57 protein-coding genes and 4 pseudogenes (1 of these 61 running past the window's edge) are annotated in these 55646 nt (G+C 65.0%); 38 read left to right on the top strand and 23 right to left on the bottom strand.

The window, feature by feature from the left end:
- Both ACT86A_RS22260 and ACT86A_RS22255 read left to right on the top strand, forming a co-directional pair.
- Positions 1 to 474, top strand: partial view of an SDR family NAD(P)-dependent oxidoreductase gene (locus ACT86A_RS22260; protein ID WP_445094124.1) — the 3' portion only. 300 nt of this gene lie to the left of the window's left edge; only the last 474 of its 774 coding nucleotides appear in the window; its start codon lies beyond the left edge, outside the window; its stop codon occupies positions 472 to 474.
- 87 nt (positions 475 to 561) lie between these two features.
- Positions 562 to 900, top strand: a pseudogene (locus ACT86A_RS22255) (SDR family NAD(P)-dependent oxidoreductase); the annotation flags it as partial.
- 38 nt (positions 901 to 938) lie between these two features.
- Here ACT86A_RS22255 and ACT86A_RS22250 read toward each other — a convergent pair.
- Together ACT86A_RS22250 and ACT86A_RS22245 are read right to left on the bottom strand one after the other, a co-directional pair.
- Complete coding sequence (locus ACT86A_RS22250) at positions 939 to 1979, bottom strand: porin PorA family protein (protein ID WP_445094123.1); 1041 nt, start codon at positions 1977 to 1979, stop codon at positions 939 to 941.
- Positions 1980 to 2468: 489 nt separating this feature from the next.
- Entirely contained in the window at positions 2469 to 3071 is a 603-nt protein-coding gene (locus ACT86A_RS22245; RefSeq protein ID WP_445094122.1) for a TetR/AcrR family transcriptional regulator, read from the bottom strand.
- Positions 3072 to 3439: 368 nt separating this feature from the next.
- On the opposite strand from ACT86A_RS22245, the gene ACT86A_RS22240 reads away from it, so the two are divergent.
- From ACT86A_RS22240 to ACT86A_RS22210, 7 genes are all read left to right on the top strand, one after another.
- Positions 3440 to 4627: an NAD(P)/FAD-dependent oxidoreductase gene (locus ACT86A_RS22240; protein ID WP_445094121.1), complete on the top strand. Its 1188-nt coding sequence runs from the start codon at positions 3440 to 3442 to the stop codon at positions 4625 to 4627.
- A gap of 147 nt (positions 4628 to 4774) precedes the next feature.
- The gene (locus tag ACT86A_RS22235; protein ID WP_445094120.1) at positions 4775 to 6418 is read left to right on the top strand and encodes an AMP-binding protein; all 1644 of its coding nucleotides are present in this window, start codon (positions 4775 to 4777) and stop codon (positions 6416 to 6418) included.
- A complete protein-coding gene (locus ACT86A_RS22230) occupies positions 6415 to 7287 on the top strand; it encodes an enoyl-CoA hydratase/isomerase family protein (RefSeq protein ID WP_445094119.1) in 873 nt (290 codons plus the stop codon). The genes ACT86A_RS22235 and ACT86A_RS22230 overlap by 4 nt, the downstream gene beginning before the upstream one ends.
- Before the next feature lie 103 nt (positions 7288 to 7390).
- Positions 7391 to 7588 carry a ferredoxin gene (locus ACT86A_RS22225; protein ID WP_445094118.1) on the top strand — a complete coding sequence of 66 codons (198 nt, stop codon included), beginning with the start codon at positions 7391 to 7393 and terminating at the stop codon, positions 7586 to 7588.
- The gene (locus ACT86A_RS22220) at positions 7585 to 8796 is read left to right on the top strand and encodes a cytochrome P450 (RefSeq protein ID WP_445094117.1); all 1212 of its coding nucleotides are present in this window, start codon (positions 7585 to 7587) and stop codon (positions 8794 to 8796) included. The genes ACT86A_RS22225 and ACT86A_RS22220 overlap by 4 nt, the downstream gene beginning before the upstream one ends.
- 31 nt (positions 8797 to 8827) lie before the next feature.
- Entirely contained in the window at positions 8828 to 10249 is a 1422-nt protein-coding gene (locus ACT86A_RS22215; RefSeq protein WP_445094116.1) for an aldehyde dehydrogenase, read from the top strand.
- A 19-nt stretch (positions 10250 to 10268) separates the two neighbouring features.
- Positions 10269 to 11135 (top strand): SDR family NAD(P)-dependent oxidoreductase, encoded by an 867-nt coding sequence (locus ACT86A_RS22210; protein WP_445094115.1) that lies wholly within the window; start codon positions 10269 to 10271, stop codon positions 11133 to 11135.
- 290 nt (positions 11136 to 11425) lie between these two features.
- Here ACT86A_RS22210 and ACT86A_RS22205 read toward each other — a convergent pair whose 3' ends face one another.
- From ACT86A_RS22205 to ACT86A_RS22180, 6 genes are read right to left on the bottom strand one after another with little or no spacing between them, the layout of a single operon-like run.
- Entirely contained in the window at positions 11426 to 12754 is a 1329-nt protein-coding gene (locus ACT86A_RS22205; protein ID WP_445094114.1) for a phosphotransferase family protein, read from the bottom strand.
- A 39-nt stretch (positions 12755 to 12793) separates the two neighbouring features.
- Positions 12794 to 13615, bottom strand: a complete 822-nt coding sequence (locus ACT86A_RS22200; protein WP_445094113.1) for an alpha/beta fold hydrolase — start codon at positions 13613 to 13615, stop codon at positions 12794 to 12796.
- Positions 13609 to 14790, bottom strand: coding sequence for a CaiB/BaiF CoA transferase family protein (locus ACT86A_RS22195; RefSeq protein WP_445094112.1), 1182 nt, complete (start codon positions 14788 to 14790; stop codon positions 13609 to 13611). The genes ACT86A_RS22200 and ACT86A_RS22195 overlap by 7 nt, the downstream gene beginning before the upstream one ends.
- Positions 14787 to 15575 carry a crotonase/enoyl-CoA hydratase family protein gene (locus ACT86A_RS22190; protein WP_445094111.1) on the bottom strand — a complete coding sequence of 263 codons (789 nt, stop codon included), beginning with the start codon at positions 15573 to 15575 and terminating at the stop codon, positions 14787 to 14789. Before ACT86A_RS22190 ends, ACT86A_RS22195 begins: the two co-directional genes overlap by 4 nt.
- Positions 15572 to 16336 (bottom strand): SDR family NAD(P)-dependent oxidoreductase, encoded by a 765-nt coding sequence (locus ACT86A_RS22185; RefSeq protein WP_445094110.1) that lies wholly within the window; start codon positions 16334 to 16336, stop codon positions 15572 to 15574. Before ACT86A_RS22185 ends, ACT86A_RS22190 begins: the two co-directional genes overlap by 4 nt.
- A 16-nt stretch (positions 16337 to 16352) precedes the next feature.
- Positions 16353 to 17552 carry a thiolase family protein gene (locus ACT86A_RS22180; protein WP_445094109.1) on the bottom strand — a complete coding sequence of 400 codons (1200 nt, stop codon included), beginning with the start codon at positions 17550 to 17552 and terminating at the stop codon, positions 16353 to 16355.
- A gap of 230 nt (positions 17553 to 17782) precedes the next feature.
- Here ACT86A_RS22180 and ACT86A_RS22175 point away from each other — a divergent pair.
- A pseudogene (locus tag ACT86A_RS22175) lies at positions 17783 to 18187 on the top strand (PaaI family thioesterase); the annotation flags it as partial.
- Here ACT86A_RS22175 and ACT86A_RS22170 read toward each other — a convergent pair.
- Positions 18147 to 18287, bottom strand: coding sequence for a hypothetical protein (locus ACT86A_RS22170; protein WP_445094108.1), 141 nt, complete (start codon positions 18285 to 18287; stop codon positions 18147 to 18149). The pseudogene ACT86A_RS22175 and the gene ACT86A_RS22170 overlap by 41 nt on opposite strands.
- Positions 18288 to 18478: 191 nt before the next feature.
- Here ACT86A_RS22170 and ACT86A_RS22165 point away from each other — a divergent pair, with 191 nt between their 5' ends.
- The gene (locus ACT86A_RS22165; RefSeq protein ID WP_445094107.1) at positions 18479 to 19222 is read left to right on the top strand and encodes a hypothetical protein; all 744 of its coding nucleotides are present in this window, start codon (positions 18479 to 18481) and stop codon (positions 19220 to 19222) included.
- Positions 19223 to 19255: 33 nt separating this feature from the next.
- Here the strand turns inward: ACT86A_RS22165 and ACT86A_RS22160 are convergent, their stop codons facing one another.
- The 4 genes from ACT86A_RS22160 to ACT86A_RS22145 form a co-directional block, all read right to left on the bottom strand.
- Entirely contained in the window at positions 19256 to 20356 is a 1101-nt protein-coding gene (locus ACT86A_RS22160; protein WP_445094106.1) for an Rv3169 family protein, read from the bottom strand.
- A gap of 26 nt (positions 20357 to 20382) precedes the next feature.
- Positions 20383 to 21528 (bottom strand): acyl-CoA dehydrogenase family protein, encoded by a 1146-nt coding sequence (locus ACT86A_RS22155; protein ID WP_445094105.1) that lies wholly within the window; start codon positions 21526 to 21528, stop codon positions 20383 to 20385.
- A gap of 1 nt (position 21529) precedes the next feature.
- Positions 21530 to 22324, bottom strand: a complete 795-nt coding sequence (locus ACT86A_RS22150; protein WP_445094104.1) for an enoyl-CoA hydratase/isomerase family protein — start codon at positions 22322 to 22324, stop codon at positions 21530 to 21532.
- Positions 22325 to 22557: 233 nt separating this feature from the next.
- On the bottom strand, positions 22558 to 23319 hold the full coding sequence (locus ACT86A_RS22145; RefSeq protein ID WP_445094103.1) for an enoyl-CoA hydratase/isomerase family protein: 762 nt from the start codon (positions 23317 to 23319) through the stop codon (positions 22558 to 22560).
- Between the two features lie 206 nt (positions 23320 to 23525).
- Here ACT86A_RS22145 and ACT86A_RS22140 point away from each other — a divergent pair, with 206 nt between their 5' ends.
- The 19 genes from ACT86A_RS22140 (at position 23526) to ACT86A_RS22050 (ending at position 42303) form a co-directional block, all read left to right on the top strand.
- Positions 23526 to 25457: a flavin-containing monooxygenase gene (locus ACT86A_RS22140; RefSeq protein WP_445094102.1), complete on the top strand. Its 1932-nt coding sequence runs from the start codon at positions 23526 to 23528 to the stop codon at positions 25455 to 25457.
- A 39-nt stretch (positions 25458 to 25496) separates the two neighbouring features.
- The gene (locus tag ACT86A_RS22135; protein ID WP_445094101.1) at positions 25497 to 26990 is read left to right on the top strand and encodes a carotenoid oxygenase family protein; all 1494 of its coding nucleotides are present in this window, start codon (positions 25497 to 25499) and stop codon (positions 26988 to 26990) included.
- Between the two features lie 40 nt (positions 26991 to 27030).
- Positions 27031 to 27846 carry a crotonase/enoyl-CoA hydratase family protein gene (locus ACT86A_RS22130; protein ID WP_445094194.1) on the top strand — a complete coding sequence of 272 codons (816 nt, stop codon included), beginning with the start codon at positions 27031 to 27033 and terminating at the stop codon, positions 27844 to 27846.
- Positions 27843 to 28997, top strand: coding sequence for an acyl-CoA dehydrogenase family protein (locus ACT86A_RS22125; protein ID WP_445094100.1), 1155 nt, complete (start codon positions 27843 to 27845; stop codon positions 28995 to 28997). The genes ACT86A_RS22130 and ACT86A_RS22125 overlap by 4 nt, the downstream gene beginning before the upstream one ends.
- A 19-nt stretch (positions 28998 to 29016) precedes the next feature.
- Positions 29017 to 30165 carry an acyl-CoA dehydrogenase family protein gene (locus tag ACT86A_RS22120; protein WP_445094099.1) on the top strand — a complete coding sequence of 383 codons (1149 nt, stop codon included), beginning with the start codon at positions 29017 to 29019 and terminating at the stop codon, positions 30163 to 30165.
- On the top strand, positions 30165 to 31214 hold the full coding sequence (locus tag ACT86A_RS22115) for an acyl-CoA dehydrogenase family protein (RefSeq protein WP_445094098.1): 1050 nt from the start codon (positions 30165 to 30167) through the stop codon (positions 31212 to 31214). The genes ACT86A_RS22120 and ACT86A_RS22115 overlap by 1 nt, the downstream gene beginning before the upstream one ends.
- Positions 31215 to 31531: 317 nt before the next feature.
- On the top strand, positions 31532 to 32092 hold the full coding sequence (locus ACT86A_RS22110) for a hypothetical protein (RefSeq protein ID WP_445094193.1): 561 nt from the start codon (positions 31532 to 31534) through the stop codon (positions 32090 to 32092).
- The gene (locus ACT86A_RS22105) at positions 32089 to 33438 is read left to right on the top strand and encodes a Dyp-type peroxidase (protein ID WP_445094097.1); all 1350 of its coding nucleotides are present in this window, start codon (positions 32089 to 32091) and stop codon (positions 33436 to 33438) included. Before ACT86A_RS22110 ends, ACT86A_RS22105 begins: the two co-directional genes overlap by 4 nt.
- Complete coding sequence (locus ACT86A_RS22100) at positions 33435 to 34448, top strand: hypothetical protein (RefSeq protein WP_445094096.1); 1014 nt, start codon at positions 33435 to 33437, stop codon at positions 34446 to 34448. Before ACT86A_RS22105 ends, ACT86A_RS22100 begins: the two co-directional genes overlap by 4 nt.
- Before the next feature lie 88 nt (positions 34449 to 34536).
- On the top strand, positions 34537 to 35079 hold the full coding sequence (locus ACT86A_RS22095; protein ID WP_445094095.1) for a TetR family transcriptional regulator: 543 nt from the start codon (positions 34537 to 34539) through the stop codon (positions 35077 to 35079).
- A gap of 391 nt (positions 35080 to 35470) precedes the next feature.
- Complete coding sequence (locus ACT86A_RS22090; protein ID WP_445094094.1) at positions 35471 to 36661, top strand: Rieske 2Fe-2S domain-containing protein; 1191 nt, start codon at positions 35471 to 35473, stop codon at positions 36659 to 36661.
- Positions 36658 to 37497 carry an alpha/beta fold hydrolase gene (locus tag ACT86A_RS22085; protein ID WP_445094093.1) on the top strand — a complete coding sequence of 280 codons (840 nt, stop codon included), beginning with the start codon at positions 36658 to 36660 and terminating at the stop codon, positions 37495 to 37497. The genes ACT86A_RS22090 and ACT86A_RS22085 overlap by 4 nt, the downstream gene beginning before the upstream one ends.
- Complete coding sequence (locus ACT86A_RS22080; RefSeq protein ID WP_445094092.1) at positions 37494 to 37766, top strand: hypothetical protein; 273 nt, start codon at positions 37494 to 37496, stop codon at positions 37764 to 37766. Before ACT86A_RS22085 ends, ACT86A_RS22080 begins: the two co-directional genes overlap by 4 nt.
- Before the next feature lie 3 nt (positions 37767 to 37769).
- Entirely contained in the window at positions 37770 to 38576 is an 807-nt protein-coding gene (locus ACT86A_RS22075) for a DODA-type extradiol aromatic ring-opening family dioxygenase (RefSeq protein WP_445094091.1), read from the top strand.
- Between the two features lie 98 nt (positions 38577 to 38674).
- Positions 38675 to 39112, top strand: coding sequence for a hypothetical protein (locus ACT86A_RS22070; protein ID WP_445094090.1), 438 nt, complete (start codon positions 38675 to 38677; stop codon positions 39110 to 39112).
- Between the two features lie 165 nt (positions 39113 to 39277).
- Positions 39278 to 40552 (top strand): SRPBCC family protein, encoded by a 1275-nt coding sequence (locus ACT86A_RS22065; RefSeq protein WP_445094089.1) that lies wholly within the window; start codon positions 39278 to 39280, stop codon positions 40550 to 40552.
- A 23-nt stretch (positions 40553 to 40575) separates the two neighbouring features.
- Complete coding sequence (locus ACT86A_RS22060; protein WP_445094088.1) at positions 40576 to 41055, top strand: aromatic-ring-hydroxylating dioxygenase subunit beta; 480 nt, start codon at positions 40576 to 40578, stop codon at positions 41053 to 41055.
- A gap of 152 nt (positions 41056 to 41207) precedes the next feature.
- Positions 41208 to 41534, top strand: a complete 327-nt coding sequence (locus ACT86A_RS22055; protein WP_445094192.1) for an aldehyde dehydrogenase family protein — start codon at positions 41208 to 41210, stop codon at positions 41532 to 41534.
- Between the two features lie 301 nt (positions 41535 to 41835).
- The gene (locus ACT86A_RS22050) at positions 41836 to 42303 is read left to right on the top strand and encodes a 2-keto-4-pentenoate hydratase (protein ID WP_445094087.1); all 468 of its coding nucleotides are present in this window, start codon (positions 41836 to 41838) and stop codon (positions 42301 to 42303) included.
- Positions 42304 to 42392: 89 nt separating this feature from the next.
- Here ACT86A_RS22050 and ACT86A_RS22045 read toward each other — a convergent pair whose 3' ends face one another.
- Positions 42393 to 44711 (bottom strand): ATP-binding protein, encoded by a 2319-nt coding sequence (locus ACT86A_RS22045; RefSeq protein ID WP_445094086.1) that lies wholly within the window; start codon positions 44709 to 44711, stop codon positions 42393 to 42395.
- Between the two features lie 151 nt (positions 44712 to 44862).
- Here ACT86A_RS22045 and ACT86A_RS22040 point away from each other — a divergent pair, with 151 nt between their 5' ends.
- A complete protein-coding gene (locus tag ACT86A_RS22040) occupies positions 44863 to 45651 on the top strand; it encodes an IclR family transcriptional regulator (RefSeq protein ID WP_445094085.1) in 789 nt (262 codons plus the stop codon).
- Positions 45652 to 46003: 352 nt separating this feature from the next.
- On the opposite strand, the gene ACT86A_RS22035 is transcribed toward ACT86A_RS22040, so the two are convergent.
- From ACT86A_RS22035 to mrf, 4 genes are read right to left on the bottom strand one after another with little or no spacing between them, the layout of a single operon-like run.
- Positions 46004 to 47140 (bottom strand): GTP-binding protein, encoded by a 1137-nt coding sequence (locus ACT86A_RS22035; RefSeq protein ID WP_445094084.1) that lies wholly within the window; start codon positions 47138 to 47140, stop codon positions 46004 to 46006.
- Positions 47137 to 47310: a 50S ribosomal protein L32 gene (rpmF, locus tag ACT86A_RS22030; RefSeq protein ID WP_445094083.1), complete on the bottom strand. Its 174-nt coding sequence runs from the start codon at positions 47308 to 47310 to the stop codon at positions 47137 to 47139. The genes ACT86A_RS22035 and rpmF overlap by 4 nt, the downstream gene beginning before the upstream one ends.
- Positions 47311 to 47315: 5 nt before the next feature.
- Complete coding sequence (locus tag ACT86A_RS22025) at positions 47316 to 47582, bottom strand: type B 50S ribosomal protein L31 (protein WP_445094082.1); 267 nt, start codon at positions 47580 to 47582, stop codon at positions 47316 to 47318.
- Positions 47579 to 48829, bottom strand: a complete 1251-nt coding sequence (mrf, locus tag ACT86A_RS22020) for a ribosome hibernation factor-recruiting GTPase MRF (RefSeq protein ID WP_445094081.1) — start codon at positions 48827 to 48829, stop codon at positions 47579 to 47581. Before mrf ends, ACT86A_RS22025 begins: the two co-directional genes overlap by 4 nt.
- Before the next feature lie 77 nt (positions 48830 to 48906).
- Between mrf and rpmB the strand changes: the two genes are divergently transcribed.
- The 4 genes from rpmB to ACT86A_RS22000 all read left to right on the top strand — a co-directional run bounded on the left by rpmB (position 48907) and on the right by ACT86A_RS22000 (position 50048).
- Positions 48907 to 49143, top strand: coding sequence for a 50S ribosomal protein L28 (gene rpmB, locus ACT86A_RS22015; RefSeq protein ID WP_445094080.1), 237 nt, complete (start codon positions 48907 to 48909; stop codon positions 49141 to 49143).
- Positions 49143 to 49313, top strand: a complete 171-nt coding sequence (gene rpmG / locus ACT86A_RS22010) for a 50S ribosomal protein L33 (RefSeq protein ID WP_445094079.1) — start codon at positions 49143 to 49145, stop codon at positions 49311 to 49313. Before rpmB ends, rpmG begins: the two co-directional genes overlap by 1 nt.
- The gene (rpsN, locus tag ACT86A_RS22005) at positions 49313 to 49618 is read left to right on the top strand and encodes a 30S ribosomal protein S14 (RefSeq protein WP_445094078.1); all 306 of its coding nucleotides are present in this window, start codon (positions 49313 to 49315) and stop codon (positions 49616 to 49618) included. The genes rpmG and rpsN overlap by 1 nt, the downstream gene beginning before the upstream one ends.
- A 79-nt stretch (positions 49619 to 49697) precedes the next feature.
- Positions 49698 to 50048, top strand: a complete 351-nt coding sequence (locus ACT86A_RS22000; protein ID WP_445094077.1) for a redoxin domain-containing protein — start codon at positions 49698 to 49700, stop codon at positions 50046 to 50048.
- Here ACT86A_RS22000 and ACT86A_RS21995 read toward each other — a convergent pair.
- Entirely contained in the window at positions 50003 to 50620 is a 618-nt protein-coding gene (locus ACT86A_RS21995) for a mycothiol-dependent nitroreductase Rv2466c family protein (protein ID WP_445094076.1), read from the bottom strand. The two genes, ACT86A_RS22000 and ACT86A_RS21995, sit on opposite strands and share 46 nt — an antisense overlap.
- Positions 50621 to 50953: 333 nt before the next feature.
- Here ACT86A_RS21995 and ACT86A_RS21990 point away from each other — a divergent pair.
- The 3 genes and pseudogenes from ACT86A_RS21990 to ACT86A_RS21980 all read left to right on the top strand — a co-directional run.
- Positions 50954 to 51305 (top strand): annotated as a pseudogene (locus ACT86A_RS21990) (MMPL family transporter); the annotation flags it as partial.
- Between the two features lie 70 nt (positions 51306 to 51375).
- Positions 51376 to 51645: a metal-sensitive transcriptional regulator gene (locus ACT86A_RS21985; protein ID WP_445094075.1), complete on the top strand. Its 270-nt coding sequence runs from the start codon at positions 51376 to 51378 to the stop codon at positions 51643 to 51645.
- A gap of 67 nt (positions 51646 to 51712) precedes the next feature.
- Positions 51713 to 52129 (top strand): DUF302 domain-containing protein, encoded by a 417-nt coding sequence (locus tag ACT86A_RS21980; protein ID WP_445094074.1) that lies wholly within the window; start codon positions 51713 to 51715, stop codon positions 52127 to 52129.
- Positions 52130 to 52229: 100 nt separating this feature from the next.
- Here the strand turns inward: ACT86A_RS21980 and ACT86A_RS21975 are convergent.
- From ACT86A_RS21975 to ACT86A_RS21960, 4 genes and pseudogenes are all read right to left on the bottom strand, one after another.
- Positions 52230 to 52808: pseudogene (locus tag ACT86A_RS21975) on the bottom strand (phosphoribosyltransferase); the annotation flags it as partial.
- Between the two features lie 3 nt (positions 52809 to 52811).
- A complete protein-coding gene (locus ACT86A_RS21970) occupies positions 52812 to 53993 on the bottom strand; it encodes a site-2 protease family protein (RefSeq protein ID WP_445094073.1) in 1182 nt (393 codons plus the stop codon).
- Between the two features lie 157 nt (positions 53994 to 54150).
- Positions 54151 to 54834: a DUF2267 domain-containing protein gene (locus ACT86A_RS21965; RefSeq protein WP_445094072.1), complete on the bottom strand. Its 684-nt coding sequence runs from the start codon at positions 54832 to 54834 to the stop codon at positions 54151 to 54153.
- An 11-nt stretch (positions 54835 to 54845) separates the two neighbouring features.
- On the bottom strand, positions 54846 to 55400 hold the full coding sequence (locus tag ACT86A_RS21960; RefSeq protein ID WP_445094071.1) for a flavodoxin domain-containing protein: 555 nt from the start codon (positions 55398 to 55400) through the stop codon (positions 54846 to 54848).
- Positions 55401 to 55646: the final 246 nt, after the last annotated feature.

Raw genomic sequence — 55646 nt, 5'->3', positions numbered from 1 at the left:
GTGGCCCGCACCTCGACGGCGGACTTCACGGCCCAGCTTCAGGTGCACGCGCTGGGTCCGATCGCCCTGCTCCAGGCGCTACTGCCAGATCTGCGGGCCGCTGGACGAGGTGATGTGGTGATGATCTCCAGCAGCACCGTGCCGCTGACCCCAGCTCACGCCGCTCCCTACACGATGGCCAAGGCCGCGATGGAGACCTGCGTGCTGACCGTAGCACGCAAGGAACGCGAGCACGGGGTCCGTGCCAACATCGTGGCCCCCGGCCTGGTGATGACCGAGATGGGGCGCCGCCTGGTCCGGGCCTCGGCCGGCGCCGAGATCGAGGACCTCGACGCCGCCGCTCCGTTCGGCCGGGTCTGCCGACCCGACGACGTGGCCGGTGTGGTCGAGTTCCTGCTCTCCGACGGCTCCGGTTACGTGACGGGGCAGCGGATCAGTGTCGACGGCGGCGGTCGCGACGCCGGCATCTTCTGATCCCCGCATCCATCGAACACTCACCGAACATCCAGGAGGACACCGTGGCAGCAGGACGCTTCGATTCGAAGCTGGCTGTGGTCACCGGTGATCGGCTTGGGCACCGCTCTGCGCCTGGCCGAGGAATGCGCCGCCGTAGCGGTGCTCGACCTGGACGTCGAGGCCGCCACGACCGCTGCGAAGACCATTACCGCCGAAACCGGCTCTGCGTCGGTCGGTCTGGTCTGCGACGTCTCGGACGCAGAGTCGGTGGATGCGGCCATGGCCGCAGTGGTTGCCGACCTAGGCGGCCTGCACGTGCTGGTCAACAATGCCGGCGTGACCCGTGACAGCCTGCCACACAAGATGACAGAGGCCGACTGGGACATCGTGCTCGGTGTACACCTGCACGGTGCCTTCCTGATGACACGCGCCGCTCAATCCCACTTCGTGGCCGATCACCGTGTGCTGGCGCACCCCCACGGTCAGACAGAAGGCTTGCGGCGAAGGAAGCCGAATGTGAGGAGCCCGACACCGGCGACGGCTGCGACAAGAGGTAACCACAGGCCGAGCAGGGAGAGCAGGGTGGAGTTCTTGGACAAGGTGTCGGCGGATGCGGAGACTTCGGAATCGGCAGTATGTAATGAAACGATCGACAACGGGAGGGCCGGCAGATCGCGGCCACCAGTGGATACTGTGACGTACATGCCTTGGGTTTGATTGACCTGCAGCGGCGCACCGAACTCCGAGTCCACGGCCGCCTGGATCTGGTTGGTGCTACCGAATCCGATCGGTACCAGGTCGGGCAGTGTGGGCAGTGCCTCGGCGAGCGTCGCACGCGATTGCTCGGGGACGACGCCGACTTGCAGCAGGCCTGTCAGCAACGTCTTTGGCAACTGGGTCGGGAAGTCCTTGAACTGGGCCAGCACGATCGGGCTGGTGATCGGGCCCGCGGCGTCGATGCGGTAGTTGTAGACCTGCCTGCCCTGCAGCTCGGTCTCGTCGAGGTAGGTCGCGGGCTGGGCGGTACGGGTAACCGAGTCGTAGAGTGCAGTGCCGTTCTTGGGCGGGTCCATCGGCCAGCTGAAGGCCAGGCCGGAATGCGGTTCGAAGCTGGACTGTTTGTCCGTCGGAATCAGAGCGGTGCGCTGGTCATCGGAGATTTGGACAGGGGAATAGTCGATCCGGCTGACTGCGTAGGTGTGCACATCGTTCTGTGTCGAGGAATCGGGCAGGGTGATCACTGCCTTGCTGGTGACGATCGCCGTGTCGCCGTCGACCGCGTCCACTGTCAGCGAGCGATCAGCGGTGATCGGCAGCACGGGAGTCAGCAGGTTGGCCAGGTCCCCTGAAGCGAAGGATCGGGCGTTGAGCGCCTGCATCGTTCCCTCGTATTTTTGAGACTGGCTGAGGTCATCGGGCAGCTTGGTGATCGAAGGTAAGACCGCGAATCTGACGACCACGGCCCCGACGACCAGTAGTGTCCCCAGTAGCAACATCACCACAGCGGACTTTCGGACAGACATCGAGAACACTCCCTTGAATGCTGATGGTGCGCAACCGATCTGAAGGGCGCGCGAGTAGTTTTCCCTCGCCTCAGGTGAAAGTGAGTCGAACGCCCACGTGGAGGCAGTCGGCGGATGCGAGGATTGTATGTGACCTGTCACACGGTATCGGACCAAGGGAACCGTGTGGGTGATTCGGAAAATATTTTTGAGATTACTTATGTCTTTTAGATGGGACCTGTCGCCGTACCCGTCGACGCCGGTCTGCGCCGGGAAGCGGCGACGGCACGAGTGAGGCGGCAGTCATCGGGCGAGAATTCTCGCCGTCCGGATGGCAGTGCGGTGGCATCACAACTCATCGCAGGAGCGGGAGATGCTCGCTGTTCTACCGGCGAGGAAGCGATCGTCGGCAGGTGACCCGTCGGCGAGCCGATGGCACCTACCGAATACGGGGTCGGCAAAGATGCCCGAGCGTCAAGTGTGGCAGTAGAGGTGTCGGCGCGTTCGTCCTCAGCCGAGGTTCTGGTTGCGGCGGATGAGGCGGATGGCTTCGTCAGCGATCTGATCGGGAGTGGTGTCCAGGGCCGGGTTGTACCATCGACTGACCCATATGACCATGCCGAGCAGGAGGCGGGTGGTGACTTTCGGATCACCCGGCTCGAGGACCCCGGCGTCCATTGCTTGGCGTACCGCTTTCGCCCATACCGCCTCGTATTTGCGGGACCACTTGCGCCACCGCGCGTACGCGTCAGGGGGGAGCCCGGCCCCGCCGAAGAACACCGAAAGGTAGCTGCGCATGCGGATGGCGGCATGGACCTGCACCCGGATAAGCCCGAACAGCGCCTCGCTGGGATCCTTCGTGGAGGACAGCACGTCCGATGCGGTCCGGTAGAGGTCGTCGGTACTGCGTTCGAACAGAAGTCCGAGAAGGCCTTCCTTGGTGGACACCGCGCGATACAGCGTTGCGCGGGATACGGAAAGTTCTTCGGCGACGGCCTCGATGGAGACCGCGTCGTATCCCTCCTCGTTGAACAGTAACGCCGCTGCGTCGGCCACCGCGCTCAGATCGATCTGTTTGCGGGGACGCCCTCGACCCCGCGACTCGACCTTCACTGCTTCGATCGTTCCTGCTGCTGAAGCATCGCCGTCCTCGTCCCGCACGCTGTCCCTCTTCGTCCGACTAGTGGTCAACGATTACATCCAATCCGTCTCAGAATACCCAGCCCGGCACAGACTGATCACCGACGCTCGACGTCCAATGCCGAAGACTGCCGACTCTCGGGTCGCAGTTCGCCCCATCCGTCGCTGTGGCACCGGGTGTGCACTTTGGGCGCCCGGTCCTCGGGGGTGTTGACACCGGATCAACGCTACGAGGAATATTAAGACGATACGTGTCAAAACTATTTCTCCGTGTGTTCGGTGCGTCGTTCGCCGAGGGTGTCGCGCGCGATCGCGGAGGCCGGACAAATCGGAGATAAGTCATGCTTCCACGTGATGTGGTCATCGTCGGCGCAGGTCTCGGCGGTTTTCGGTGCGCTCAGTCACTGCGGAGGGGAGGTTTCCCCGGAACGATCACGGTGATCGGAGACGAACTTCATCGGCCCTACGACCGTCCGCCGTTGTCCAAGCAGTTGCTTGGTGGCAGTTACTCCGCCGAGCAGTGCATGCTCGCCGGCGAGATCGAAGACGTGCAGTGGCGCCTGGGGGTGGCAGCGCGCGGACTGGATGCAGGGGCGCGGACCGTTGCTCTCACGGATGGGTCAACGCTCGATTGCGAGTCATTGGTCGTGGCGACCGGCAGGCGTTCGCGCGGCTGGCGCGGTGCCGTGCCCAGCCGCGGAGTGCACACCATTCGCTCCCTCGACGACGTGGCCGATCTGCGCCGCGATCTCGTAGAAGCAAAGCGGGTCGTGGTGATCGGGGCCGGGTTCATCGGCTGCGAGGCCGCCGCGACGCTGCGCGGGGCCGACATCGCGGTCGACGTGGTGGATGTCGCCTCGGCGCCGATGACGGTGCTCGGCCCGCAAGCCGCGGCGTACGCTCGCGCAGCTCACGAGGAACATGGCGTCCGCTTCTTCCTGGAGCGGGGCGTGGACAGGATCGTGGGAGACGAACGCGTGCGCGCCGTCGAACTCGATGACGGTACGCGGTTGCCCGCCGACGTGGTCCTGGTGGCGATCGGATCGATCGCCAACACCGAATGGCTCGAGGGTTCCGGTCTGATGTTGCGTGGCGGCACGCTGGTATGCGACGACACCGGCGCGGTGTTGAACTCCGCCGGCGATCCGATCGACTCTGTGTTCGCGGTAGGCGACGTCGCGTCCTGGCCGCATCCGCACGCGCAGGACGCGGCATGTATCGAACACTGGTCCAACGCCCGAGACATGGCCGACGTCGTCGCGGGCAACCTCCTCCGTCCGCGAGGAGTGTCTCGGGCGGCGATCCGGTCGGTGCCCTCGTTCTGGTCGGATCAATACGACCTCAAGATCAAGTCCGTCGGCCTGCTGCGGGCGGCCGATGAATTCACGGTCATCGAGGATCGACCCTCCAAACGGGCGATCCTGATCGAAGGGCGTCGCCGGGGCACTCCGATCGCCGCGATCGCGTTCAACATGAACCGCGCGATCGTGCGATACCAGCGCGAGCTGGCGGCGGAAGTGAGCGTTTGAGCCCGATGCTCGATAGTTGCTACGGCGAGGAAAGGTTGATCGGTAACTTCGTCTTTACATGCCGAATTATTTTTGAGACGATGAGTGCCAGAAAGCAGTGTGGCTTAGGTCACCGTTATCGAAAGGGTCAGCGTAAAGGTGATGTCGATGACTTCACAGACCCCTCTTGTCGTTCGCGAATGGCAGCCGGACACCGTGGTTGCCGCCCTCGAGCGGGCCGCGACGTCGATGCCGGATCGGGTGTATCTCGACTTCGATGGGCAGACGACGACGTTCGCGCAAGCCGAACAACTGTCGAACCTGATGGCCAACGATCTCGCGGCGCAGTGGGGGATAACCTCGGGTGACACCGTCGTCACGGTGTTGGACAACTCCGCGGACCTGTTGATCGCGTGGTTCGCGATCAACAAACTCGGGGCCATCTGGGTACCTCTGAACACCTCCTACCGCGGGGGCTTCCTCCAGCACCAGGTCAACGACAGCACGGCGCGGCTGGCTATCGTGGACGCGCAGTACCTGGGCAATCTCACCGCACTCGACGAGGAACTGATCTCTCTGCGGACGGTACTCGTCCGTGGCGACACCGGAACAGGGCATGAAAGCTCGTTGCGTGTGGCCTCGCTGGACGATCATCGCGGAGCGAATCCGGCTCGGCCCGAGGCCGCTGCCGCGGTCCGTCCCGGTGATCTGTCGATGCTGTGCTACACCTCCGGGACCACCGGCCCTTCCAAGGGCTGCATGATCAGTCACAACTTCATCCTGCACGTCGGTCACCAGACCAACCTGGCCATTCCGCCGGCCGCCGACGAGGTCAAGTACACCTGCTTGCCGCTGTTCCATACCAGCGCCCTCGCCGAGGTGACCAGTGCACTGCTGTCCGGCTGCCGGATCGCGATCTATCCGCGATTCTCGGTCTCGAAATTCTGGTCGCAGGTAGAGCGCTCCGGTGCGACGAGTGCCTTGCTGTTCTCCACGATCTTTCCGCTGCTCGCCGCGCAGCCGGAGACGGAGGAGGAGAAGCGGTGCCGCGGCCAACTGCGCAGTGTGACCGGCACGAAGCTGCCGACGGAACTGCAGAGGGTGTGGACCGAGCGATTCGGGGTTGGGTTTCTCAACTCCTTCGCCTACGGCCAGACCGAAGGAAGCCGCTTGGCCACCGCGCGCATCGATCAGCCGCTTCCACCCGCGGACTCCAACGGCCGCATCGAATCCCAGGCTTTCGACGTGGCGATTCTCGATGACGAGGACAACCCCCTCCAAGACGGCGAGGTCGGTGAGATCGCCTACCGCCCGAAGATGGCGCACGTGATGTTCGAGGGCTACTGGAACCGGCCCGACGCGACGGTCGAGGCGTGGCGGAATCTGTGGATGCACACCGGCGACCTCGGCTATGTGCGCGACGGGTGCCTGTATTTCGTCGACCGCAAACAGGACTACCTGCGAAACAAGGGCGAGAACATCTCCTCGTTCGAGGTCGAATCGGTCTTCGCGCGCCATCCGGAATTGGCCGAGGTCGCCGTCCACGCGGTGGACGTCGGGATCACGGAGGACAGCATCAAACTCACCGCCGTTCGCGCATCGGGATCGGTGTGCACCGAACGCCAGATCTGGGAGTGGGCGCAGCAGAATCTGCCCTATTTCGCGGTGCCGCGCTACATCGAGTTCCGCGCGGAATTGGAACGAACCATCAACGGAAAACTGCAGAAGAACAAACTTCGCGGGATCGGCGTCACCGAGTCGACATGGGACGCTCGCGCGCATGGACTGGAGTCACGGAGGCCTCGACGATGAGCGAAACCGACCACGACAGGGACGTCAAACGCACCTACGCGCGCGATTCGGTCGTGCTGACCCTCGACCGTCCTGATCGGCACAACGCGATCGGCGGGGAACTGCTCGCGCTGCTGTTGGAATACGCCGAACATGCCGACGGCGACGGGGCGACGCGCTCGATCATCACCACCGGCGCGGGACGGGTCTATTGCGCGGGCGGTGATCTGCAATCACTGCGTCGCGGTGGCGAGGGATCGGTCATCGACCTCGGCGAACTCGGCACCGAGGCACTCGGCGGACGAACCGGCATCGACCGGTCCTCGGGCGGTCAGATCCGCGACGATCATCTCGGTGTCGGACGCTGGGCACTCAGGTTCAGCTCCATCGGTGTGCCCACGATCGCGGCGATCAACGGCGCCGCCGCCGGCGGCGGGTTCGCCGTGGCGATGTTGCACGACATCCGCATCATGGCCTCCACCGCCAAATTCGCTCCGAATTTCCAACGTATCGGTGTCGCACCCGAATTCGGGCTCACCTGGGTGCTCCCACGCATCGTCGGAGCCACCCGCGCCTACGAGATCCTGACCAGGACAACGAGTATCGGCGCCGAGGAGGCGCTGGAACTGGGACTGGTACAGCAAGTGGTGGAGCCGCAGGAACTGATGGAAGCCGCGCACACCCGCGCCGAAGCCCTGCACGGAGGCGCCGATCAGACCCTGCGCGCGGTCAAGCGCCTCCTGCTCGCGTCTTCGTCGAGTTCCTTCGCCGATCAGCTCGAACGCGAGTGGGCGGCACAGAACAAGCTGTTCCTCGCGCCGAGCACCCAGCGTCTGCTCGATCAGCTCGCGGGCCAGATCGGCGGCAAGGAAACCAAGACCGGGGCCTAGCACGGTGCCGGCACCGATCACCCCCGCCGGCGGCAGCGCGCCACGCCCCCACCCGGCCACGCCCGGTGTGCACAGTGCGCATCGAACACCCAAGGAAGAAATGATGAAAGTAATTGTCGACCTGGACAAGTGCGAGGACCACGGCCAGTGCGTCCTGGCCGCGCCGGAGGTCTTCGACTTCGACGACGAGGACACCCTCGTCTGGGACCAGGCGCCAGGGGAGGCCCAGCGCGCCCACGTCGAACACGCCGCCAACATCTGCCCCGTACTGGCCATCCGGATCGAAAGCGAGTCCCAATGAGCACCATCCACACCATCGAGGTGAGCGATCTCGTCGATCCGCGGGCGTGGATCGACGGAGTGCCGCACGGTACGTTCGCCGATCTGCGGGCCAACGCTCCCATTTCCTGGCACGAGCCGCAGACCGGCGGGTACTGGGCGCTGACCAAGCACCGCGACATCGCCCAGATCTCGCAGGACTACGCGCGATTCACCGTCGAACGCGGTGACCTCTATCCGCCGCCGCCGCCGGAAACCCTGGAGGCGCAGCGCAACATGCTCACCGTCACCGATCCGCCCCAGCACACGCGGCTGCGGAAACTGGTGTCGAAAAGCTTCACCCCGCGGGTGGTGAAGCGATTCGACGGGTGGATCAGGGAGGTCGTACGCGACGTGCTGAACGAAGTGCAGGACAAGGACGAGTTCGATTTCGCTCAGGACGTCGCGATCAGGATTCCCGGATTGGTCATCGCCGCGATCCTGGGCGTCGACGATCAGGCCGGCCGGGAAGCCATCCTCTCCTCCGCCATCGATGTCTTCTCGATGGACGCCGAAGACGGCATGCAACGCCACTACCGTGGCTTGCAATCGTTGGCCGCGTTCGTGTTCGAACGGCGTGAGGTCAAGCGCCGCGAGCCCGGTGACGATCTGATGTCGGCGCTCAACACCGCCACCGACGACCACGGTGTGCTGCTCACCGACGAGGAGTACATGAAGTTCGTCTCCGTCATCACCTTGGCCGGCTTCGAGACGACCGGCACGCTGATGTCGCAGGCCATGCGGATGATGGTCGAGGACCCCACCGTCGCCCAGAGCGTGCACACCGCGATCGGAGCCGGACAGACAAGGCTCGCGGTCGAAGAGTTCCTGCGCATGGTCACTCCGATCAACTACACCGCGCGCACCGCGCTCGAAGACGTCGAAGTCGGTGGACAGCTCATCCGCGAAGGCCAGACCGTACTGCAGTGGTTCACCTCCGCCAATCGTGACGAGGACGTGTTCCACGATCCCGATCGCTACCTCGTGGATCGAAGCCCCAACCCGCACATGGCGTTCGGCGGCGGCGGTGTGCACCACTGTCTCGGCAACCACATCGCTCGGCTGGAAACGCAGATCCTGTTCGAGGAACTGCACGAGCGGAACGTGAGTTTGAAACTCGCCGGTGATCCGGTACGTCCGGCCAGCCTTTTCACCAATCAGTTGTCGTCCCTGCCCGTCGGTCGAGCATGACCGCGCCGGGTGTGAACACCAGGAGAGTCCGTTGAGCAGAACCACCCAGAACTTCATCGGTGGTGAATCGGTCGCCGCCACCGGCACCGGGGTGATCGAGGTGGTCAATCCAGCCACCGAACAGGTCATCGGCACCATTTCCGACAGCAATGCCGCCGACGTCGACGCGGCCGCGCGCGCCGCTCACGACGCATTGCCCGGCTGGGCCGCCACCACTGCGCAACGCCGCGGCGAGCTGATCGACGCGCTCGCCGACGCCTTGGAGCGCCGCGGCGAGGCGATCACCGCGTTGGTGACCGAACAGAACGGCACGCCGATCTCGTTCTCCAAGTACGCCAGCGACATCGTCCCGGTCTCGGCCTACCGGTATTTCGCCGGACTGGCCCGTGAATTCGAAGCCGAAGTCGGCTACCCGTCGGCCGACGGCACCACCACTCTGGTCCGCCGCGAGCCGATCGGCGTCGCGGCGCTCATCGTCCCGTGGAACGGACCGCTGGCGTTGCTGAGCTGGAAGCTGGGCCCGGCGTTGGCGGCGGGCTGCACGGTGGTGATCAAACCGGCGCCGGAGACCTCCCTGGACATGGTCTACCTCGCCGAGGCCGTCACCGAGGCAGGAATCCCGCCCGGGGTCGTCAACATCGTGACCGGCGGACAGGAAACCGGCGCAGCGCTCGTGGCGCATCCGCTGGTCCGCAAGATCGCGTTCACCGGCTCCACGGCAGCGGGCAGGGCGATCGGACGAGTCGCGGGCGAGGCGTTCAAGTCCGTCACACTCGAGCTCGGCGGCAAGTCCGCGGCGATCCTGCTCGAAGACGCCGATATCGAGGCGTTCACCGCCAATCTGCTGTCGTTCATCCTGCCGATCTCCGGGCAGGTCTGCTATTCCCAGACTCGTATCCTCGCCGCGCGGTCCCGCTACGAAGAGGTGATCGCGGCCCTGTCCAAGGCCATCGACCAGTATTCGGTCGGTGACCCGTTCGACCCGAACACCGCTTTCGGCCCGGTCTCGAGCGTGCGCCAGTACGAGAAGGTGACAAGCTACCTGCGTCGCGGCATCGAAGAAGGCGCGGTCGTCGCGCACGGCGGACTCGTCGAGAAGGCCACCGGCTACTACGTGCAGCCGACCGTCTTCCGGGACGTGGACAACTCGATGTCCATCGCCAGGGAAGAGATCTTCGGCCCGGTGCTGGTCGTGATCCCGTTCGACACCGAGGACGAGGCGGTCACGATCGCCAACGATTCCGACTACGGCCTGGCGGGAAGCGTGTTCACTGCCGACGCCGAACGCGGGCTGGCACTGGCTCGCCGAGTGGAGACCGGCACGATCGGCGTCAACCGGTACAACGTCGTGCACGATGCCCCCTTCGGCGGTGTCAAAGGCAGCGGTGTGGGACGCGAGCTCGGGCCCGACAGCCTCGATGCCTACGTCACCGTCAAGTCGATCTTCGTCTGAGCTGAGAGGAAAACAGAAGATGGGTACCAGAGACCTCGAAGGCAAAGTCGCGGTCGTCACGGGCGGAACCAGCGGCATCGGCCTGCGTTCGGTCGAACTGTTCGTCGAACGCGGGGCCCAGGTCGTCGTGGGCGATATCGCCGCGGACGCGGGCAAGCTCCTCGAGGAGCGGTTCGACGGGAAGGTCGGTTTCCAAACGACCGATGTGACCGATCCGGAGGCGATCGAGTCGCTGGTCGCGTTGGCCACGACCCGGTACGGCAAGCTCGATGTGATGTTCAACAACGCGGGCGCGGTCGGTGACCCCAGCACGATCGCCGAGCTGACCGCCGACGGATTCGACGGGGTCGTGGCGCTGTTGGCCCGTTCGGTGTTCCTGGGACACAAGTTCGCGATCCGTACCTTCCTCGCACAGGGCACGCCCGGGACGATCGTGTCCACGGCCAGCGTCGCGGGCTTGGAAGGAGGCTGGCTGCCGGTCGGTTACGCGGCGTCCAAGGCCGCGGTCATGAGCATCGTGCGGCAGACGGTCGCCGAATACGGCGCCCAAGGCATCCGATCCAACGCCATCGCCCCCGGGGTGATCCTGACCCCATTCGTCTCCGCGGCCCTGGGTGTGCCCGGCGACTACGCCGACGATTTCACCCGCTACGTCGAAGACGAGAAGGTCTTCGCGACGCTGGGACGGCCGGGTCTGCCAGAGGACGTGGCCGAAGTCGCCGCGTTCTTGGCCAGTGACGCTTCGCGGTTCGTCAACGGGGTCTCACTCCCCGTAGACGGTGGCGCCACCGCGATCACCCACAACCAGTTCGGTCCCGCGCTCTACGCGGCCGCGCAGCGGTTCGTCGAGTCGAAGTCCGGCGCAACGGAAACCACGACTGCCTGAGCAGGAGACGGTCAACGGATCCAGGTCTCACGACCTGGATCCGTTTGACGTTTCCGCGGCCGACTGGCAGTGGCTCCGCAGAGGTCGCCGGAATCACGGTCACGGCGATGCCAGCGCCATCAAGGTCGGAAGCACTTTGATGACGGCGGTCCGAAGCGCGGCCGAACTCGAACTGTAGTCGCTGCGCCGGTGCGCCGAAATGCACTGAGCCGCAGCCGACGAGTCGATTGCGGCCGTCTCGACACACCGCGGCGAAGGGTTCGTCTCGTCCTGATCGGCGTTCTTCTGGTTCAGTCGAAGGGGCCGAACGCGGCTTCCAGACCGGCCGCCAAGAAGCGCGGTCCGTGTACGTATCCCGCGACCGCGGCCGCATAGCGGTTACCCGCGTCGAAGTTCTGCGCCATCCACAGGCAGCCGATATGCCGCCAAACGTGTTGCCATACCTCGAAGAAGCGCAAGGAATCCGGGTTAGGCGTGGCGCCGCCCGCGGCATGGTAGGCGTCGAGGAACTCCTCCCACGGCAGCACCGGGGTGATCGAGGGGCGCAGGTAGGCCAGTTCCTCGGCGGGATCCCCGAGGTGTGACGCCTCCCAGTCCAGGACGGCGCTGACGTGGTTGTCGTGGACGAGGATGTTGGAGAACGCGGCGTCGCCGTGGATCAGTGCCTGTCGGGGTGTCGGGAGCGGGAGGTGCTCCCGCAGCCAGCAGAACAGGGCTTCCAGTTCGGCCGAGGGGGCGATGTTTCGTTTGGCGAGGGTGTTCTCCTGCCAGTCGAGCATCGTCTGCAGATCCTCGGGGGTGGCGCGCGGGGAGATCGGCGGGTGCAGGTCGGCGACCGGCAGAGCGTGCAGTCGAGCGTAGATGGTGGCGACCTGCTCACAGATCTGGCGTGTCACACCCGCCGGCCCCCAGACGTCGCCAAGGTTCTCTCCGAGTGCTTTTCGGGTGACGAAGAACGGCCCGCCGAGCGGGTTGTGTTCCGGCTCGATCCACAGTGGTTCGGGTACGGGCAGGCCGGCGGCGAAAGTTGTTCGCACGATATCGAATTCGGGAGCCAAGGCGCGAGCGGAGCGGCCGAGGGGGATCTGGCGGATGACGAACTCGGTGGGGCGGCCCGCGAGGGTGGCTCCGATCAGCAGGGTTCTTTTGGAGAAGCCGCCGTGTACGGTGCGCACCTGGTGGGCCTCGTCGTGTTCACCGCCGGGGCGGGTTCGCAGGTATTCGGTGATCAGTTCGGGCGTGGGCTCGGACTCGGTGGGATTGTCCTCGGCACGTTCACCGAGGGTGGCGCCGTCGTGGGCGGTGCGCGCCAGGCTCAGCAGACGCAGCGTTCGACGCAGCTGCGGGTGGGAGCTGCCGGCTGCGCCGGTGGTGAGAAGGGCACGCACCTCGGTTTCCAGACGCGCGATCGACTCCGCATCCGCTGCTGCCGACTGCTGGACCCACTGTAGGAGTGCACGCGCGTGCGACAGTCTCGTCGCCGCTTCGCGGTCCGGGGTCACCGAGCCCGTCTCGGCGAGTTCGTGCGCGATCGCGGTGAGCAACCGGTGGTGCAGATCCCGGTCGAGCGGCGCCGTCGCGGCGACGCCCGAAGGTGTCGACGTGTCGGTGGCGGACATGTGTTCCTCCTCGAGGGGTTCTGGTTGTGCGAAATGCCGTCATCGCGCGCCGGGGAGCGCGATGCCGAGAGTGTCGTGTAGGAGTCGGTCGAGTTCTGCCGGATTCTCGAACATCGGGTAGTGGCCGCAGTCGGGTATCTCGTGGAGTTCGGCGTCGGGCAACTGCTCGACCAGCCATCGGGCGCCGGCGATGGGGTGCACGCGGTCGTGGCTACCGGTGATGATCCGGACCGGTAGCGACAGGGAATCGGCGGCGGCGATCAGGTCGATGTCGAACATGGTGTGGTAGGTCTCGATCGCTGCCCACGGCGGCATCCGCAGGAATATCCCGGTAAGGAAGTCCAGGACCGCGGAGGCCGGGGGGTGAGCGAACCCATGGGCGATCGTATCGCGCCGTACGAGCGGACGATTGCCGTGTTCGCCCGCCCGTAGTGCGGGTTCGAGTCGTTCGCGGCTGCCGCCGAAGGGGAACCGGTCGTCGCGGCAAGCGCGGACGCCGTTGCTGCCGATGAGCACGAGTCGTGTGACCCGTTCGGGATATCGGCGCGCGATCTCGAAACCGACCTGTCCGCCGAACGACCAACCGATCAGGTCGAAGGAATCCGCCGCCAGTTGATCGACGACATCGATGACATCGTCGACGAACTGCTCGAGGCGATACCCGTTGAGCGGTTTGTCCGACTCTCCGGTGCCGCGCAGGTCGATGCACAGTGTGCGATGTGTCGCGGCGAGCGCGGCGACTTGGCCGTCCCAGACCGTGTGATCGAGTCCGAAGCCGGCCAGCATCACGATAGCGGGCCCGGTTCCGAGGTCCTGCACGGCGATACGCACGCCGGAAGCGGTCGTGACATGACTCAGCATGGCGATGCCTGGTACTGATGCGCGACCTCGGATCGCAGCAGCGCCTCGATCTCCGGGCCGGTGAATCCGAATTGTTCGAGGACTTCGGTGGTGTGGGTGCCGGAGGGCACCGGCGCGCTGCGGACACGGGAGGGGGTGGCGGCGAATCGGGGAGCGGGGGCGGGTTGGCGCACCCCGGCGATTTCGATGAAGTTGTCACGAGCGCGGAGATGGGGGTGGTCCGGGGCCTCGTCGAGGCTGAGCACGGGAGCCACGCAAGCATCCGAGTCTGCGAAGATGGCCTGCCATTGTTCGCGAGTTTTGGAGGCGAAGATGGTGCGCCACTCCTCGCGCAGCGCGGCCCAGCCCGATTCGTCGTCGCGGGAGGAGGAAGTGACGGTGCTGCCGATGCGTCGGGCGAATTCGTCGAAGAACTGCGGTTCGAGCGGGCCCACGGCGAGGTGTCCTCCGTCGGCGGTTGCGTAGACGTCGTACCACGGCCTGCCGGAATCGAGCAGGTTCACACCGCGCTCATCGCGCCAGAGCCCCGCGGCCCGCATGCCGTGCAGTGCCGCCGACAACGCGAGCGCACCGTCGAGGATCGCCGCGTCGACCACTTGCCCGCGCCCGGTGCTGCGGGCGCTGATATGAGCGGCGAGAACCCCGATCACCAGGAACGCGCCGCCACCGCCGTAGTCGCCGAGCAGGTTGACCGGCAGCACAGGCGGCCCGCCCGCTCTGCCGATGGCGTGTAGGGCGCCGCTGAGCGCGAGATAGGTGGCATCGTGCCCAGCGGTCTGGGCCAGTGGCCCGTCCTGTCCCCATCCTGTCATCCGTCCGTAGACCAAGCGGGGGTTGCGGTGTAAGCAGTCCTCGGGGCCGACGCCGAGCCGTTCGGTCACTCCCGGGCGGTTGCCTTCCAGAAGGATGTCGGCGCGTTCGATGATCCGCAGTGCGCTCTCGCGGCCTTGCTCGGTACGCAGATCGAGCACGATCGACTTACGCCCGCGACGGGTGATGTCGAAGCGTGCGGGCACGTAGTTGCCGCGGTAGGCGGGGCGGTCGATGCGGATCACCTCGGCGCCCATGTCGGCCAACATCATCGCCGCCCAGGGGCCGGGGCCGATGGAAGCGAGTTCGACAACGACGGTGCCGTGCAGCGGTCCGTGGCCGGTCGCGGAATCGGGGTCGGTCATCGACCCTGCCAAACCGGTACGCGTTTCTGCACGAACGCTTGGGCGCCCTCGGCCGCGTCCTGTGAGGCGCGCACCGCGTCGGCGATCGGACGTTGCCGAGTGAAGGACTCGCCGCTCGCCCAGTCCGGGGAGCTGTCGGCGATCTGCTTGACTGCCCGCAGCGCGAGCGGGGCGTTCGCGGCGATCCGCTCGGCCCAAGCCAGTGCGCCGGCCAGCGCCGCGCCGTCGGCGACGACCTCGTTGACCAGTCCGAGTTCGGCCGCGCGATCCGCGGAAATGGGATCGCCGGTGAACAGGATGCCCAGGGCCACTGCCCGAGAGACCCGCTGTGGCAGTCGCAGGACCCCACCCGCGGAGGCGACGAGTCCGCGTTTGACCTCCGGTAGCCCGAACTGCGCGCTCGACCCCGCGACGACGAGATCGCAGGCGAGGGCGATTTCGAATCCGCCGCCGAGTGCCTTGCCTTCCACTGCGGCGATCATCGGTTTGACCGAGGGACGCTCGACCAAGCCGAAGCCGCCGCGAGTGGTACCGATCGGGCGTTCACCGGATTCGTTGAATGCCTTGAGATCCATACCGGCGCTGAAGATGCCGCCGGCACCGGTGACGACGCAGACTCGTATGTCGTCTCGGCTGTCGACCTCGTCCAAGGCCTGCTCGATCGCCATCGCTGTCGTCCTGTCCACGGCGTTGCGCACGTGCGGTCGGTCGATGGTGATGGTCGCGACGGCATCGGTGACCGACAGTCGGACCGGTGTGGATTCCGAGGCTTCGGTGCCGGTCATCGCGGCGCCATCCGAATGGCGCCGTCGAGGCGGATGGTTTCGCCGTTGAGCATCGGGTTGTCCACGATCGACAACGCGAGGCGGGCGAATTCCTCGGGGTGCCCGAGACGGCTGGGATGCGGGACCGTCGCGGCCAGCGAGGAGCGGACCTCCTCGGAGAGTCGGGCCAGGATGGGGGTGTCGAAGGTGCCGGGCGCGATGGTGCACACCCGAATCAGTTTGCTGGCCAGATCACGGGCCGCGACGATGGTCATCCCGACAATGCCTGCCTTGGCCGAGGCGTAGGGAACCTGGCCGATCTGGCCTTCGAATGCCGCGACCGACGCGGTGAGCACCGCGACGCCGCGTTCCCCGTCAATCGGTTCGTTGGCGGCCATTCGTGCCGCGGCCAAGCGCAGGACATTGAAGGTGCCGATGAGGTTGATGGTGACGACCTCGGTGTACAGATCCAGCGATCCGGGCTCGCCGTCGCGCCCGACCAGTCGTAACGCACCGCCACGTCCGGCGCAGTGCACCAGAACACGCAGCGGCGCCTGGGCTTGCGCGGTGTCCAGTGCGCGGCCGACCGCGTCCGGGTCGCGGACATCGGCTGGGGCGAAGGTGACGTTTTCGCCGAGTTCCTTGGCCACGAGGGCACCGTTGGATGTCTCCAGGTCGACGATCACCACGTGCGCTCCGCGCCGTACCAGGTCTTCGGCAGTCGCTCGCCCCAAGCCGGACGCGCCGCCGGTGACTACCGCTGAAACACCTTGCAAGTTCATGAATTTCGGCTTTCTCTCAGAGTCGTTCGATGATGGTGGCGTTGGACATCCCGCCTGCTTCGCACATGGTCTGCAATCCGTAGCGGGCGCCGGTGTCCTCGAGGGCGTGCAGCATGGTGGTCAGCAGCCGACCGCCGGAGGCGCCGAGCGGATGTCCGAGCGCGATGGCGCCGCCGCGGGGGTTGAGTTTGGCCGGGTCCGCGTCGAAATGTCGTTGCCAGGCCAGCGGAACCGAGGCGAAGGCTTCGTTGACCTCGTAGTGGTCGATCTCATCCAGGGTCAATCCACTACGGGCCAGGACCTTTTCGGTCGCGGGGATGGGGCCGGTGAGCATGGTGATGGGATCGGCGGCGGCCACGGCGAAGGAGTGGAAGCGGGCGCGGGCCCGCAGACCGAGTTCCGCGGCGCGCTGCTCGCTCATGATCAGAATCGCGCTGGCGCCGTCGGTGATCTGCGAGGAGTTGCCGGGAGTGACCTGCCAGGTGATCTCCGGGAATCGGGCGGCGAGATCGGCGTCGTAGAACGACGGCTTCAGTGTTGCCAGACCTTCGACGGAGGTCGAGGGACGCACGGTCTCGTCGGCATCGACGACGACCCGCTCGCCGGCGGCGTCGAGCGCCGCTACCGGCGCGATCTCGCGCGTGAAGTCGGCCGCGTGAGCCCGGTGGTGCGAGCGTGCGGAGTATTCGTCGAGTTCGTCGCGGGTGATCTTCGCGCGCGCGGCGACGAGCTCCGCGGACACCCCCTGGGCGATCAGTCCCGGTGCGTAACGGGTCGCGATCGCGGCGCCGAAGGGATCTTGACCGATTCGGGAGGAGAACATCGGTATGCGGCTCATAGACTCCACGCCACAGGCGACGACGATGTCGTTGACCCCCGCCGCGATCGTCTGAGCGGCGAAGTCGGCGGCCTGCTGGCTGGACCCGCAGGCACGGTTGATGACCACCGAAGGCACCGACTCGGGCAGCCCGGCACCGAGCCACGCCATCCGACCCACCCCCGCTGACTGTTCCCCGACCTGGCTCACGCATCCGGCGAACACGTCATCGACCGAGGCGGGGTCGACGTCGTTGCGGGCGAAGATCTGTCCGAGCAGGTCGGCGAGCAGGTCGACGGGGTGCACCGTAGACAACGCACCGCCGGGTTTGCCGTCCTTGGCTTTCTTGCCCTTCGCCATGGGCGAGCGGATCGCGTCGACAATCACTGCTGTGGTCATAGGCCTGCCATTCCTCGTCGATGAACAACGGTGCAGGCGCCGGCGATGCGATCCAGCAGGCGCACAAGGCTCCCGTTTTTTTGACATGTTAGTCTCATAATAGTTATCGACCTCGGTGCGGTCAACGACCGTTCTTGCCCTCTCCGGTTTCACAAGGTAGGTCTGCCTGGGCAGATGGCCGCGTTCGGTGAACCACCGTTTGCTCCTCGGATAGAGTCGAAAGGGACTACATGGACAACGGCATCCCCGCTCTGCCGCCGATCGGCGGAGACGAAACGCGGTGGAAGCAATGGGCCGAGGCGTTGCCGGTCTCGCAACAACTGGGGTTGCGTTGCGTGCGGCTCGAAGCGGGTGAACTGATCGCGACCCTGGAATCCTCGCCGTGGCCGCTGAATCCCAACGGTGCTGTTCACGGGGGGTTGATCGCTGCTGGAGCGGACCACTGTTTCGGCATCGTGGCCGTCAACGCGCTCGACGGCAGCGCCACTCCCGCGACGGCCACGTTGTCGGTGGACTACCTGCGCCCAGGGTTCGCACCCCTGACGTTCGAGGCTACCGTCGATCGGCGCGGCAGAACCTTGGTCTTCATCACGGTCATGGTGCGCTCCGCCGACGGGCGAGTCTGCGCTCGAGTGGGCGGGACCATGGCCCTGAGCGCCACGCGTGAGCCCGGTCCCAATGTCCTCGCCGATGTCCCCGCGGACTCGGCCACGGCGTAGTCGGCGGGCGCCGCACCCCTCAACGAGTCGGACGGCGACGGATCACCGACACCCCGGTCATGTCGAGCACCGGCTGTTGACGCGCCGCCACGCCCATTTTATTGTGAGACAGCTCATTGCTAAATTATCCGGCCGGGCCTCGCGCATTCCGTACCGATCATCGCTCCCGTCCCGTGTCGCGAAACGGGGCGACGCGTGGAGGAATTCATGTTCATTGACCGCTTGGTCGAAGCCTACTATTTCGGCAACATCTCGCTGCTGATCGCTTCGGCGATCACCTTCGGCTTCGGCTTCTGGGAGTACATCTACAGTTTCCGGCTTGTGCGCCGTGAGCGGCGCGCGCCGTTTCCGCTGTGGATGCACACGTTCTATTTCGCGCACGACAGTTCGTGGGCGGTGATTCTCTTTCTGGCCGCTTCCCGGCACCACTGGCACTGGTTCCTGTTGGGTGCCTCGATCGCGCTGGTGGTGTGGACTCTGTTCGAGCTCTACAACCTCACTCTCGCGGTACGGGTGGAGCGGGTGGAGATCTTCTCCGGCTATTTCGGTGAGAACGTCTCTGCGAGAACGGCGATCGCGGTGATCGTCGCCCAGATCCTGGTGTTCTACGGTGTGGTGAATTTGTTGATCCAGTTCATGGGGGAGGGCAGCTTCTTTCAGTGGACGGTGCTCACCAACATGGTCATGGCTGCGGGGCCGGGTCTGCTGTGGCTGCGCCGCGGTTCCCGAGACGGCGGTGGTATGGGGATCGCGCTGGTGATCCTCGGCGGGACGGTCAATACATTCCTTCCGACCAGCATGTTCGTCCTCGCCTTGCCCGAAGTCTTCGACACCGCGTGGTTTTATCTCACCGGCGTGATCTTCTCCGGGCTGGTGCTGTTCTACGTCTGGACGGTCGCCCGCTACCCCGCCAAGGCGCGGGTGGCGGGCGAGAAGCGTCCGATCTGGTGACCGAGAGGTCTTCGGCACCGAGGTGCCGAAGACCTATCTCCCCAGTCCGTAGCGAGGAATGCGCCCGACGCTCATGACCGGCAGATGCCCGGTACCCGCGACACCGTCGAGGGTGATACGAGCGGGTTGCTCGCGGTGGCCGGGTAGATACTTCACCCCGTCGCGAGTGACCTTGCCGGGAACAGACAGGTCCAGGACATCGGATTCGACGAGGTCGCCGCGGGGCACACCGACGCCGCGGCTGTCGTCGAATCCGTTCTCGTATCCGGTGCCACGATAGGCCCACGCGCCTTGCAGTGCCTCGGCCTCCATGACCATCTCCGTGTCGTCGGCCAGGTGCAGTCGGTAGGTCAGTCTCTTCCAGTCGCGCGTTCCCGGGATGAACTCGATATCGTGGTCGACTCCGGTGATCCGTACCGGATCCCGGTCCGGATCGCGCCAGGTGATCTCGCCGTCGAAATGGTGGACCCGGCCGGTACCGTCCTCACGCAGCTGGAAGTGGCAGGCCGCGTCGGGGGTGTTGGCGTAGGTCCACAACCACAGCATCGGGCTTCTAGCGGTGTGTCCGTGTGCGGGCTCGAATCCGCCGACGTCCTGGCGCACTCCCCAGGAGTGATCGCGAATACCCCACCAGTCGTCCGACTCGTGGCGCGTACCGGCGACCTCGATCCACCCGGTCCAGCGCCCGAGTTGGTCGTAGCGACTGGTGTCCTGAACGACGCGGCCCGCACTGAAGCTGAAGTGGGGGGCCTCCAGGTAGGGCGGAAACGAGGATCGCCAGGTCAGATCGCAGGCCAACGGGTAGTCGCCGGGGGCCAAGGTGAGCCGGATCTTCTCGTAAGGCTGCACGACATCTACCCGCAGTGCTCCGACCTCTGCCTCGATTCGGTTGCCGAGTGGGCGACTGAATCGCACATTGGTCTGCTGGAGGTCTCGTTGTACGACGGCGAATCCGTCGCACACGCCCATGTTCTTGTAGATACCCAGACCTGCGATCAGCAACGTCCGGCCGTCGGGCGCGATCGCCTCGAACCAATGGCGGTCGTAGAAGCGGTGATCGGTGGTGGCGGGCACCCGAAAGGGTCGAGAGGTTTGATGATTCAGATGCTCGTCCAGGGGTCCGAGCAGCGACATGCCGGTGTTCCTTCCGTCGGCGGTGGTCATTTCAATCCCAGCGCCGCGGAGATCACCTCGCGCTGGATCTCGTTGGTTCCGGCGTAGATCGTCGGTGCGACGGCGTCGCGCAAGTTCTTCTCCATACCGTATTCGACCGCGTAGCCGTAGCCGCCCATCAACTGCACGCCTTCGAGAGCGGTGCGTTTGGCCGTTTCGGTGGACTTGACCTTCGTGATCGATGTCAGCTTGACCAGTTCCCCCGCCGGGGCCGACTCGGTGCGCACCTTCTCGATGGTGGAGTACATCAGCGCCCGCGACGCCTCGATCTCGACCGCGAGATCGGCGACTCGGTGCCGGATCGCCTGGAACGATCCGATCGACTGCCCGAACTGCTTGCGCTGCTTGAGGTAGGCGACCAGATCATCGAATGTTCGTTGCGCCAGTCCCAGTGATTGCGCAGCCGCGACCAAGCGCTCGCCGTTGAGCCCGGCCATCAATTGGTGCCAGCCCTGACCCTCGCCTCCGACCAGCTCCGACTCGGGGACGAACACATCGGTGAAGTACAGATCGCTGACCAGCTCACCGGCCATCGTGTCGATCGGGCGGATGGTCAACCCATCGGCGTCGGCGGGAACGCGCAGCATACTGAGGCCGCGGTGGCGTCCGGACCCTCGTTCGGTCCGCGCCACCAGCAGCACCGAATCCGCGTGCTGAGCCGCCGAGCACCACGTCTTCTGCCCGTTGACCACGAATCCGCCGGGAACGCGCTCGGCGCGGCAGGAGATATTGGCCGCGTCGGAGCCTGCCTCCGGTTCGGAGATGCTGATCGACATCGGCTTGCCACTCGCTATCGCGCCGAGCATGTCCTTCTTCTGCTGTTCGGACGCGAATTTCTTGTAGATACCGGCCACTGTGTGGGTGGAGCCGATGGCGTGGACCGGAGCCAACCCACGGTAGAGCTGTTCGTGCAGCAGGCATTGATCGAACAGGTCGCCGCCGCTACCGCCGTACTCTTCGGGGATCGCGATGCCGAGATACCCCAGCTCGGCGAGTTTGGCGTAGATAGAGGGCAGATGAGCCTGGTGACCGTTGTCGGTCAGCGTGGCGAGCGCGGCTCGGGTGCCGAACTCTCTGTCGCAGAACGCGCGCAGCGCTTCGACGAGACCGTGTTGTTCCTGGGTGAGTTCCATGTCAGCGCCCCACGAACTTTCCGTCGCGCTTGTCGCGGAACGCCGCGATCGCTTCGACCATGTCTTCGGTCGTCAAGGTCTCTCCCTCTGCCAACAGTGCTGTTTCGACCACTTCGCCGGCACGCTGTCGCGTCACCTGGTTGAGCGCCTTCTTCGTGCCACGCACCGCCAGCGGCGGCAACGCCGCGATACGCGCCGCGATCGCGCGCGCGGCGGGCGCCACCTCGGCGGGGGTTTCCACGAGATCGGTGACCAGCCCGAAAGCGTGCGCCTGCTCGGCGGAGAGTAGGTCGCCGGTGAGCAGATACCGCCGCGCTCGGAGCATGCCGATCGACTGCGGCCAGAACAGCGCCCCACCGTCGCCGGCCACCAGTCCGATCGCGATGTGGGTGTCGCCGAGGCGAGCGTTCTTCGAGGCGACGACGACGTCACCGCCCACCGCGATGGTCGCGCCCAGACCGACTGCCGCGCCCTGGACACCGACGACCAGAGGTTGGGGGAGACCGGTCAAGGCGTCGAGCAGTCCACGGGCGCGATCGAGTGTCGCGCGCCGTATCCCGATATCGGAACGCGCTTCGAGCATCAATTCGAAATCACCGCCTGCGGAGAACACGCGACCGTTCGCGAGCAGAACAGCGGCCCGAGCGCTGTCGTCGCGGGCGAGTTCCTCCAGAGCCCTGGTCAGCTCGGTTTCCTGCACCGCGTCGAACCGATTCAGCAGATCGGGACGATCCAGAGTGATTTCCCATATCTCGGGGTCACGGTCGACGGTGAGAGTGTCGAACTGGCTGACCATTGGGGCCTCCTTGCGCCGAGAACTCGGCCGCGGCGATACGGCAATTATGATACGAGTAATCTCTAAAGTAGTGATGGGTGTGTGGCGGGTCAAGGCCGGGTCGCGCCGCCCCTTGTCCGAAACCCGCCGGGAGCGGCCGTGACCGACGAACCGGCCCACGAGTCGTCGCCGCGTCCCACAGAACGTCGGCACGGGGTGTGGGCGGAGATCCCGAGGCGGCCGGCGGCTCGGGGTCAGTGGAACCGCGGCGTTCGCTTGTCCCGGAACGCTTGTCGGCCTTCGGCGTAGTGGGGATGGTGCTGAGCCAATCCCTGCGCGGTGGCCTCGGCGTCGAGTTGGGTGGCCAGATCCACCTCGAAACTGGCGTGGAGGAGCTTGCGCGTCTGTCCGACCGAGGCCGCCAATGCCGCGATCTCGGCCGCGACCTGCTCGGCGCGTGTCAGCACCGACTCCGCCGGCACGACCTCGTTGACCAGATTCCATTCCAAAGCCGTGTGAGCGGTGATCTTGCGGCCGGTCAGGGCCAGCTCCGCGGCGCGTGCCGAGCCGATCGCGCGAGGCAGCAACCATGTCGCACCCGCGTCGGGCACGAGTCCGACCTTGACGAAGGACAACGCGAAACCCGCCGATTCGGAGGCGATACGAATGTCGGTGGCCAGAGCGATCGAGAGCCCGGCACCGGCGGCGACACCGTTGATCGCCGCGACGACCGGCGTGCCCATCGAGGTCAACTGCTGAATCAGGGGAATATAGAGCCGTCGCACGACGTCCTCGGCGTCGCTGGGGCCGCCGCTCAGATCGGCGCCCGCACAGAACGCCTTTCCCGCACCGGTGAGGACTATCGCCCGCGCTCGCGGATCGGCATCGAGGCGTGCGAACTGCGCGCGGAGATCCTCGACCAGCGCGTGGCTCAGAGCGTTGTACTGCTGTGGGCGCTCGAGTGTCACGACGGCGTAGCCGTCTCTGGTCTCGCACCGCAGGTGAGCGTCGGACATGGCGGGTCCTTTCTTGACGAGCGTGGCCGCGGCGAACCGGCCGCGACCTGCTGTCGGAGACTGCGCGGCTCGAACGTGGTCGAGTCCGGCGGGTTGACTCGGATGGACAACCCATGGTCTATTATTGAGATATACCGGCTCAATAATAGACCCGCAGAGGGATTCGAACCTTCGCCCGCGGGTGTGCTGCTCTATCGGAGGAACTCGTGAGTGAACTGTCCGACGAACTCGTCGCCGATGTCCCCGATGCCGTCGATGTCGACCGGCTCGCCGCAGCGCTCGAGCAGGCCAACATTCCGACCCTGCTTCTCGTTCTGACGCAGCTCACCGGTGACGACAAGTGGCTGAGCGAACCGTATCGGCCGGTGCGCGGACCGGTGCTCGACGACAACGACGACGGTGGTCTACCCGAGCAGCGACGGCGCGAGATCCGTCAGGCCGCGCTGGGGGCGATTCTCGCATCGCAAGAGGGCGCACTGGTGCCCTCGCCACCGAGCCCGGATAGGATTTCCGAGATGCTTGGTATCGCCCTCGTCGAGGATGTGCCGACGAAGTACGGGCCGCTGTTGGCCGAGGAACTCGGGGTGCTGTCGCGTGATGTCGAGGTTCCCGCCGCGCTGCCTGCGGGATTCAAGGTCCTCATCATTGGCGCCGGCCTGTCGGGTATCGCGCTGGGAATCAAGCTCAAGGCCGCCGGGGTGCCGTTCACCATCGTGGAGAAGAACCACGACATCGGCGGTACCTGGTTGGAGAACACCTATCCCGGATGCGGGGTCGATACTCCCAGCCACCTGTACTCGTTCTCGTTCGCGCCCAACGCGGAGTGGACCCGGTTCTTCGCCAAGCGCCCCGAGGTCTACAGCTATCTGCGCAAACTGGTCGATGAACACGGCCTCGGTGAGTTCATCGAGTTCGGGGTCGAGGTCCGGCGTGCCGAATACGATCCGGCCACCGGCTGGAGCGTGTGCACGATCGACAGCGCCGGTCGCGAATCGGTACGCACCACGCCGGTGCTGGTCAGTGCGGTCGGCATGGTGAACAGACCTGCCGTGCCCGCGATTGCCGGCGCGGACAGCTTCGCGGGCCCGGCCATGCATACTGCGGACTGGCGTGCGGATGTCGACTACACGGGCAAGCGGGTGGCGGTCATCGGTACCGGTGCCAGCGCTATGCAACTGGTGCCATCGATCGCGGGGACCGCTGAGAAGGTCCTGGTGTTCCAGCGCTCCAAGCAATGGACGGTACCGCACCCGAATTACGGCAGAGCGGTGCCCGATGGGGTCCGATATCTGATGCAGCGCGTTCCGGCCTACGCGCGCTGGTACCGGCTGCGCGCCTTCTGGAATTTCAGTGATCGACTCCACGCGTCGCTGCAGATCGATCCGGCGTGGAGCGAACCGCAGCGGTCGATCAACGCCCAGAACGAACGCCACCGGATCTTCTTGACCAACTACATCAAGACCCAACTCGGCGAGCGCGAGGATCTCTACGACGCCTGCATCCCGGACTATCCGCCCTACGGAAAGCGCCCATTGCTGGACAACGGCTGGTTCGCCACGATCCAGCGCGAGGATGTCGAACTGATCACCGATCCGGTTACCGGGATCCACGCGCAGGGTGTGCTCACCGCCTCCGGGGCCACCCACGAGGCCGACGTGCTGGTGTGGGCGACCGGGTTCAAAGCCCTGCAATTCCTGTGGCCGATGGATATCGTCGGCGCCTCGGGCAAGACCCTGGCAGAGCAATGGGGGCATCAGGACGCGCGCGCCTATCTCGGCGTCACGGTCCCGGACTTCCCGAACATGTTCATCCTCAATGGCCCCAATACCAACGCCGGGCACGGTGGCAGCGCGTTCCTGGCCTGCGAATTCCAGGTGCGCTACATCATGCAGGCGATCGCGCTACTGGCCTCCGGGACGACGAGAACGTTGGAAGTACGCCCGGAGGTTTTCTGGGACTACAACAACGAGCTCGACGCGGCACTCGAACGCTGCATCTGGTCGCATCCCGGAATGACGACCTGGTACCGCAACGAGGCAGGCCGAGTGGTTGTCAGCAGCCCCTGGACCTACCTGGACTACTGGGATCGGACGCGTCGACTGGACCCCGGCGACTACCTCGCCACCGCCGACGCCTGACAAGAGTGGAGTCAATTCGATGAACCATCAGGAGCGGTGATGAGCTACAGCCTGCCCACCGAGAACTCGTTGCGCGGACCCTTCCAACCGATGCGGTTCGAAGCGACCGTCGACGAATGCATCGTCACCCACGGTGAGATCCCCAAGGATCTCGCCGGCGGGTTCTACCGTGTCGGACCGACCTGGAAACGGCCGACCAAGCAGGGAACCAACCCATTGCTGAGCATGGACGGCATGGTCCAGGCCATCACCTTCGACAACGGTGAGGCCAGCTTCCGCAACCGTTGGGTGCGCACACCGAAATACCTGCTCGAGGAAGCGCGCCGGCAGGGCATGTTCGAATGGGAGGACGCGGGCTTCGGGGACTGGCGCGACAACGCCTACGGCGAAGTCAAACGAGACCTCGGAAACCAGGGCGTCTCCCGCGGCGTCGCCAATATCAACGTCTTCCCGTTCGCTGGCCAGATGCTGGCCTCGAGTGAGCAGGGCGGCCCGCCGATCGCGATCGACCCGATGACACTCGAGACCAAAGGAATCGTCACCTGGTCGCCGCGACTGAGTTCGGGCCTGCACCAACCGGCGGCCTACGGTGACGCGACCTTCACCGCCCACCCGAAATGGGATCCCGACACCGGCACCCTCTACGGATGGACCTACAGCGACGAAGCGCCCTACGTGGTGATGCACTACGTCAGCCCGGACGGCACCGTCGACAGCCGAGAACTGTGGGATGCGCCCTACAACACCGTGGCCCACGACATCTGGCTGACCCCGGAATGGGTCGTGATGCCCTTCCAGCCGTTCCTGGTGGACAAGAAGCGCTTCCGCAAGAATCTCAACATCTGGGAGTGGAACCCGGAGTTGCCTATCACGCTGGCTCTCATCCCGCGCCACGACCTGCACGGTGAGATCCGTTGGATCCGCACCGACCTTCCCGCGCAGTACATCATGCACACCATGTCGGCAAATGTTGTCGGCACCGAACTGCAACTCGACGGCCCGATCTTCAACCGGCCCCCGTTCCCCTTCGAACAGGATTTCGCCGTCGGCGACGACGTCGCGCTGTTCTTCTCCATCGCCAAGAGCAACCTGGGCCGCTGGAGCATCGACCTCGAGACCGGCAAAGCCCGCACCGAGCAGCTCTCCGACCGTCCCTCCGAACTGCCCAAGGTCGACGAACGCTTCTACGGCAAGGGCTACGAGTGGGGATGCCAGGTCGGCGGCATCGTCAAACGCTCCGGCATGAAGATGAACAGCCTGGTGACGACCAACATGAGGACCCTGTCCGAGCAGGTCTTCGAGATTCGCCACGACGAGCCCGCCGCGATTCTCGAATCGACCTTCGCGCCCCGCAGCCCGAACGCTCCCGAAGGTGACGGATATGTCATCGTGCCGGTGTCCTGGTGGGCGGACAAGCGCGGGGAATTCCTCATCTTCGACACCTACGACATCACCAAGGGCCCCATCTGCCGGATCGATATCCCGTTCTTCATGGGATGGACCCCGCACGGGCACTGGATGGATTTCCGCTGAACCCGCACCCGGTACCGAAAGGATCACGCCCGTGAGCGTCATCGACGACGCCGTGCTGTGCACACACGACGGCCACGTCACCACCTGGACCATCAATCGTCCCGAATCCCGCAACCCGATCTCGGACGACGCGGTGATCGAGCGATTGGTGAGCCTGGTGGAGGAGGCGAACAACGATCTCGACACGCGGGTGGTGATCCTGACCGGAGCGGGGAGCGCGTTCTCGGCCGGCGGCAACGTCAAGGACATGGCCGAGCGAGCCGGAATGTTCGGTGGAACACCCGATCAGCTGCGCCGCGGCTATCGGCGTGGCATCCAGCGAATTCCGCGAGCGCTCTACCATTGCGAGGTCCCGATCATCGCCGCGGTGAACGGACCCGCTGTCGGAGCGGGCTGTGACCTGGCCCTGATGTGCGATATGCGGATCGCCGCGAGCACCGCCTTCTTCGCCGAGAGCTTCGTCAAACTCGGACTGGTCCCCGGCGACGGAGGCGCCTGGCTGCTGCCGCGCGCGGTCGGCGCGGCCCGTGCCGCCGAGATGGCCTACACCGGAGACAGGATCTCCGCCGATATCGCGTTGCAGTGGGGACTGGTCTCGCGCGTCGTCGAACCCGCCGATCTGCTGGACGCCGCGACCGAACTCGCGCTGCGTGTGGCGGTCAATCCACCACACGCACTGCGCATGACCAAGAAATTGATGCGGGAATCCGAGCGCCAGGATCTGGAGGGGCTACTCGAACTGTCCGCAGCCTTCCAGAGCATCGCCCATCACAGCGCCGACCACGACGAAGCGCTCGCGGCGTTCCTGCAACGACGTCCGGGAAACTTCCACGCAGAGAACAGGGGCCGTCGATGAAGCGCGCGATCCTGGCACCCGAACACGACGAATTCCGTTCGATGGTAAGGGATTTCATAGCCAAAGAGGTCGCTCCGCACCGGGCGGACTGGGACGAGGCGGGCCGCCCGCCACGGGAGTTCTTCCTGCGCCTCGGCGAGTTGGGCATCCTCGGATTGCAGGCCCCCGAGGAGTTCGGCGGCGGAGGTGAGACCAGCTTCGTCTATCCCTCGATCGTATTCGAGGAAGTCGCGCGGGCGGGGGTATCGTTCGGCTCCTACACCGTGCACTCCTGCGTCATCCTGCCGTACCTGCTCGAGTACGCCAGCGAGGAGCAGAAGAAGCGCTGGCTTCCGGATTTCGTCGCTGGCCGATTGATGACCGCGATCGCGATGACCGAACCGGGCACCGGCTCTGACCTGGCCGGCATCGCGACCAGGGCCGAGCGCACTCCCGACGGGCACTACCTGGTCAACGGCGCGAAGACCTTCATCACCGGTGGCGTCACCGCCGATCTGGTACTCACGGTCTGCCGGACTTCTCCCTACGATCCTGACAACCGCCGCAGTGGGTTGTCGATCATCGGCATACCCACCGACAGCGACGGTTTCACCGTCGGGCGCACCCTGCACAAACTCGGTCTGCACCAGCAGGACACCGCCGAACTGTCCTACCAGGACGTGCGGGTACCGGTGCAGAACCTGCTGGGAGCCGAAGGCGAGGCATTCGGCTACCTCGCCCACAATCTGCCACAGGAGCGGTTGAGTATCGCGCTCAACTCCGTGGCTCACGCCGAGGCGGCGATCGGCCATGCCATCGCCTACACCCGTGACCGGAAAGTGTTCGGTCAACCGGTGTCGGCGTTCCAGAACACCAAGTTCGTGCTCGCCGAATGCTCGGCCGAGGTGCAGGCCGCCCGAATCTACGCCGATCGCTGCCTGGAACTGCTCGACCACGGGGAACTCAGCGTGCCCGACGCCGCACGCGCGAAGCTGTACTGCACCGAGGTCGCGGGCCGAGTGATCGACAAATGCCTGCAACTGCACGGCGGATACGGCTATATCACCGAATACCCGATCGCTCGCCTCTATGCCGACTCCCGCGTCACTCGAATCTACGGAGGGACAAGTGAAGTCATGAAAACGATCATCGCCAGGGATCTGGGCCTCTGAGCCCGGCGGGAGAAACGACATGCCCACACCACTCGTCCCGCCCGCCGGCAGACCCGATCCCGCCCTGGCCGAACTACGCCGCGAGGTTCGTGCGTTCCTGGATTCCCAGATCGCCGCGGGCACGTTCACACCGGGAGTCGACACCTGGCTGGCCCGCTGGGAAAGTGCCTTCAGCAAAGAACTCGCCGCCCGCGGCTGGCTCGGAGTCACTATTCCCGTCGAGTACGGCGGACAGGGCCGCACCTACATGGAGCGCTTCGTCATCACCGAAGAGCTGCTCGCCGCGGGCGCACCCGTCGCCGCACAGTGGGTCGCCGACCGGCAGGCCGCCCCGGCACTGCTGCAATACGGCACCGAGGAACAGAAACTCCGGTTCCTGCCCGGAATCGCCCGCGGTGAAATCAGCTGGGCTATCGGCATGAGCGAACCGGACTCGGGATCCGATCTGGCCGGAGTGAGAACCAAGGCGATCAGAACCGATGGCGGCTGGCGCCTGAACGGCACCAAGGTATGGACCTCCGGCGCCCACCACGCTCATGCATTCTTCGCGTTGGCGCGCTCGGCTCCGCTGGACCCGCAACACCGCCACGCCGGACTCAGCCAGTTCATCGTGCTGCTCGACTCACCGGGTGTGCAGATCCGCCCCATCCTGTCGATGTCGGGCGAGCACCACTTCAACGAAGTCGTGCTCGACGACGTCTTCGTACCCGACGATCTGGTGCTGGGCACAATCGGGTCCGGCTGGAGCCAGGTCACTTCCGAACTCGGCTACGAACGCAGCGGCCCGGAACGGTTCCTGTCCACCCTCGGCGTGCTCGCCGGAATGGTCGAGGAGATGAGTGCACACAGACTGCCAACGGATCCGCGCGTGGGCGCGTTCACCGGCAGGCTCTTCGGACTGCACCACATGTCGCGTGGGGTCTCGGAAGCCTTGCAGGCACATGTCCCGACCGATGTCGCCGCCGCCGTGGTCAAACTTCTCGGCACCGCGACCGAGGGCGACATCGCTGATCTGGCCGACGAACTCGCCCCGGAGCATTTCACCGAGGCGGAATCCTTCGCCGACCTCGTACGCGCCGGTGTCACGCAACGGCCCGGATTCACTCTCCGGGGCGGAACGAGCGAAATTCTGCGCGGCGTGATCGCGCGAGGACTGGGGATGCGCTGATGACCCTCACCACCGACACCGACCTGCGCGATCTCGCCCGGATGCTGGAGCAGTTGTTCACCAAACGGCGCGCCGACCTGGTCGGTGAACGCCCGGTGCAGTTGGACCGCGATCTGTGGTCCAGCCTCGCCGAGCTGGGGCTCGTCCGGTTGACCGGTGCCGAAAGCGACGGAGGCAGCGGTGCGGACTGGGACGCCGCCGCTGTGTTGTTGAGTTCCGCCGCCGGCGCGGCGGCCGCGGTCCCGCTCGCTGAGAACGACCTGCTCGCCGGCTGGTTGCTGGAGCTGTCCGGATGCGCGCGCGCCGTCATCGATCCGGTAGCGGTACGCACCGCGGCAGTGCTGGACCGCGACGGCACCGCCCGCCATGTGCCATGGGCACGCAGCGCCGACGCCGTCGTTGTGCTCTGGGACGACGGCGGGACATGGCGGGTCGCTGATGTCCCGCACGCCGATCTTCGGGTCACCGCCGCGAGCAATCTCGCCTTCGAACCCCGCGACCACATCGCGGTCCACGATCTCCACACTGTGCCCGGTGCCCAGGTTCGCCCCGAATCCGTAGCGGAACTGCTGTACCGAGGTGCGCTCGCTCGCACGATCGCCATGACCGGTGCCATGACACGTGTTCTCGACCTGGTAGTCGAGCACACCGGCACACGAATTCAATTCGGTCGCCCGCTCGGCCGCTTCCAGGCCGTCCAACATCTGGTCGCCGACATCGCCGCGGAGACCGCGCTCGCGCAGGCCGCCGCCGCTGCCGCGGTCTCGGCTGTCGCCGATGGACTCGACACCGACGATGCACGGTTCGCGGTGGCCGCTGCGAAGTCCTGCGTCGGACACGCCGCATCGGTCGTGGTCCGCAACGCACACCAATGCTTGGGTGCCATCGGGTTCACCGAAGAACACGAACTCCACCTCTACACCAACCGACTGCTGTCTTGGCGCCGCGAATACGGCAACACCCGATACTGGGACGAAAAGCTGACCGCTGCGGCAATCGCTGCGGGTTCACGTGGGCTCTGGCCGCTGATCACGGGCGGAAGCTCGTGATGACGCCCATCGAGAAATGGACAATGGATTCCGCCCGATGGTGACGTACACCTGCGATTCTGGGGGGCGCACTCGACTACGTCGTCAGCGCGGTCGCGGTCCGCGACCTTCGTAGACGCCCGGCCGACTGTGACATGTGCAGGTTCGTAGCGCGGCGGGCCGCAGGGATCCGCCAGATGCTGGACGGCAACATCGCCGTTACTCTGGTACTCGGCGGTTCTGGTCCCGATCATCCGTAGCATCCGGGGTTCGGCACGCAGGGCTGGGCGCATGTGATGAGTTCCGATGTTCGGCCAACTCCTGTGATGGAGGACGACATGCCAGCGAATGATCAAGAATGGAGCAAACCGGCGGCAATAGCCATACCCAGGGAGGGCTATTTCGAGCTGGAGAGGGGTCGGTACGGTCCGATCTATCCACGGACCCCTGCCTGCTACGGGTTCTCGATCATCGCGAAGGTCAAAACGGGTCGAGAAGAGGCCATCCGCGCGTACGGGAAGCAGATCGAGGAAGCCGTGGCGGATAGTCCGGGAGTGCTGGCGCCGCTACGGCTGCACTATTTGAGGTGGGTGTTGTTCGACGTCGGCTCGGGACTGCATTTCCAATATCAGGGCATCTTCGATACCGATTTCGACAAGTACACCGAGGATGCCGTTGCGCTCTTCAGCAAGACCGGTATAACCACGGTTTTCACCAATCTCGAAGGATTTCCCGAGGATTGGAAGGAAAATCCGGAGGCGTTCGCCCGGTTCGTCCGGGAACACCACTGTCCGAGCTTCCTGGAATACGGCGAATACCCCTATGTCACCGCCGATAGGATCAAAAAGGCGCTGCGGCTCGAGGCGGCGTTCTCGGACATGCTCGATCAGATGCAGTGATCACCGTGCCGACGCTCGAGCTCGACGATATCCAGCACATCCTGCTGACCCGCACCCCGGCGATCACCGGCCGCTACGAGTTCCTGTCCTTCGACGATCCCGCCGGCGGCCGCGTCTGGCTGACCGCGCTGATGGACCGGGTTCAGTCCGCTGCCGATGCGCGCGCCACCATGGACAGTTCCGAGCGCTGGATCACGCTGGCCTTCACCTGGCGCGGGCTCGGGGCGCTGGGGGTGTCAGAGGAGTCGCTTGCCACCTTCCCGGACGAGTTCCGTGAAGGTATGCCCGCCCGCGCGGACATCCTGGGCGACACCGGCGCCAACCACCCGGATAACTGGGTGGGCGGGCTGGCCGGTGATGACCTGCACGCCATCGCGATCTTGTTCGCCCGCACCGATGCCGAACGTCGGCGGTGCATCGCCGAACACGGCAAGCTGGTGGCCCGCTGCTCCGGTGTGCGCGTGTTGTCGCACCTGGATTTGAACGCGACGCCACCATTCGACTACGCCCATGACCATTTCGGGTTCCGGGACCGGTTGTCCCAGCCTGTGATCGACGGATCCGGCGAGGAGCCGACGCCAGGTTCGGGGGCACCGCTGCAGCCAGGTGAGTTCATCCTGGGCTACCCCGACGAGGAAGGCCCGCCCCACGGGTTGCCACAGCCGGAGCTACTGTCCCGTAACGGCAGCTATATGGCTTACCGGCGGTTGCGGGAGCATGTCGGTGCATTTCGGAACTTTCTGCGCGAGCACGCTGACACCCCGGATGGGCAGGAGTTGCTCGCGGCGAAACTGATGGGCCGCTGGCGAAGCGGTGCCCCCTTGGCTCTGACTCCCGACCGTGATGATCCACAGCTGGGCGCGGATCCTCTGCGGAACAACGACTTCGACTACGAAAACATGGATCCGCACGGCTACGCCGTACCGCTGGGTTCGCATGTGCGGCGTCTCAACCCGCGCGACACCGCAGTGAATATGAACCGCCGCAGGATAATTCGCCGGGGCGCCACTTATGGCCCGGCACTACCGGAGGACGCGTCCGATGACGGGGTGGACCGAGGTATTGCCGCGTTCATCATCTGCGCCAGCCTGATTCGCCAGTTCGAGTTCGCCCAGAACGTCTGGATCAACGACAAGTCGTTTCACGAACTCGGCAATGAACGCGACCCCATCTGCGGCGCGCAGGACGGCACCCTGCAGTTCACGATCCCCAAGCGCCCTATCCGCAAGGTGCTCGCGAGCCTGCCGGCCTTCACCACGCTCAGCGGCGGCGCGTACTTCTTCTTGCCGGGTCTGCGCGCCTTGCGCTATCTGGCCACTGTCGACACCGAAGAGGTGACATCATGAGCACCCTCTCGCCGGCCCGCACCTACAACCAGACGCACGTCCCGCGTGCGCATGATGGGCACCGGCGGATAAGCATCTATTGGGCGTGGAGCTACCCGTGGGAGGCCCAGCGCGATCCCGCCGAAATATACAACCGCTTCTCCACGATGACCGAAGTACGCAACGTCGCGTGGCCGAGCTATGAGACCCCCGCATACGACGCGGCGCACTTCCTGCAGGGAATTGCCGGCACACTGGAGCTTTTCCATCGCTCGACCTTGGCGTTTCAGCAGTTGGCCGGTGCGGCGACCGGTCACCCCGTCGCGGTGTTCCAGCGCATCGACCAAGCCGGCTACCGGTTGCCGATCGATGACCGGATCCTGGCCGACACCGACACGCTGATGGTGTTCGGGCTCGATCACGTTCTCTCCGGGCAGGAAGCCGCACCCGAAGAGAGCGCCGCGATCGGGGACTGGCTGCAACGTGAAGGCACCTGCCTGCTGTTGGCGCCGCACCACGATATCGGCTTCACAGATGACTATGCGCAGCGACAGACGGAATATGAGCACCATGGCGACCGACTGGTGCCCCGGCAGCAGCGATTCGGCCAGTACACGCGTTCGCTGATGAAAGCCCTCGAGGTACCAGTACACAACACATGGGGTCTGCGTCCGGCGGTCGTCGACGGCACCGGTGAGATCGCCCCGCTGACCGGGTTTCGGGATCTGGACGAACCCCATCTGCTGGACAATGTCACCACATTCAATTTCCACCCCCATCTGCCGCACTACGAGCTCACTGCGCCGGAAAGCGAATCGCTACGCGTCCTTGGCCGCCAGCGCATCGACCCCGAGCGGCCCCACCCGTTCACCGCGGCAGGCGACACGGAGTTCAACGCGCTGATCTGGCTGCCACCCACCAGTCGGCGCGCCGGCGATATCGTGCTCATCGACTCTACCAACTTCACCACACTGTTCGGCGGCACCGACAGCCTCGAGAACCTCTGGCACAACCTCGCGACCATGAAATGATCCGGAGGCGGGATAGGGCCCGCCCCGTGTTCTCGCTCACTTGCGCCTGCATTTCTTTGCCATCCGGAAGGTAGTAATCCGGGTGCGAGTGAGTCAGAAGCCGGCGATCCTGCAAGCGGCGATGAGTCTTGTCTCCGCGGAAGAAGGTGGGAATATCACTCTCGACGCCGTCGCACGGCGCGCGGGACTCACCAAACCCGGTCTGATGTATCACTTCCCGACCCGTGAGGCGCTGTTGCTTGCAAACGTCGAATACGCTGCGGACCGGGCCGAAGCGGCAATGCTGGCGGCACTCGACAGCTCCTTCGAACAGACGAGCGCGGCTCAGCGGATACGTGCCTACGCGCGGTGCGCATGTGGTGGCGACGTCAGCCGCGCCGGGTATGCCGTGGCAGCTGAAGCTGCGTGCCGGCCCGCATTATCGGGCCCCTGGCTGCAACGGTTCGCCAGATGGTTCGAGCTGCCGCCGGAGCTACCGGCCGCAACGCGGGCTCGCCTCACCTTGGCGAGGTTGGCCGTAGATGGGTTGTGGGCCGCTGAGTCCACCGGCGTCTTTCCGCCGGCGCCGCAGGACCGCGAAGCGCTGGTCGCACTGATCGATCAGCTGACCGAGGAATGCGTGGACGCATGAAAAAGCGGGTTGTACCTCGGCGGGTGTCGACCGTTGGGCAATTCGCCCAGGCTGCCGTCGAGGCAGCGGTATCCGCCTTGTTTGCAGCGTGATCCGGGAGGGGTGATGCAGAGCATCGGTGTGAGTCCAGGCTGGGCAGCCGCGCGGCCAGCAGCCGCACGATCGACTCGGCCTGGGTCAGGTGGAGGGTGATCCCGAGGGGGATGAGGATGTGGCGGCCGCCGCTGGTGGAGTGGTCGGTGATCGCGCGTCCACCGAATTCCTCGATCCATGCGATACCTACGTACATTTCGCTGACGGAAACGTTCGCTTGCTTATCCTCCGGATCCAGCCTTACATCTACATGTAAAGGCCGATCAAGTATTCGCAATCTGATTATGGAGGATCGCCGATGCCAGTCGTCCAGAAGGAATCTGAGCCCAGCGGGAAATCGCCTGGTAGTGCCGAAGACTCGGGGCAGTCGACCCAGTCGAAATGGCAGCGTTATCTGGACGCTGATCTTGGCTTCAGTAACCATTGGCATCCGGTGATGTTCAGTTGCGAGCTGGACGAGGGCGCCTTTATACCGCGGAAGGTCATGGATGAGGAAATTCTGCTGACTCGAACTAGTGGCGAAGTCCGCGCCGTCAAGGATCGGTGTGCCCACCGCGGGGTGCGTTTCTCGCGGGATCCGCTGTGTTTCAAGAAGGGCACAGTATCGTGCTGGTATCACGGTTGGACCTACAATCTCGATGACGGCGAGTTGTGCGAAGTACTGACCTCGCCGGGGTCTCCGGTAATCGGTCAGGTCAGGATCCCGGTCATTCCCGTCCGGGAGGCCCAGGGGCTGGTCTTCATCTTCGTTGGTGACGAGGAGCCGCACGACCTGGCCGAGGATGTACCGCACGGTTTCCTGGATGCCGACACACACTGTATGGGAATTCGCCGGACGGTGCAGTCGAACTGGCGCCTCGGCGTGGAGAACGGTTTCGACACGACGCATATTCTGGTGCATCGCAATTCTCCGCTCATCGAGGCAAACAACCTCGCTGTACCCTTTGGTTTTGTTCCAGAAGACCGCGGGGCAATAGAGATTCACGACAAGGAATGGCCCCGCGGCGTCGTCGACAACCAGGGGACCAATTATGTTCCGGTTTTCGACGTTCAACTCGACGGGGAAACTGTTCTGCACAAAGATTGGACAGAAGATTTGACGGTGGTGGCGGACAAGCTGAGTGTCTGGCTGCCGGGCGTCAACAAGGTGGATCCGTTTCCGGACCCCTCGCTTATCCAATACGAGTTCTATGTCGCGATCGATGAGACCCAGCACGAATATTTTCAGGTGCTGCAGCGGAAGGTCGAGTCCGAGGCCGAGGTGGCCGCGTTCGAGGAGGAATTCGAGAACAAGTGGCGTGAACTCGCTCTGCACGGATTCAATGACGACGACGTGTGGGCCCGCGAGGAGTTGGAGCACTCCTACCGGAACAAAGGTGGCTGGCACAACGAAAACCTCTTCCCGCCGGACATGTGCATTGTGCACTGGCGCAACCTCGCATCGGCGCGCGCCCGAGGAATTCAGAAAAGTGAGGGAAACAGCAAATGAGTGAAACAACACCCGAGGCCCGTGAGAGGTTCGTCGACGTCCATGGCGTCAAGACCCGCTATTGGGAGGCCGGTGCCGGCGACCCACTGGTGCTGGTGCACGGCGGTGGAGCCGGGGCAGATGCATGGGGTAACTGGGCGGGCTGCTTTCCGGCGTTCAGCATGAATTTCCGTACGATAGCGTTGGATATGATCGGGTATGGCGGCTCGATCAGTAATGACGTCGATTTCGTTTATTCGCAGGCCGCTCGGATATCCCATCTGACAGGGTTTCTCGATGCGCTGGGACTGCACAAGGTGTCGCTCGCTGGAAACTCTATGGGTGGGGCGACCTCGCTCGGCGTGGCCATGCGGGACCCCGATCGGGTCGAAAGGCTGATCCTCATGGGGAGCGCAGGGGTTTATCAGGAGCCTTCATCGGAACTGCAGACGATCCTCAACTATCAAGAACCCAGTTTCGAGGGGATGCGGCGCATCGTCCAGGCGCTGACGCATGACCATTTCCAGCCGAGCGATGAGATGGTTAACTACCGCTACAAACTCACCACGGACGATGCCGTTATGCGAGCCTACAACTCGACAATGGGACTCATCAGGGACGCAGGGACCCTCTACTACGACGAATCCGACATCGCCGCGGTCAAGGTCCCCACGCTCGTCGTGTCCGGGCGTGAGGACGCGGTCGTCCCGCTGTCGTCTGCCGTTCGGTTCCATCAATTGCTCGACAACTCCTGGCTCCACGCGATCCCGCATTGTGGTCATTGGGCGATGATCGAGCGACCGGGCATCTTTGCGGCGGTTACCACCCGATTCCTCACCGACCGGTTGTCGGAATGAGCGCGGAAGAATTGAATCGGCTGTTGGAGGAAGGCTTGGCTCGGGAGAAGTCCTGGGAGGCGATCAGCAAGCGCGATCCCCGCTTCTTCGCAGACTTCGCGCTCTCCGACGGGGAGCGACTGGCTCTGGAGAATCCAGACCCGGGAAAGCTGTCTGCTGTCGGCGTCTACCCGATGCTCGCCATGTGGGGGAGCATGATGCTGAACCCTCGATTCTCCGAACAAATGAGTGCCGGCGAGTACTTCCGTGACATCACCGGGAGGAAGTGAGAAATGGGAGAAATAGCATGTGGTTTCGCCACCTCCCACGTGATGTTCCCGAAAGCGGGCGTCGAGGAGCAGGCGCAGCGTGTGGCCGACGGTTTTGCCGAGATCGGCAGGCAGGTCAAGGCGAGTGGTGCCGATCTTGTCGTGCTGGTGTCCTCCGAGCATGGCCCGACGTTGCTCCCCTCCGGGCCGCAACCCCCGTTCGCCATCGGAACCGGTGAGACTTTCCGGACCTTCGGCGATATGGATGTTCCGCGTGTCACGCTACCTGCACACTCCGATTTCGCGAGGGGATTCGTGCGCTACGCTGCAACCGCGGGCTTCGATATCGCGCCACTCACCGGTTTCCGGGCTGACCATGGAACGGCGATACCGGCGCTGATGATTTTCCCCGAGAAAGACGTTGCCATCGTTCCGCTTATCGTCTCGTCGACCGTCCCTGAAGCGACTGCGACTGCAGCACGGTGTTATCTCCTCGGCCAGGCCCTGGCCGCCTATATCGAAAGTCGATCGGAGAAAGTGGCTGTCATCGGTTGCGGGGGACTTTCCCACTGGCCGGGGATGCCGCAAATGGGCCGGATCAACGAGGAGTTCGACCATGTCTTCCTGGATCTACTCAGTAGGGGTAATGGTGCGCAAGCAGCAGAATGGTCGACCGAATACATTTTGGAGAACGCCGGTAATGGTGGGTTAGAGATCAGGAACTGGATCCTCGCGTCGGCGGCTGTGGGTGACAAAGGAGGGAAACCCCTTTACTACGAGCCAATGTATCAGTGGGTGACCGGCATGGCCGCGTTCGAGTTCGCCAACTGAGGAGGGATCCGTACTGGACCTCGACTGGCGAACCCTTTACCGCAGCAGACCTGATTCCCGTCCAAGGTCAGCGGTGACGCCCGGAGTCGAACGGATCGGTGATCGCGCGCAGAAAGGAGAACTGGACCGTGCACGGATCCTCGTCGGACGGCCCCGCTGAATTCACGGGATTTTACGAATATCCGCTTTACCACCACGGTGAGATCGGCACGTTGAGTGCCATCGCCGGTGCCCGGTATGCGCTGGTTGCCGTAGACATTGCCCTCGACAGGTTGCTCCCCGAGGAAGATCTCGTTTTCTTGCGTGATATCGAGGCCAGTCTTGTGTCGCTTGTACCGCCCGACGGCGACGGGCAGAAGGGATACTGCGACCTCGACCTCGCTTATTCAGCCCATCTAGCAGACAGCCGCCGCCAGGCACTGGCCCTGCGGCCCGATGGTACGGTCCTCGATTCGGCCATTCATGTGGACGATGTCGTCGCGCTCGTCGCTCGTATTCGCGCGGACATCGACGCCGTACCGCACAGGCCCGGGTAAAAAATCTTTATTGCGCGGTTCGTTATATCCAGCGAAACGCTTGTATGACCACCGGGCGTGCCGACCGTTGAATCGAAAGATCAGATGGGCCGATCGCAATCCGAACATGGATGCATTCCCGACCTGATCGAGCACCAGGATTTGTTGATGTGAGGAGAAACGAGAATGACACAGGAGTTGCGCAGCGGCGCTCCAGGGAACGGAAAGACTATACGTGGAGATTCGTCGGCACATACGCCTTATTTGTGGTTCTCGGATCCGGAGGTGTACGCACGTGAGCAAGAGCGGATCTACAAAGGCCCGACATGGAGTTTCCTCGCCCTGAAAGCGGAGATCCCGAATCCGGGCGACTTCAAGGCGACGTACATCGGCGAAACACCCGTCGTGGTTACGCACACAAAGAGTGGTGACCTCACTGCATGGATCAACCGATGTGCGCACCGTGGTGCGATGGTCTGCCGGGAGCCACGCGGAAATGCTCCGAAGCACACGTGCGTGTATCACCAGTGGACCTACGAATCCGACGGTTCGCTGCGCGGCGTGCCGTTCAGGCGTGGGCTCGGCGGCCATAACGGCATGCCAAAGGATTTCGAAGAGAAGAAGTACGGGCTTCAGGTGTTGCGAGTCGAAACGTATCACGGGCTGGTGTTCGGAAGCATGGATCCTGCGGCCCCGACGTTGGTGGATTATCTCGGTCCACAGATGACACCGTGGCTGGACCGGCTGCTCGCCGGTCGGGAGCTCGTCTACCTAGGCTGTGCCCGGCAGTTCTCTCGTTCGAACTGGAAGCTGTACTTCGAGAATATCAAGGACCCCTATCATGCCAGCCTCCTGCATCTCTTCCATGCCACCTTCAATATTGTGCGAGCTACCATGGATGCGCGGGCGATCTCTGATGAGAGGCACGGTCTGCACTCGGTGGTGACCAGCATGCCCAAGGGGGATCCGGACGACGCATCTGCTTATACCGCGGAAAAATTGCGCACGTATAACTCGAGGATGACTTTGCGTGATCCAGAAGTTCTCCGAATGCGTCAAGAATTCGACGAGCCGATCTCCAATTGTATTCAGTCGATCTTTCCCAGCTTGGTCCTGCAGCAGATTCACAATACGCTCGCATGCCGGCAACTGCTACCAAAGGGGCCGGACAGCTTCGAGCTTGTATTTCACTATTTCGGATACGCCGATGATGACGAGGAGCTTCGCGAGATGCGTGTGCTGCAGGCAAACCTGGTCGGCCCTTCGGGCTACATATCGATGGAAGACACCGAGGCGACCGAACTGGTTCAGCGGGTCGTGACGTCAACGCCAGAAGCTCATTCGTCGATTCTCATGGGCCAGGAGAGCAGCCCCGAGGAAGCGCGCCGTTCCAGCATTACCGAAGGGTTGATCAGGAATTTCTGGGCTGGTTACCGCAATCTGATGTGGCCCGCGTCATGATTGTATCGGCCACCTTCCCAACGATGAGTTTTTCAGAACGCCTGTTGATTCGGTTGCGTGTCGACGAGTTTCTTTCCGCGTATGAGCGTTGCATAGATGACGACGATCTCGAAAATTGGCCCGATTTCTTCACTCCGGACGCGACGTACTCGATCCGGCCGAGGGAGAACTGGGACGCCGACCTCCCGATCGCGCTGATGCTGTGCCGGGGGCGCGACATGATGCACGACCGTGTCCGGGCCCAGCGCGAAGCGAACATTTACGGCCCGCACGTATACCGGCACTTCCACAGTGCGCTGCAGGTAGCCGCCACCGACAGCGGTTTTGAGGCGACGGCGAATTACGTGGTCGTTCAGACCCTCAGCGACGGGGAAAGCAAAATCTACCAGACCGGACGGACTTTCGACCATTTGGTTGAAGCCAACGGGGGCTTGCTCCTCAGCCAGCGGCGGGTCGTTTACGACACACACCGCGTACAGACTCTGCTCGTGACACCTATCTGAGGACGTCGGCCAACGATTCAAGCCACACCTGACTCGCATGGGTCGCAACAAAACATAACTACCCTCCGAACCCAAGGACGGACGATCAGGTGGCCCCCTTCGGCCCGGTCATCGTCGCGATCCCGTGGCGCACCGACGACGCGGTCATCGCGATGGCCAACGAGTCCCATTACGGGCTCGCGGCGTACCTGTGGTGCAACGACCTGAACTGTGTGCTGGCGGCCGCTGGCCGGGTGGAGTCGGGCTGGATCCAGGTCAATGAGGCCGGCGGCCAGGTGGTGGGCCAGTCCTACGGCGGCCTGAAACAGAGCAGCATCGGTCGAGAGGGAGTTTTCGCTCGAAGGCATGCTCGAGGCGTTCACGACCATAAAGCAGGTCAACGTGCGCATCGAGTCGAGTCGGGTCGGCCGGAGGCCGCTCGCTGGGAGCCACCGACCAGCCGTGAGCCTGGGCGGTGGCTCCCAGCGAGTCGTCCGTGACGACGACCCAGCGATGTGCCGATACTTGGGCACAGCGGTGGGCAGAACAGACTCCACCCGTGCGAAACATGCTGGGCGCGGACAACGTCGCAGCCGCATACGCGGCACAGCGGGAAGTCACCCGTCGGCGAGAAGCCGCCAGCGGTGTTGTGGTCGGTCGCAAGATCGGCTGGCCGGCGCATTCAGTGCAGGTTCAGTCCGGTGCGGATCAGCCCTTCTACGGTGCGCTACTTGCCGATATGGACGTTTCGGGCAGTGCGGAGGTGCCTTCCGACAGACTGCTGCAGCCGAGATCGGGTTCGTGCTCGAGCGCGACCTAGCCGAGGGGGAGCTCGATTACGCACAGGTGCGCGCCGGAACGGGCTACGCGGTCGCGGCACTAGAGATCCTGGACAGCCGTATTGCGGGCTGGGATGTCGCGATCACGGACACGATCGCGGACAACGCATCGAGTGGACTCTTCTTATTGGCCAAGCAGGCGCTGTCGCTGAACCGGTTCGAACCGTGCGAAGTGATCATGCGGATGCACGCCGACGGCGAACTGGTTTCCGAGGGTACCGGCGCCGCGTGCTTCGGTGACCCGTTGAACGCGCTGGCCTGGCTGGCGCGCACCGCGCGCGAGTTCGGCGAGCCGCTGCGCGCCGGCGAGATCATCCTTTCCGGTGCGCTCGGACCAACGGTTTCCGTGCCATCGGGAGCTCGCATACGCGCCGAGCTCAGTTGGCTCGGTGAGATCAGGGCGACTTTCGCGAACGGCTCGATCCTGTGAATACGTGTAGGTCTTGCTCGGGCGGAAGAGTCCTTCCGGTACACCACAAACAAGGGCACCGAGTCAAGACGCCAGGTTAGACGGCAAGCTCAGTCTGGGTGGTGCGCAGGATCGACCGCACCGGCTATCCAACCGGCAATCTGGCTGCGGGTGTGGAACCCGAGCTTGGCGAGGATGTGTTGGACGTGGCTGTCGATCGTCCGGCTGGACAGCACCAGGTTGGCCGCTATCTCCCGGTTCGTCATGCCCTTGGCCACGAGCCGCGCGACTTCCAGCTCGCGGTCGGTGAGCCGGGAACCAGCAACCTGGCTCGAAGGTTTCTGCGTCTCCGCTGTGCCGGTCGCCCTCAGCACTACCTCTTCGGCGCCTAGCCTTGCTCCTTCTGCTATCAAGGAACCAGCGCGCCGCTCGCCGAGCGCGTCGTGGACACGGGTTTTGGTGGCTGTGTGGCAGGCGGCCAGATGGGAGCTGAAAGCCGCCATCGACGTTCCGAGGTTGTCCCAGATTGCACCGGCTGTCCCCAGCAATCGTGCGCTTTCCGCGTACCGGCCTTCTGAAGCGGCGATCCAGGACAGCAGCTCGATTACGTACGCATTGCCCAGGACGTCGCGAAATTCGAGCTTGATCCGGAGACTGTCGTTCGCCAGTTCCGTCGCACCGGTGAAGTCCCAATCGAGCCACTTTTTCAATGCCAGCGCCCACAACGTGTACGACGCTGCCCAGCGCTCGTCGTAGCGTGCACTCAGTGACAGCGACTTCTCGCACAGTGCGGCCGCCCGGACGAACTCGCCGGCGAACGCGTAAACGACCGCCAACTGAAACGCCGCGAACACCACGCCGGTGGTCTCACCATGGTTCTCGTGGCGCTGGATAGCGCGTTCGTACCGATTCCTGGCCTCGGTCAAGTCCCCGGCGAAGAGCGCGGCCATACCTCGCAGCTGGGCGATGTCGCCGCGCAGTTTCGGCGCATCGACGATCGGCATCAACTCCTCGACGCTGTCCAACCGCGCTCGAGCTGCGGACACGTCTCCCCGGAGCAGTGCGAGGTGTGCATCGACCCACATCGCGTTCGCCCGGGCCGGGCTGGGCTCGCTGGTCAGGGACAACGCCTGATTGAGCCAACGGCGTGCCTCGCCGAGTCTGCCCCCCGCGATCCAATACCACTGGAGCGCCGCTGCCAGAGCACATGCCCGGTCCGCCCGGCCGGACTCGATGTAGCGGTCGAACGCGCTCGCGAGGTTGGCATGGTCGGCTCGGACGCGCTCTAACCAGGTTGCCTGGTTGGGGCCGAACCATTGTTCGAAGCTCTGTTCGGCCAGGCGATGGAAATGGTCTTGATGGGCTAGGCGGAGACGCTCGCGTTCTCCAGCCGCTGCGAGCCGGTCCGCACCGTATTCGCGGACCGTCTCGAGAAGTTGGTATCGTGCACGTCCACCAGTGAATTCGGCGATCACGATGGACTTGCGGACAAGCCCATCGAGAAGATCGATCATCTCGCCTCCGACCAGGCTGTCACCTGAGCACACCTCCTCAACCGAATCGAGAGCGAAACTGCGGGAAAAGACCGACAGGCGCGCCCACAACGTCTGCTCCTTGACCGAGCACAACGCGTAGCTCCAGTCGATGAGCGCCCGCAGCGTCTGCTGTCGCGGTGGCGCCGCGCTGCTGCCGCTGGTCAACAGATCGAAACGGTGATCCAGCCGCTCGAGGACCTCGTTCGCTGACAAGCTGCGTAGCCGGGCAGCGGCGAGCTCGACGGCCAGCGGAATACCGTCCAGGCGTTCACACAGACGGGCCACCGAGTCGCAGTTCTCCTCCGTGACCTCGAACTGCGGAGCGTGGTCGACGGCACGAGCGCGCAGCAGCGCCACCGAGTCGAACTGATCCAGTAATGCCGCGTCCGAGCCCGTGCCGGGACGTGGAGTCGTCAACGGCGGGACAGTGAAGATGCGCTCCCCGAACAGGCCCAGGGATTGGCGGCTGGTCACCATGAACCGCACCCATGGTGCAGCCTTGAGAAGGTCGTCAACGAGCTCTGCGCACGCGTGGACGAGGTGCTCGCAGTTGTCGAGTACAACAAGAAGGTGTTTGTCGGCAAGGTAATGATGGAGCTGCGGCAACGGCTCCCTGCTGCTCTGCTGTACCACCCCGAGCGCGGTGGCCACTGTTTCCGCCACGAGTGCGCTGTCATCGAGCGCGGCCAGTTCGATGAACCACACGCCGTGGCGAAAAGCTCGGCGCGAGCCGTCCGCGACTTTGATCGCCAGTCGTGTCTTCCCGACACCACCGGCACCGGTCAAGGTCACCAGCCGTGATGCCGATAGGTGCGTGCGAACCTCCGCGACCTCGCGATGACGGCCGATGAAGCTGGTCAGGTCCGCCGGCAGGTTTCCGATTCGATCTCTCACGGATCGCACCTACCAACGCCTCTCGAGACCTTGCGGACGCGACGTCCTGGTCGTGCGTTCGGTAGGTGCGGTAGGTAATTCAACGGATGTCGGGCCTGTCTCTTTTTGCCACGATCGAGAATACCTTTGAGGACGCAGGGAGTTACAACAGATGTCGCTGGAAGATTCACGCCGAACGGGTTCTCCGGTAGGGACGTTGGACCGCGCGTTCTTGCTCCTCGATACGTTCCGCCCGGAAGATCGCAGTCTGACATTGGCGGAACTCGCCCGGCGCACTGATATGCCGAAACCGACTGTCTTGCGGATCGCCAGGACTCTGGTGGGTTGGCGTGCGCTCGAGCGGACTGACCTCGGGTATCGGCTGGGTGCTCAGCTGGCCGAACTCGGGCTTATCGCACGGAGCCACCACCCCTTGCGTGATCTCGCGTTGCCGTTCATGAGTGATCTGTATGGGCTTACGCATGGTGCTGTGCATCTGGCAGTGCTCGCCGGTACCCGCACCTTGATCTTGGAGAAGATCGCAAGCCAGAGTTCGGTGGAGATTCCGTCTCAGCCCGGTTCGCGAGGACCAGCGTATTGCACTGCACTCGGAAAGACGCTTCTGGCGTTCTCACCGGCGCAAACTGTGGACAGCGTGATCGCTATGGGACTAGTTCCGCAGGCACCGCACACGATCTCCCGTCCCACTCTGCTGCGCGCGCAGCTTGCTGGGATTCGTCGGACGGGAATCGGATTCGAAAATGAGGAGTCGCGAGCTGGTATCGCTTGTGTTGCAGCGCCGATTTTCGTGGGACATGACACGGTGGTGGGTGCGATCTCGGTCGCAGCCAATACCGGGGCGCCGCAGATCAGTCAGGCCGGACCTGCTATCCGCAAACTTGCGGCCACGCTGTCCCGAGTGGTCACGACGAGCCTGGCCGACGAGCGGAAGGTGGTGTAGTGGAATTCCTTCGGTATCTCATGGTTGTACGCCCGTGACGTTGCCAATCGCCCACTGCATCGGTGAAGCGGCGGTCGGTTCGGCGGTACTCGCCGCACCAGGTGTTCGGTAGGCACAAGCGGTCGGGCATCGGTGCGGAGAACTCGCTGCACGGACCGGCCGAGTACAGCAACCACCAAACGGTGACCTTGAACAAGGTGACCGGAGTGGTCTCCTGACGCGGCAGGGCGATCGTCCGATCCAAAGGCGCGGTGAGACTGTGACGCCGGTCTGTGACAGCACCCCGGCGTCAGAGTCTTGCCGCGGGCCTACCGGTGTCGACGCAAGGAATGGATGTGGCGGTAGCGAGTGGTCACATGTGATCGTGGATGTCGGACCAGGTGGGGAACGGGTCCCGATAGCCACGCCACGCGTGCGGTCCGTCCGCGAGTTCGGTGTCGGTGAGCAGTGCCGCGTCGAGTGCGCCTCGGAGGCGGTCGATGTCGAGGCGGATGCCGATGAACACCAGCTCTTGGCCGGGCTTCTCGGCGGCGGTGCTCCAATACTCGCCGGGTTCGAAGGTCAGGTTCGGGCCCGCCTGAGACCAGATCGCCGCGAACTCGGGGCGGCTGGCGATCCAGCAGAAACCTTTGCTGCGCAGCACTCCGCGCAGGCCATCGAGGACCTGCCCGAGCCGGGCCGGGTGAAACGGGCGTTCGGAGCGGTAGGTATAGCTCCGGATGCCGTATTCCTCGGTTTCCGGGGTGTGCCCGCCGGTCGATTCCTCGGCCCATCCGGGTGTTTCAGCGGCAAGGACCGGGTTGTAGCGGCCGGTGTCGAGCACGGCGGCCAGATCGACCCGGCCGCGCTGGATCCGGTGCAGGTCCGCGGTCGGATTCAGCCGGCGCAGCGTGGCTTCGACCGCGCCGGCCCCCTGCGGGCTGACGAGGTCGGTCTTCGTGAGGAGCAGGACGTCCGCGAATTCCACCTGGTCGACCAGCAGGTCGGCGATACCGCGCTGGTCACCCTCACCCACCGCCAGGTCGCGCTCGGCCAGCGATGGGCCGTGCGCTACCTCGGTGAGGAAGGTCGAGGCGTCGACGACGGTCACCATGGTGTCGAGCCTGGCCAGCCGGGCTAGGGAGAAGCCGTCCTCGAACTCCCAGTCGAAGGTCGCCGCGACCGGCATCGGCTCGGAGATCCCGGTGGACTCGATGACGAGATTGTCGAATCGATCTGCGGTGGCCAGCTTTTCGACCGCCTCGATCAGGTCTTCCCGCAGCGTGCAGCAGATACAGCCGTTGGTGAGTTCGACCAGCTTCTCCTGTGTGCGGTCGAGATGTCCCTGACCGGCGACCAGCGCCGCGTCGATGTTCACCTCGCTCATGTCGTTGACGATGACCGCGACGCGGCGGCCTTCCCGGTTGGCCAGAATGTGGTTGAGCAGTGTGGTTTTCCCGGCCCCGAGGAAGCCGGACAGCACCGTCACCGGCAGGCGGGTATCGGTCACAGCCGGTCGAGATCGATCAGGCCGCGCTTCACCGCGGCGACCAGACGCGGCGGCACCCGGCGTACCACCCCGTTGACAGTCACGGGAATCAGCTGGGGCGCGGTCGCTTTCCACTGTGATCGGCGGTGCCGGGTGTTCGACCGGGATTTGCGGCGCTTGGGTACGGCCATGGTGATCAGGCCCCTTTACCGGGGCGTACGCGGCGGCCGAAGCGCTGCTCGAACTTCTCCACGCGGCCCGCTTTGTCCAGCACTCGGTTGGCGCCGGTCCAGAACGGGTGCGAATCCGAGGTCACGTCGACCACGACCAGCGGGTAGGTGTTGCCGTCGGTCCAGGTCGCGGTGCGATCGCTGGTCGCGGTGGAACGGGTGAGGAAACGCGTTCCGGTGCTGGAGTCCTCGACGATCAGCGGGTGGTAGTCGGGGTGGATGCCGGTTTTCACGACAGTTGTTCTCCTTCTCGTGCGGGCGATAACGGGGTGGATTCGGCGGTGACGCAAGGGTCTTCGTGCCATTCGCCGAATGGGTCGGCGAGGTTCTGCCACGAATCCGGTCGCCGCAGTTCGTCGTCGGTGACCAGCGCCGATTGCAGGGCGCGCTCGATCTCGCTGGGGTCGGCGTGGTGCACCAGCACCACCAGCCAGGAGTGCCGGTCACCGAAGCGTGGGTGCCAGTTCAGTGCGGCCAGAGCGCGCCGCTGCGGATCCTCGGCCTCCTGCTCATGCGGCGTCATCGCGGCCAGCCAGATGCCGGCGGGACCGATGCGCAGCCCGCCGCCGGCAGATTCCAGCCACAACACATGGCGTGGCCGGGTTGCGAGCCATACCCGGCCACGGGCGGTGACGACGCCGTCCAGCAGTGCGTCGACGGCCTCGTGCAGGCGTTCGGGGTGGAAGGGCCGTTGCGCGGTGAACTCGACCAGGCGGACACCGGCGTCGACCTCCAGCGGGGGCCCGCCGGCCAGCAGCGGTGCGTGCGGATCGAACCCGCGGTCGACGCGCTGCTCGGGCAGGGCCGTGAGGATCGCGCCGACATCGGGGCCACCGGTGCTCCAGTGCCGCGCCGCGGTCGGGGCGAGGCGTTGCAGGACCGCGGTCAGCACGGCAACGTCCAGCGGGTCCGGCTCGCCGAACAGCACCACGGCGTCGGCGTGTTGCACCCGCGCGATCGCAACCTGGGCCACGGTGCGGTCGTCGTCGCCACCCAGGTGGTCGGCCAGGGTGTCATCACCTGTCGCGTCCGCCAGCCAGGTGGTGGCATCCACCGCGGCGAGCACCGCCGCGACCCGAACATCGTGTCCGGCCGGCGCATCAACGCGGCCCGAGATACCGGTGACCACCACGTGGTCGATGGCCTCGCAGATCTCTGCTGGTTCGAGCGCCGGATCCAGCAGCAGCACGATGCGCGTCACCGACGTGCGATCGGACAGTGTGCGCAGCAGCGGGAGCAGGTCCTTGCGCAGCGTGCACGACACACATCCGTGCGCCAACTCCACCAGGGTCAGTTGCTCACGGTCGATCGTGGTCAGCGTCCGGGTGACCACTCCCTCGCGCAGCAGCGTCAGATCGTGCTCGACCAGCACCGTTCCGGGCTGAAGCAGCGCCTCACCGAGTTGGCGAACCAGGCCGGCAGTACCGGCGACCACGATCACGGGCGTCCTGGTGTCCACCCCACTCCTTTCGACAATCATTTTCAATATCCGTCGATCGAGCGTACAGTGCCGGAGAACAGTTGTCGAAAATGATTTTCAACAGGAAGGAGTGTGTCATGTCGGCGCACTGCCAGGTGACCGGGCGCACACCCGGATTCGGCAAGACGGTCTCGCACTCGCATCGCCGCACCAGCCGGCGCTGGGACCCCAACATCCAGCGCAAGACCTACTTCGCGCCCAGCCTCGGCCGCCGGGTCACACTGACCGTGTCGGCCAAGGGCATCAAGGTGATCGACCGTGACGGCATCGACGCCGTGGTCGCCCGGCTGCAAGCGCGCGGGGAGCGGATCTGATGGCCGCCAAGAGCACCGAATTCCGGCCGATCGTCAAGCTTCGCTCGACGGCGGGCACCGGCTACACCTACGTCACCCGCAAGAACCGGCGCAACGACCCCGACCGTCTGATATTGCGCAAGTACGACCCGATCGTGCGCCGCCACGTCGACTTCCGCGAGGACCGCTGATGGCGAAGAAGTCGAAGATCGTGAAGAACGATCAGCGTCGGCTGGTCGTGGCCCGCTATGCGCGACGGCGTGCCGAATTACGCTCGGTCGCACGCGATCCCAGCGTGACCCTGGAGGTAAGGGCGCAGGCCCAGCTGGCCTTACAGCGACTGCCCCGCGACGCCAGCCCGACCCGGCTGCGCAACCGGGACACCATCGACGGCCGCCCTCGCGGACACCTGCGCAAGTTCGGGCTGTCGCGAGTTCGCCTCCGCGAGATGGCCCATCGCGGCGAACTGCCCGGTATCAGCAAATCCAGTTGGTAGGAGGAACATTCGTGGCCCAACAGCGATCCGCACCGCGCGCGAGCGCGTCGAGGCACCCCGCAAACCGCGCAAGAACCCGTTGCTGGCCGCGGGTGTCGAGGAGGTCGACGTCCACGGCAACCCGATCACGTTGCGCGCGGCCCTGGGAGGGCGGCCGACGGTCGTCGTCACCTACCGGGGCGCCGTGGTGCCCTACTGCAATCTGGCGCTGCGCGCCTACCAGGAACAGCTCGTACCGGCACTGGCCGAACGCGGTATCGGCCTGATCGCAGTGAGCCCGCAGCAGCCGGACAGCTTGTTGACCACGGCCGAAAAGAACGACCTGACCTTCACAGCTGGCCCAGGTGGTTTTGCCGCAGCTGCGGCACGGTACGGGATAGCACATCAGCGATCGTCCTCGGGGACAGTGAAGGCGGGCGGGCCCTGGTAAGGGCGGTGCAGGGCGGCGAATCCGGGGGTGGTCGCGGCGGTGAGCAGCGCTTGCAGCAGGCCGGCCGCGCGGCTCGGGTGCGGTGGTGCTGTGAGCACGGGACCGGAGAAGCCGCGGCCGTCGACGGCGATGATCGGGCTGCCTCCGCGCCCGCCGAGCGCGGTCTGACTGGCGCGGTGGCCGATAGCGACCGCGGCGTCGTGGTCAGGGTCGTCGAGCGCCGCAATGAGCGCGGGGTCGAGGCCGGTCGCGGAGAGCGCGGCCGCGACGGCCGCGTCGTCGTCGGTGTGCGGCCCGCGTGGGTGCAGTCGGGCGCCCAGCGCCAGGTAGAGCGGTGCGAACGTGTCGGGCCCGTGACACTTGCTGGTAGCAGCGAACACGCGCCCGATCCGTCGTGAGCGGGTGATCATCGGTTCGTGGTCGGCGTCGACGGTTTGACCGTCGTTGAGTACTGCCAGGCTCATCTGCCTGAGAGTGATCGTGTGCTGTTCGCCCGCGCTGTCGAGCAGCCATCGCGCGCTCACCCACGCGAACGGACATATCGGATCCACGTATAGATCGATCTCTGCCACCGGTGTTCCTCCTTCATAGCGTTCGTCCATAGCGGCAGCCCGCCGGGCTCGGGGAAAGGGATGTGTGGCACGCCACCGCGCTCCGCCGGGCATACCCCCTGGGGTATTACGAATTATACCCCCTGGGGTACGGAAGGAGATGGCGTGGAGTCGACGACAAGCCTGGCGGACGCGGCGGTGCGGCAATGACGGAGACGATGATCAGACCGAAGAGCGCAGGGCAGGTGGCGGGTGGCCCGCTGGCGCGACTGGGAGCGGTGGTGGCCGAGACCATGGGCGCCGCGGGCAAGGCGGTAGCGCTGTCGGGATTGACGGTGCTGGTCAGCCTGTCGGATCTTCGCCATCGCGATGGACTACACAGTGTTCCTCCTGGCCACCGCCAAGGAACACTACGAACGCTCGGGCGACCCCAAAATCGCCCACGTCGACGGCCGGGCTCACTCCAGGCTGGTGATCTTCGCTGCCGCCGGGGTCATGGTCGCGGTGTTCTTCTCCTTCACCCTGGCCCAGCCACTACCGCCGAAGGAGATGGGCGTCATCCTCGGCGTCGCAGTCCTGCTCGACGCGACTGTGGTGCGACTCGCCCTGCTACCGGTCACCCTGCGCCTGACCGGGCATCATGCCTGGTGGTCACCCGGCGTGGCTGCGCAAGCTCCTGCCGACGATCAACTTCGCCCACCACTGACCTCACCCACTCTTCCCGGTATACCCCGTGGGGTATGTTGGGAAGGGTCCACGACACGAGGAGGCACACCATGGTCGGCGACGACACCGCGATCACCGAAGTACTCAACAGGCTGCGCCGCGCTCACGGCCAGCTCGCCGGCGTCATCGCCATGATCGAACAAGGACGCGACTGCAAAGACGTCGTCACTCAGCTGGCCGCGGTCTCGCGCGCGCTCGACCGCGCCGGATTCAAGATCGTCGCCACCGGACTGCGCGAATGCCTCACCGGCGACACCGCCGACGGCACGAGCCCGATGACCGTGGAGGAGCTGGAAAAACTGTTCCTCGCCCTGGCTTGAACGACTTCGCCGGCCCATCCGCAGTCCTACCGACGACCAACCCCGCGCACAGAAAGGCACGAATTTCATGAACCTGGGCTTGTCCACCACACTGCACACCAGCTTCGACGAAGCCGTCGCTCGCACCCGAAACGCGCTGTTGCAGCAGGGATTCGGCGTTCTCACCGAAATCGACATGCGCGCCACCCTCAAAGCCAAACTCGGCGAGGACATGGAGGACTACCTCATCCTCGGCGCCTGCAACCCACCCCTGGCCCACCAGGCCGTCAGCATCGACCGCCAGATCGGACTGCTGCTGCCTTGCAACGTCATCGTGCGCCGCGACCCCACCTCCGACACCACCACCATCATCGTCGAGGCGATGAACCCTCAACTCATGGTTCAGGTCACCGACGAACCGGCACTGCAACCCATCGCCGCCCAAGCCGGTGTCAAACTCCAAGCCGCCATCGACTCGCTCGACCACGCCCCCACCCCGCACTGATCCGGCGCTGCTCCGCACCGCTGCAGTGTGGGCGGCACTGGAGGGAATGCAGCAGCGCCTGAAGGCCACCTCCGACCGCTCCCTACAGCCCGGTGGGGTACGTTTCCGGTGTCGCACACACCATTTCGTCGACCAAGGCCCCGAATTCTCGGCAGGTGGATTCCGGAGCCGCCGGAACGGCGACGACGATCCGCTTCGGCTCGCCCATGCCGATCGCCTCGACGGCGGCGAACATGCTCGCGCCTGTGGCCAGGCCGTCGTCGACGAGAATAACGGTCCGACCGGCGACATCCAGGGGTGGTCGGCCACCCCGATAGGCAGCCGCGCGGCGGGCCAATTCGCGTGCCTCGGCACGGGCGATACCGCGCACCTGTTCGGCCGTGAGACGCAACCCCCGAATCATGTCGTCGTTCACCACCATCCGGCCGCCTGCGGCCATTGCGCCGATCGCGAACTCCGGGTTCCCCGGAGCGCCGAGCTTACGCACGATGAGCGTGTCCAGCGGTGCGCCGAGTGCGGCGGCGACTTCCCAGGCGACGGGCACACCGCCGCGTGCGAGGCCGAGCACGATCACGTCCGGATCGCCTCGATAGTGCTCGAGCAGCCCGGCCAGCGCGCGACCGGCCTCGCGACGGTCACGGGAAGATCGGCTGCGGTTCGTCCAGGATGACCGGCGCAGAGGTCATGGCGTACTTCTCTCGTCGATGACCGACGGAAGACGCTGGCGCCCACTGATTCGCAGTGGCAGGCCCAGGGCGGAGCGATCGCAGGCGAGGACCAGATCGGTCGAGGTGATCAGCCCCATCAGCGTGCCGGCGGCGTCGACGACGGCGACCGCGTCCAAGTTGGGCCGAAGCACCGCCCGGGACGCGACATCGCCGAGCGGCTCGTCTTCCCGGGCGATCGCCCCGGCGGGTAGCGAGCGGGCGGCCCGGCCTACCGGCGTGGTAGCGCGTGCCGATTCGGCAACCGCCGCGAGATCCGACCAGGCCACGACAGCGATCGGATGACCGGCACCATCGACCACGGGGAAAACCCGATGACCGCTGGCCACCGCGTCCGAGTGCAGCAGTTCGGTAATCGACCAGGCCGCCGGAATCGCCATCGGACGGGCCGTCATCACGTCGCTGACCTTGCTGTCGCCCAGCCGATGTCGCAGGCCGGCAACGGTGAGTTCCGCGAATGCCGCGGACTGCAGGAACCAGCCCAGCAACATCAGCCACAGCCCGCCGAGATGTCCGAAAAGGATCAATTCGGCGAGACCGATCATCAGCAGCAAGGTCCCGAGAAATTGCCCGCTGCGCGCGGCCCAGGTCGCCGCACGCAACCGGTCACCGGTGCGCCACCAGATCGCGGCACGCAAGACGCGGCCACCATCGAGGGGCGCGCCGGGCAGCAGGTTGAACAATCCCAGCACCGCATTCATGGCGGCCAGCCACACCAGGACAGCGGTGATCGGCCCGTCCGGGTCCACCGCCGCGCTGGCAGCGGCTGCGAGGAACGCGACGACGGCGATCGCCAGGCTGGTGAGGGGTCCGGCCACGGCGATGCGCAGATCGGTCCGCGCGTCCCGAGGTTCTTCGGTCAATTCGGAAACACCGCCGAGCAGCCACAGCACGACCCGCTCGACCCGGACCCCGTTGCGGCGCGCGACTATCGAATGCGCGAGCTCATGCGCTAGTAGCGCGGCGCACAGCATGATGGCACCGATGACCGCTGTGGCCCATACTGCGGCCGTGGCGGCCGTGCCGGTCAGGTAAGAGCCCAGGATCCAGGTGAACAGTCCGACCGTGACCAGCGCCGACCAGTGGGCGCCGATGCGAATCCTGGAGATCCGGCCGAGCGGAAATGTTTGACGTATCACCCCATGCCGTCCAGCGTGGTCAGGCCGCCCGGTTTTCTCCATGGTCGGCGTTGCTGTGTGGGCGGAGTCGAGCCGTTTATGCGCGCCGCACCCGCCGGCTCGAGCCCACTGGTGGTGACCGCGAGGGCGGGTACGAATCGCGCTGTGTCTGGGATGGTCACGAAACACCTTCCCGGTGACCGGGCCGATCAGCGGTTGGTGTCCCCGAATCGGTCAGTCCTTCGGTGAGTAAGATCGGATGCACCTGCTGGGCGGCGGATACTTGTGCCGTGTCATGCGATTGGCCGCCGGGCTGCTTCTCCAACCCCCGACCGAGCACTGCCACAGCGTCGGACAGCGCGCGCAGCCGGTTGTCGAATTCGTCGAAGCGAGACGGTTCCGGCTGGGTGACGACGTCGGCCTGCAACGTACCGGCGAGTTCGCTGCCCAGCAGGATGCGCCGCAGATCATCCGGCAGCAGCGCGAAGACGTGGTCGAGCTGTCCGGCGGAGAACAAGTCGGCGAGCACATCGGTGACCGCGCCGGCGAGCGCGGCCGCCTCGTCCTCCGAAACGCCTGCCTCCTGCGCGAATTGGTCGAGGAACGAGGGCACGTCGTGCGAGACCGGCACATGGGCGGGAACCCAGCCCTCGTAGAAGATTCCGCGCAGCAGTTCGGGCAATTGGGCGGCCAGGTGGGCGGCCGAGTCGACATTGATGCGGTCACGCACCGAGTGCAGCCAGGCGCGCAGCGCGCGGTGCGCGAATGCCCGGTCCTCGGTGGCGAGTCCTTCGACGATGGCGCGCAGCCACTCGTGCGCCGTGTGGACCGCTGGTGCGAGGGGGTCGCGGTGATAGCTCATGGGTGCGCCTATCACGGGTGAATCGTTGTGGAGTGGGACTTCGGCAGCCGCAGACTCTGGGCGATGGTGTCCGTCCACGCGCGGATCGCCGCCCAGTCGCGCAGGTCCCCGTAGTGGCCGCCGCCCATAAGCCGGTAGAGGATACGGGTGTGCGGGGAGATACCCGCGCGTTCGTAACGTCCTGCGAACGCGTGGTAGTCGCGTGCCGCGATGGAATCGCGCAATGTGGCGATCTTCTTCGGTACGAACCGACCGGCAGCGCGGCCGATCGGCCCGCGCAGGGCCGGGGCGAGTCCCACGCTGAACAGCCAGACGTTGCGGCTGGACAGCTCGTCGCGGTGGGCGTGCACGTACTCGGTGGCGGCGGGTAGGAAATCCATGTCGTGCACGGCGCTACCCAGTACGAGTGTGTCGAAACGGGACAAGTCGGGGGCATGGTCGATATCGGCGAGCTCGACAATCGCGTCGCGGCCCGCCAGTTCGTCGCTGATGAACTCGGCGATATCGCGGGTCGATCCCTGTTCCGTCGCGTAGACAATCGCGATGCGGGGTTCTTCCTGGTTCATATCGAGAAGCCTCCTCGCACGCGTCCCGCTCGGTGAGAGACCTCATGCCCGGGCTGACGGGACCATGGTCACCGTCCGGCTCCGCTGCTCGGTTCCGCCGTAGGGCGTGTCGTGGGGGCGCAAGATCAGGCGTCATTTCCTCGCGCGCCGAGCGTGCGCCGCGCAGGCTGCCGCTGCACCGGGGCGAAGGTCCCGCCATGGTGGGCACTACCCGACCGTGACAGCCCGGGAAAACGACGGAGGTCA

The sequence above is a fragment of the Nocardia glycosmidis genome, from assembly GCF_052545115.1.
This window is presented reverse-complemented; position numbering and strand designations above follow the sequence as displayed.

What these genes read in the sequence shown, in the direction of transcription:
- ACT86A_RS22250 (WP_445094123.1), bottom strand. Translation starts at nt 1,979, where the DNA reads ATGTCTGTCCGAAAGTCCGCTGTGGTGATGTTGCTACTGGGGACACTA.
- ACT86A_RS22240 (WP_445094121.1), top strand. Translation starts at nt 3,440, where the DNA reads ATGCTTCCACGTGATGTGGTCATCGTCGGCGCAGGTCTCGGCGGTTTT.
- ACT86A_RS22235 (WP_445094120.1), top strand. Translation starts at nt 4,775, where the DNA reads ATGACTTCACAGACCCCTCTTGTCGTTCGCGAATGGCAGCCGGACACC.
- ACT86A_RS22230 (WP_445094119.1), top strand. Translation starts at nt 6,415, where the DNA reads ATGAGCGAAACCGACCACGACAGGGACGTCAAACGCACCTACGCGCGC.
- ACT86A_RS22225 (WP_445094118.1), top strand. Translation starts at nt 7,391, where the DNA reads ATGAAAGTAATTGTCGACCTGGACAAGTGCGAGGACCACGGCCAGTGC.
- ACT86A_RS22220 (WP_445094117.1), top strand. Translation starts at nt 7,585, where the DNA reads ATGAGCACCATCCACACCATCGAGGTGAGCGATCTCGTCGATCCGCGG.
- ACT86A_RS22210 (WP_445094115.1), top strand. Translation starts at nt 10,269, where the DNA reads ATGGGTACCAGAGACCTCGAAGGCAAAGTCGCGGTCGTCACGGGCGGA.
- ACT86A_RS22205 (WP_445094114.1), bottom strand. Translation starts at nt 12,754, where the DNA reads ATGTCCGCCACCGACACGTCGACACCTTCGGGCGTCGCCGCGACGGCG.
- ACT86A_RS22200 (WP_445094113.1), bottom strand. Translation starts at nt 13,615, where the DNA reads ATGCTGAGTCATGTCACGACCGCTTCCGGCGTGCGTATCGCCGTGCAG.
- ACT86A_RS22195 (WP_445094112.1), bottom strand. Translation starts at nt 14,790, where the DNA reads ATGACCGACCCCGATTCCGCGACCGGCCACGGACCGCTGCACGGCACC.
- ACT86A_RS22190 (WP_445094111.1), bottom strand. Translation starts at nt 15,575, where the DNA reads ATGACCGGCACCGAAGCCTCGGAATCCACACCGGTCCGACTGTCGGTC.
- ACT86A_RS22185 (WP_445094110.1), bottom strand. Translation starts at nt 16,336, where the DNA reads ATGAACTTGCAAGGTGTTTCAGCGGTAGTCACCGGCGGCGCGTCCGGC.
- ACT86A_RS22180 (WP_445094109.1), bottom strand. Translation starts at nt 17,552, where the DNA reads ATGACCACAGCAGTGATTGTCGACGCGATCCGCTCGCCCATGGCGAAG.
- ACT86A_RS22165 (WP_445094107.1), top strand. Translation starts at nt 18,479, where the DNA reads ATGTTCATTGACCGCTTGGTCGAAGCCTACTATTTCGGCAACATCTCG.
- ACT86A_RS22160 (WP_445094106.1), bottom strand. Translation starts at nt 20,356, where the DNA reads ATGTCGCTGCTCGGACCCCTGGACGAGCATCTGAATCATCAAACCTCT.
- ACT86A_RS22155 (WP_445094105.1), bottom strand. Translation starts at nt 21,528, where the DNA reads ATGGAACTCACCCAGGAACAACACGGTCTCGTCGAAGCGCTGCGCGCG.
- ACT86A_RS22150 (WP_445094104.1), bottom strand. Translation starts at nt 22,324, where the DNA reads ATGGTCAGCCAGTTCGACACTCTCACCGTCGACCGTGACCCCGAGATA.
- ACT86A_RS22145 (WP_445094103.1), bottom strand. Translation starts at nt 23,319, where the DNA reads ATGTCCGACGCTCACCTGCGGTGCGAGACCAGAGACGGCTACGCCGTC.
- ACT86A_RS22135 (WP_445094101.1), top strand. Translation starts at nt 25,497, where the DNA reads ATGAGCTACAGCCTGCCCACCGAGAACTCGTTGCGCGGACCCTTCCAA.
- ACT86A_RS22125 (WP_445094100.1), top strand. Translation starts at nt 27,843, where the DNA reads ATGAAGCGCGCGATCCTGGCACCCGAACACGACGAATTCCGTTCGATG.
- ACT86A_RS22120 (WP_445094099.1), top strand. Translation starts at nt 29,017, where the DNA reads ATGCCCACACCACTCGTCCCGCCCGCCGGCAGACCCGATCCCGCCCTG.
- ACT86A_RS22115 (WP_445094098.1), top strand. Translation starts at nt 30,165, where the DNA reads ATGACCCTCACCACCGACACCGACCTGCGCGATCTCGCCCGGATGCTG.
- ACT86A_RS22110 (WP_445094193.1), top strand. Translation starts at nt 31,532, where the DNA reads ATGCCAGCGAATGATCAAGAATGGAGCAAACCGGCGGCAATAGCCATA.
- ACT86A_RS22100 (WP_445094096.1), top strand. Translation starts at nt 33,435, where the DNA reads ATGAGCACCCTCTCGCCGGCCCGCACCTACAACCAGACGCACGTCCCG.
- ACT86A_RS22090 (WP_445094094.1), top strand. Translation starts at nt 35,471, where the DNA reads ATGCCAGTCGTCCAGAAGGAATCTGAGCCCAGCGGGAAATCGCCTGGT.
- ACT86A_RS22085 (WP_445094093.1), top strand. Translation starts at nt 36,658, where the DNA reads ATGAGTGAAACAACACCCGAGGCCCGTGAGAGGTTCGTCGACGTCCAT.
- ACT86A_RS22080 (WP_445094092.1), top strand. Translation starts at nt 37,494, where the DNA reads ATGAGCGCGGAAGAATTGAATCGGCTGTTGGAGGAAGGCTTGGCTCGG.
- ACT86A_RS22075 (WP_445094091.1), top strand. Translation starts at nt 37,770, where the DNA reads ATGGGAGAAATAGCATGTGGTTTCGCCACCTCCCACGTGATGTTCCCG.
- ACT86A_RS22065 (WP_445094089.1), top strand. Translation starts at nt 39,278, where the DNA reads ATGACACAGGAGTTGCGCAGCGGCGCTCCAGGGAACGGAAAGACTATA.
- ACT86A_RS22060 (WP_445094088.1), top strand. Translation starts at nt 40,576, where the DNA reads ATGAGTTTTTCAGAACGCCTGTTGATTCGGTTGCGTGTCGACGAGTTT.
- ACT86A_RS22055 (WP_445094192.1), top strand. Translation starts at nt 41,208, where the DNA reads ATGGCCAACGAGTCCCATTACGGGCTCGCGGCGTACCTGTGGTGCAAC.
- ACT86A_RS22040 (WP_445094085.1), top strand. Translation starts at nt 44,863, where the DNA reads ATGTCGCTGGAAGATTCACGCCGAACGGGTTCTCCGGTAGGGACGTTG.
- rpmF (WP_445094083.1), bottom strand. Translation starts at nt 47,310, where the DNA reads ATGGCCGTACCCAAGCGCCGCAAATCCCGGTCGAACACCCGGCACCGC.
- mrf (WP_445094081.1), bottom strand. Translation starts at nt 48,829, where the DNA reads ATGATTGTCGAAAGGAGTGGGGTGGACACCAGGACGCCCGTGATCGTG.
- rpmB (WP_445094080.1), top strand. Translation starts at nt 48,907, where the DNA reads ATGTCGGCGCACTGCCAGGTGACCGGGCGCACACCCGGATTCGGCAAG.
- rpmG (WP_445094079.1), top strand. Translation starts at nt 49,143, where the DNA reads ATGGCCGCCAAGAGCACCGAATTCCGGCCGATCGTCAAGCTTCGCTCG.
- rpsN (WP_445094078.1), top strand. Translation starts at nt 49,313, where the DNA reads ATGGCGAAGAAGTCGAAGATCGTGAAGAACGATCAGCGTCGGCTGGTC.
- ACT86A_RS21985 (WP_445094075.1), top strand. Translation starts at nt 51,376, where the DNA reads ATGGTCGGCGACGACACCGCGATCACCGAAGTACTCAACAGGCTGCGC.
- ACT86A_RS21980 (WP_445094074.1), top strand. Translation starts at nt 51,713, where the DNA reads ATGAACCTGGGCTTGTCCACCACACTGCACACCAGCTTCGACGAAGCC.
- ACT86A_RS21965 (WP_445094072.1), bottom strand. Translation starts at nt 54,834, where the DNA reads ATGAGCTATCACCGCGACCCCCTCGCACCAGCGGTCCACACGGCGCAC.
- ACT86A_RS21960 (WP_445094071.1), bottom strand. Translation starts at nt 55,400, where the DNA reads ATGAACCAGGAAGAACCCCGCATCGCGATTGTCTACGCGACGGAACAG.